Origin of the sequence: Streptomyces anulatus, from assembly GCF_014650675.1 — a bacterium.
Classification (GTDB): Bacteria; Actinomycetota; Actinomycetes; order Streptomycetales; family Streptomycetaceae; genus Streptomyces; species Streptomyces anulatus.
This window is the reverse complement of sequence record NZ_BMVK01000002.1, coordinates 818,556-875,242: the sequence shown is the minus strand read 5'-3', so window position 1 is coordinate 875,242 and position 56,687 is coordinate 818,556. Positions and strand designations below refer to the sequence as shown.

The window sequence follows — 56,687 nt, the reverse complement described above, 5'->3', positions numbered from 1 at the left end:
CAGCCGGGCGACCTGCTCCGCTGGGAGGCCGAGGACACCGCGGGCGACTGAACCGTGCCTGCCGGCGCGGGCGGCCCGCGAAGTGACTGTTCGGACGGTTGAACGCTGGAGCGACGACCGGGGCCGCCACCCCCCACAGGAGAGGCCCCGGCCGTCTTCCACGGGGTCGCAGCACGACCCCGTACTCATCTCAGCGCCATGACTGCGTTTTCTGTCACACCGGAGGACGGGGCGGCGAATTGTTGCGGGTTGTACAAGTCATGGACGTGGCCCCTGCCGAGCACGTAGCGTGCTGGTTCGCGCAGGGTTGCGCAGCAGTTGACCAGCTGCGATCGAGAACGGCAGAGCGGGTTGAGGGAGTGCTGGGGGACGACGCGGAGCTGACTGCCGCGGTGCTCGCGGCACAGGACGGGGACGAGGACGCCTTCCGTGCTGTGTACCGCGCGGTGCAGCCACGGCTGTTGGGCTACATACGGACGCTGGTCGGGGAGCCGGACGCCGAGGACGTCGCGTCCGAGGCGTGGCTCCAGATCGCGCGCGACCTCGACCGCTTCAGCGGTGACGCCGACCGGTTCCGGGGCTGGGCCGCCCGGATCGCGCGCAACCGCTCGCTGGACCACCTGCGGATGCGCAGCCGCCGCCCCGCGATCGGCGGCGACGAGACCGAGCTGACCGCGCGTGCCGCCGAGTCCGACACCGCGGGCGACGCCATCGAGGCGCTGGACACCGACCGCACCATGTCGCTCATCGCCCAGCTGCCGCAGGACCAGGCCGAGGCCGTCGTGCTCCGGGTGGTCGTCGGGCTCGACGCGAAGAGCGCGGCGCAGACCCTGGGCAAGCGGCCCGGCGCCGTCCGCACCGCCGCCCACCGCGGGCTCAAGCGACTGGCCGAACTCCTCGGCGCGGAACATCCCGGGGCGAACCGGGCCGACGGCGGGTCCCCCGCGGACGACGCCCCGGCCCCGGACCCGGCGCAGGGTCCCGACGACGGTGCGGGTCAGGAGCCGGGCGGTGGCGCCGGACTCGGTGCCGTGCCCGCGCAGCGCCCCGGGCGGGGCGGTCCGGCGGCGCCCGCCGGGGTCACTCCCGGTGTGACGCATTCGCGACCGTGGACGCAGAAGGACATGTGATGGCCGACGAGCACTACGAGTGGCTTGACAAGGACGCGGCGGAGAGATTGCTCCGCGGCGAACCGGTCGTCCCCGTCGGCGACGAGGCCCGCACCGACGCCTTCCGGCTCGCCGAAGCGCTCGGCGCGGCCCGCGGAGGTCCGCGGCCCCCGACCGGTGAACTCCCCGGCGAGGACGCGGTCCTCGCCGCGTTCCGGCAGGCCGGCCACGGCAACGGCGTGGACCGGCTCGCCGGACGTGCCGCCGGCGCCGCCGTCCCCGGCCGGCCCGGTCTGCTGCACGCCGTCCACATCGGCTCCGCCCCCGACGCCCCGGTCCGCCGCCCGCGCTGGAGCCGGCCGGTCCGCTTCGGTCTGGTCGCCTCGCTCGCGGGCTGTGCGCTCGGCGGGGTGGCGGTCGCCGCCGGCACGGGCGTGTTCACCGGAACGTTCGGCGGACAGGGCTCGCCCGCGCCGGCCACCTCCGTATCGGCCGCCGTCACGCCGGGGCCGCTGATCTCCGGCGAGTCCACCGACGACCCGTCGTCCCCGGCGGACCCGCCCTCGCCCGACGAGCCGGCAGACCCCTCCTCGCCCGCGACCCGGGAGTCCGAGGGGCCCGAGAAGCCCGACGGCGAGCGAACCGGCGACACCGGCCGGGAGTCCGGCGAGGACCGTCCGGGCAGCCCGGACCGGCCGGGCGGCGACGGCCGCGAGGAGACGCCCGGGAGCGGTGAAAGCCAGGACGAACAGCCCGGCGGCTCCGGTGACGACACGGCGTCCGGGAACTGGTACGAGCAGTCCGTCAAGGCCTGCAAGGCCTTCCGCGACGGCACTCTGGACGACCGGAGCCGACGCGAGCTGATCCGGTTCGCGAAGGGCGAGAAGAACCTGGAGCGCTTCTGCGACCGACTCCTCGACGGGAGCGACGGAAGCGGTGGGAGCGGCGGCTCCGGTGGTTCCGGAGGCGGCGGGGACGACGACGGGGGGCAGAGCGGACCGGGCGACGGTGACGGCGGTTCGCTGCCGCCGGTCTCCTTCCACCCCGTACCGCGCTCCGGCGTGGCCCCGGAGCCGGGGGCCGGCGCGGACACCGAGGTCACGCCGCTCCCGAAGAGCACCGGCACGGCCTCCGTACTCACCCGCTGAACTGCGGTTCCAGGCCAAACGCGATCGGCCCGGACAACCAGGTGTGACGTTTTTCGGAGGCCGGGCGCAGTACAGAGTGAGCCGACTGGTCATCGGCCGCGCAACGAGCCGGGGTTCCCCCCGTACCTTCGGCTCAGCGCATCGGCGCGGGCGGGACACGTTCCCCCGGTCCCGCCCGCGCCCTCTCCTCCTCGTACCGGCCGTACGCCGGATCACCGGTGCGGGATCACCCGTGAGCACCGGATCACCAGGAGACGACGACCTTGTCGCCGTTCTTCACCTGGTCGAACAGTGCCGCGACCTTCTTCTTGTCCCGCACGTTGACGCAGCCGTGCGAGGCGCCGCCGTAACCGTTGGCCGCGAAGTCGGCGGAGTAGTGCACCGCCTGGCCGCCGCTGAAGAACAGGGCGTACGGCATCGGGGTGTCGTAGAGCGTCGACACATGGTCCCGGGACTTCCAGAACACCTCGAACACGCCCTCCCGGGTGGGCGTGTACTCCGAGCCGAAGCGCACGTCCATCGCGGAGACGACCTTGCCGTCGTTCATCCACGCCAGGGTCCGGCTCTTCTTGCTGATGCACAGCACCCGGCCCTTCAGGCACCGTTCGTCCGGCGCGGCCACCGGCCGCTCGGTCGGCGGGTCCAGTTCGGCGGCCGTCGGCACCTGGGTCATGGCCAGCAGCCGCTGCCAGGTGACCGCGTCGGTGCTTCCGGTGACCGGCAGCCGCCGCTTGGCCTGAAAGGACCGCACGGCGTCGGCGGTGACGGAGCCGTAGTAGCCGGTGGGATTGCGCCCGAAGTGGCCGATCTGGCGGAGCCGGGCCTGGAGTTCCCGCACCCGCTCGCTCTCGGACCCCGTACGCATCAGGACGCGCGGCGGCGGTGCGGTGCTCGGCTCCGGGGCCGGCCGGGCCGTCGTCGGGGCCGGGGCCGCGGTGGACGCCGGCGGGCTCGGCGGTGGCGCGGTGCTCGGCTTCGCGTCCTCGGCGGTGGGGGCGGGGGCCGTGAGGAAGGGGCTCGGGGTCGGTGCGGCCGCCTGTGTGGCCCGCACCGGCGGCGCCACGTCCTGCGCCCCTTCGGCGGTCCCGGGCTCGCACCCCGTCGCCAGGGCGGCCAGCGCGACGAGGGAAGCGGCGGCGACACGACGCCCCCGGGGCCTTCCGCCCGCACACCGCTCGGCGGCCATGCCCGGCCCCGGTCCCGGTATCGCTTCCGACGCCCGCGTCCCGCCCGTGCCGCTCGCTCCCCGGCCGTCCCGCCCGCTGTTCGTGTCCGTCATGCTCGGTCCCCCTGGCTCACCCGCCGGCCCGGCGCCTCCTGTACGGAATTCCCGTCCGGCCCGGTCACCGAATCCTCCGTCGGACCTCGGCCGCGCGTCCAGCCCCCCAAGGGAGCGCCCGGTGGATCATGGCCGGGTCCGGCCCGCGCGGCGCACCCCTCTCCCGGGCGCCGCCGGGCCGTCGATATCGCCTGGTGAAACCCCCTGGACGGCACCCCGTACGGGCGTGCGAGACTCCGTCCATGCTGGGTGTCACCGATCTTCCGACGTATCTCGCCGGTCTGGCGCTGATCGTTCTTCTGCCGGGGCCGAACTCGCTGTACGTGCTCTCCGTCGCCGCCCGCCGAGGCGTGCGCACCGGCTATACGGCCGCCGCGGGCGTCTGGACCGGAGACACCGTTCTGATGACGCTCTCCGCGCTCGGCGCCGCGTCCCTGCTCCAGACCACGCCCCTGCTCTTCGCGATCGTCAAGTACGCGGGCGCGGCCTATCTGACCTGGATGGCCATCGGGATGCTGCGGGCGGCCGTGGCGCTGTGGCGCGAGCGGCACCGGCGTACCGCCGAGCTCGTGGAGACGGTCGAGACCGCCGGTGCGGCCGAGGCGTCCGGTGCGACCGGCCCCGTGGAGAGGCCCTACCGCCGGGCCCTGGTGGTCAGCCTGATCAATCCGAAGGCGATCCTGTTCCTGATCTCCTTCTTCGTCCAGTTCGTCGACCCGGGCTATGCCTACCCGGCGCTGTCGTTCCTGCTGCTGGGAACCCTGCTCCAGCTCGCCAGCTTCGCGTACCTCTCGGTGCTGATCTTCGGCGGCACCCGCCTGGCCGCCGCCTTCCGACGCCGTAAGCGCCTGTCGGCGGGGGCCACTTCCGCCGCGGGTGTCCTGTTCCTCGGGTTCGCGGCCAAGCTCTCGCTGAGCAGCGTGTAGCTCCGGCCCTCAGTGGTGCCAGGCCTTTCCCCCGACGTTGTGGATCATCCGCTGCAACACCTTGAGCGCGGCGACGAACTCCGCCTCGGGGATGCCCTCGTGGATCTCGGCGCTCGCCCGCGAGACCCGGGCGTACGCCTTCTCGCGCAGCGCCCGCCCCTCGGGGGTCATCCGTAGCCGTGCTCCGGAGTCCTCGGTGACCAGCCCCCGTTCGAGAAGGCTTTCGACGGCCTCCTCCATGCCGTCCGTCCCGGTGTCGAGGAAGCCGCTGAGCATGGTCACCAGCTCGGCCCTGCCCCGTCCCTCCTCGTCCGCCCCGTCCAGTTGGTTGAGCACCCACCAGGGAGGCTGGGTGAGTCCGTGCTCGGCCAGCGCGGACCGGATGTGGGTGACCGTCGCCTCGTGCGCGGCCCAGCTCCAGTAACCGATCGGCTGGCGGGCGAGTCCTGCGTCGTCGTGTGAGTAGTCCATGCCTCAGAACGTAGAACCTCAAGCAAAGTTGAGGTCAAGCCCCGTCGTGAGGCGTTCTCCGGCGCGCGCCCGGTCATGCGGCGGACGCGCAGAGTTCACCCGCTGTCGTGGCGGGCGTCACCCGATCCTTCCGCCGTCTCACTAGGTTGTCGGGACCATGATCGAAGGCGAGGGCACGCGTGCCGAAACTGTCCGTTGTCGTACCGCTCCACAATGTCGCGCCCTACGCTCCGACCACGCTGGGCAGCCTGGCCCGCAACGCGGACCCGGACATCGAGTTCCTGCTGGTCGATGACGCGTCCACCGACGGTACGCAGGACATCGTCGACCACTGGGCCGAGCGGCTGCCGCGCGCCCGGGTGATCAGACACGGTACGAACGTCGGCATCGCGGCCGCCCGCAACAGCGGCATCGACGCCGCCGAGGGCGACTACCTCACCTTCCTCGACGGCGACGACTGGTACGCCCCCGGCCACCTGGACCGGCTGGTGCGCGCCGCCCAGGACCTCGACTGCGACTTCGCCCGCACCGACCACGTCCAGTCCACCGGCACCACCCGCGTCGTGCGGCGCGCCCCCGCGCCCCTCCGGGACACCCTGCTCGACCCCCGCGACGGGATCGGGGCGCCCGAGCGCGAGACCATGGTCGACTACCCGTTCGTCTGGGCCGGGATCTACCACCGGCGGCTCTTCGCCGACGGCGCCCAGCGCTTCGCCACCGAACTGCGCACCGCCGAGGACCGGCTGTGGATCTGGCAGCTCCATCTGCGCGCCCGCACCTACGCGTCGCTCGGGCTGTACGGCATCTTCTACCGGCGCGGGGTCACCACCTCCCTGACCCAGATCAAGGACTCCCGCCAGCTCGACTTCTTCCCCGCCTACGACGCGCTGCTCGATCAGCTGCGCACGGACCGGGACGCGAAGACCCTGCTGCCCAAGGCCGTCCGCACGTACTGCGCGATGATCGCCTTCCACAACGAGAAGGCCGACGACTACGAGCCCGCCACCGCCCGGCGGCTGCGCTCCGAGTCGGCCGCCGCGCTGCACCGGATGCCGCAGGACGTGCTCGACCGCACCCTGACGATGATCGACGACAAGCGCGGCACGCTGCTCAGCCGTCTGCGCACCAAGCAGAAGGCCGCCTGACCGATGCCCGTACCCACGCCCGTACGTACGCCCCCGCGCACCCAGATCTTCCAGGTGTCCACCCTGTACGGGGCGGCCACCCTCGCCGCCGCGCTCGACGCCGGACAGTTCGGCCGGGCCCTCGACAGCCACCGCATCCTGCTGGTCTCCAACAACGCGGCCGTCCCCGAGACAGCCCTGCGCCTGGAAGAGATGCGCGGTTACGGCTCCCTCGCCGCCCGCTTCGACGCCGTCGTCGACTGGAACGAGGCGATCAGCCCGCACCACCCCAGCGGCTGGGGCCCCCGCTCCGAGGAGACCGTCCTGTGGCAGCGGGCCTTCCGCCTGGCCTGGGACATCGACCCCGACGCCCCCGTCGACCTGGCCGTGGAGTCCATCCAGGTCAACCCGGCCCGCGCGCTGGCCGCGATCTTCTCCGAGAGCGCCGTGCACGTGTACGCCGACGGGCTGATGAGCTACGGCCCCACCCGCAACCGGCTGCCCCAGTCCATCGCCTGCCGCATCCGGCGCGTCCTCCACCTCGACCTGGTCACCGGGCTGCGCCCGCTCCTCCTCGCCGAGGCCGGCGTCGAGCCCGAACTCGTCCCGGACGACGCCTTCCGCGCCGTCCTCTCCGAGATCGCCGCCGCGGCCGACGGGGACAGGAAGCTCGCCGCCGCCGAAGCGGCCGCCCCCACCGCGATGCTGCTCGGCCAGTACCTCGCCGCCCTCAACATCCTCACCCCGGAGGAGGAAGAGGACCTGCACGTGCGGATGTTGCGCGGAGCCGCCCGCGCCGGGCACACCTCCATCCTCTTCAAGCCGCACCCCACGGCGCCGGCCAGCTACTCCCGCGCCCTGGACGAGGCCGCCGCGGAGGCCGGCGTACGGCTCACCACCCTGGACGGCCCGCTGCTCGCGGAGACGCTGTACGAGCGGTGCGCACCCACCCTGGTCGTCGGCTGCTTCTCCACCGCGATGTTCACCGCCGCCGCCTACTACGGCATCCCCGTCGCCCGCGTCGGCACCCGCCTGGTCCTCGACCGCATCACCCCGTACGAGAACAGCAACCGCATCCCGCTGACGATCACCGACCACCTCGTGCCCGACCTGGACACGCACGGCGCCGGGGCCGTCCCCCTGCTGCCGCGCACCGCGCCGGACACCCTCGCCCCGCTGGTGCGGACCGTCGGCTACTGCATGCAGGCCAAGCTCCACCCCGGGCTGCGCCCCGAGGCCGAGGCATGGCTGCGGGAGCGGCTCGGCCCCACGACCCAGCACTACTTCAAGCGCCGCCGCCTGCAGAGCCTCACCCTGCCCGGCGGCGGCCCCCGGGGAGCGGCGGTCCGGCTGCGCCGCACCGTACGGCGCACCCGCAGCACCCTGGGCCTCTGACCCGGGGCCGGGGCGTGAACCCCGGCCGGCGTCCGACTCACAGAACGGCGGAACGAGCATGGGCCAGACCCTCACCGGGCTGCTCACGTCAGTACGTGCGATAGCGGGACGGCCGGGCACACCGGCCCAGGGCCGCCCCGGCGGCGGACCGGACCAGGCCCTCCTGGCCGCCCTGCGGCTCTGCGGCGACCACCTCTCGGCCCTCGCCGCCGCCGGTCCCCTCACCGACGCCCGCCGCACCCGGCTCATCGCGTCGATCGGCTCCCTGACCACCGCGTGCTCCACCCCGGGCGCCGACGCCTTCGACGCGCTGCTGCGCACCGGACACCAGGCCCTGGACAGCGGGGGCGAGGCCGAGGCCCGCCTCGCCCTGGCGCTCGCCGACGAGGCGACCGCCCTGCGCGCCCGCTCCAAGGGCGCCTGGCGGCTGCGCGGCAACGCCCTGGACGCGCTCGGCCGCGGCGAGGAGGCGATCACCGCGTACGAACGCCACCTCGCGCTCCAGCAGAACACCGCCGCCTCGCGCGACGTCGAACGCAGGATCGCCACCCTGCGCGCCGCGGGGGACCGCATCGACGAGGCGCTGACGCTGTTCCGGGCGGGCGCCGACACGGAGGCGTCCGGGGCCGACACGGAGGTGTCCGGCGCCGCGGCCCGGCTGTCGCGCCACCTGCCCGCCGCCGAGGCCCGCACCGCCTTCACCGATTTCGTCCGGCTCCGGACCGCCGAACACGGGGCCGGGGACCCGGCGGTGCGCCGGCTCGCCACGCTCTACGCCGAGCACCGCCGGCTCTCGGACCGTGACCCGGTGGCCGACCCGCTGCTGGGCGGGGCCGAGCCCATCGGCGTACCCGGTCTGCGCCGGCTCGTCGCCGGGCGCACGGTGTGCCTGGTCGCCGACACCCCGCGCACCGCCGAGCAGGAACAGCGGCCCGGCAGTCCGCTGGCCGCCCTGATCGAGGGCTACGACCTCGTCGTGCGCTGCGACGAGGCGCGCCACACCGCCCCCGCCGCCCGCACCGATCTGCACGCCTGCACCCTGCGCGGCGACACCCCGTGGAAGGGCCCCCGGTGGGACCGGCGGGCGGGCGCCCGGCTGGTCTTCGGCGACCCGCTCCCGCACTGGCGGCTCGCCCTGCGCGGCAGGCTCGTCCCCGGCGCGCAGGACCGCGTCGGCGACGCCACGCTGCGCCGCCCGCTGCACGACCCGGCGCTGCTCGGCGAGGAGGCCGGTGCGGGACCCGCGAGCACCGCGTACACGGTGCTGCGGCTCCTCGACTTCCTGGGCACTCCCGCCCGGGTGGACCTCATCGGGTTCGAAGGACCGGCTGCCCTGTCCCCGCGCGAACGGGAATGGGTCGGGACACGGACCGCGAACACGGACGACACCGCGGTGAGGATCACCCTGAGATGACGTACCCCGACCCTTCGACGACGCCCGGCCCCGCGCCCGCCGCCCCCACCGAACCCACCCAGGCCCCCGCCACGGCGGCCGACTCCGGCACCACCACGGCGACCGGATCCGCCGACGACCGCCGTGCCGTCACCGGGAAGCGCCGGATCGCCTTCGCCGTGCACGTCGCCGGCGCCGGCGAACTGCCCGGACTCCGGACCCTCCTGCGCAGCCTCGCGCTGAGCGACCCGGCCCTCTGCGAGGACGTCGTCGTCCTGCACCCCGGTCTGCCGGACGCCGCCTTCGACACCGCCCGCCGGCTGCACCCCCGGCTGATCCCGCGCACGGCCGGCGGACGCGACGACGTGTTCCGCCTCGACGGGTACGACACCGTGGTCGCCCTCACCCCCGCCATGGTCGTCCTCGGCCGGCTCGACGCCCTGCTGAGACTCCGTACGGGCGTGGCCGCCGTGCCGCGCCCCGGTCCCGACGGGGCCCCGGACCCGCGCGGCGGCGTCCCCGACGACGGACTGCTGGTGATCCAGCGCCAGGACCTCGGTCCGGTGCCGCCCGCCGCGCAGGACGTCCCGGAAGACGTCCTCGTACCCCTGGACTCCCGTGCCGACTTCCGGGCGCTGCGGCTCCACGACGACCTGCCGGTCCCCGAGGACGTCGTCGTCCTGAACTTCGCCGGCGTCCCCGCGACCCGTACCGGTCTCGCCCCCGCCCACGCCGCCAGGGACCGCTTCGACCTGGACGACGAGGCGTTCCGGGCGGCCTTCCTCGCCCTCCCCGGCGCCAAACACCCCGACCTGCTGCTGCACCTCGCGCTCCCGTTCCCCGACCGGTCCCGGCCGCCGATCGACCTGGTCCGGCAGCTCGCCGAGATCCACCGGGGGCGCGGCCACCACGACCGGGCGGTCGCCCTGCTGAGCGAGGCCGTCGCGGGCCGCCCCGACCTGCCGCGCTGCCACGAGACGCTCGGCGTCTGCCTGATGGCGCTGTCCCGGTACGAGGAGGCCGAGACGCATCTGCTGCTGGCGACCGCCTCACCGGACTTCGCCCCCCGCGCCTTCGGCCAACTGGCCCGGCTGGCCTGGCTGCTGGGCCGCACCGAGGATGCCCGCGGCTATGCGCTCGCGGGGCTGGAGGCCGATCCGACCGACGCCAACTGCCGGGCCTGGTACGCCCGTACGTCGGCGATGGGCAGAATCGGCCGGTCCCCGGCAGCCGCACCGCCCGGCGAACAGCTCGCCCATGTGGCCCTGTTCGCCGACGGCGAGGAGAACGCGGGCGACAAGGTGCTGCCCGAGGCGGTCCGCAGCTGCTTCACCGCCGACACCGGCCCGGACCGCTGGCACCAGCAGCACGCGCACCTGCTGGTCGACGAAGCCGCCCTCGAACGCCTCAACGCCCGGCGGGCGGTGGTCGTGGGCGGCGGCGGGCTCTTCCTCCCCGACACCGCGCCCAACGGCAACAGCGGCTGGCAGTGGAACATCCCCGACGACGTCCTCGCCCGGATCACCGCCCCGCTGGCGGTCTTCGCCGTCGGCTACAACGTCTTCGACGGCCAGCGCTACCGCCGCGAGCGGTTCGCGGCCTCCCTGCGGGCCCTGGTCGAGCGGTCCGCGTTCTTCGGACTGCGCAACCACGGCTCCGTCGCCCGGGTCAGGGAACTGCTGCCCGAGTCGCTGCGCGAGAAGGTGCGCTACCAGCCCTGCCCCACCACGGTCGCCCGCCACCTCGACCCCCGCCTCGCCGAACCGGCCGCGCGCGAGGACACCGTGCTCGTCAACTGCGCCTACGACCGGGCCGGGCTCCGCTTCGGCCACGACTACGGGCACTTCCTCGCGGAGATGGCCGCGGCGATCCGGGCCGTGTCCGCGTCGGCGGAGGTCCGCTACGCCGCGCACATGCCCGCCGACGAACGCTTCGTGGACGACCTGCGCCGGGAGCACGGCCTCACCCTCCCCGTGGAGCCCCTGTACCTGCTCTCCAACGACGCCGTCCGGGACCTGTACCGGCGCACCCGGCTGGTGATCGGGATGCGCGGGCACGCAGGGATGATCCCCTTCGGCTGCGGCACCCCCGTCATCAGCCTGGTCTCGCACCCCAAGCTGGCCTACTTCCTGGCCGACATCGACCGGCCCGACTGGGGCGTCTCCGTCCATGAGCGCGCCCTCGGGGACCGGCTCGCGGAACGGGCCCGCGCGGTTCTGGACGACCACACGGCGGCGGTGGCCGACGTCCACGACCGGCAGCTCCTGCTGTGGTCGGCGACCCGCGACAACCTCGCCCGGCTGCGTGAACTCACCGGTCTGCCGGACCCGTTCGGCGATCCGGACGCGGGCCCCGTGGTCCCCTCGCCCCGGTCCGCCGCCGAGGACCACGTCACCCGCCCCCGGGACCGCGCGTGACGCCCGGCCCCACCCCGCCCACCCCCTGAGGACCATGTCGACCACACCCCCCGCCCCCGCCCCGGCGCCGACGGTCCCGGAGACGCCTCGTCCCGTCCGCGAGCACCGCTACGACATCGACCTGATCCGGCTGCTCTGCTCGGTCGGCGTGATCGGCCTCCACGCCGGGTCCGCCTTCGTGAACGCCGTGGGCCGGACGGCTTCGCAGGGGCCCGGCACCTACTGGGCCGGGCTGACCGCCGATTCCGTCGGCCGCTTCGCCGTGCCCCTCTTCTTCGCCATCGCCGGCTGGGTGGTCCTAGTCGGGGCCCCGCCGAAGGACGGCGCACGGCTGCGGCGGCGCATCGTGCGGATCGTGGTGCCCCTCGCCGTCTGGACGGCGCTCTACCTCGCCTGGGGCAGGCTCCGCGGAACCAACGACGACCCGGTGGGCGAGCTGGCACTGGACTCCGTGTTCGCCTCGGTCCGGCCCGCCTACCACCTCTGGTACCTCTACGCCTACCTCCCCGTGATCATGGTCCTGGGCCTGGTGGTGCTGGTCAGGTCGGGCAGGCGGCCGTGGGGCCTCGGCGCGGTGCTGCTGGTCCTGGCGTCCGCGCCGTCGCTGTTCGACGATCTGGCCGAGGCCACCGGCCGTGAACTGGCCCGCTTCGGCTGGGCGTTCGGCCCGTACCAGCTGATCTACGCGGTGCTCGGGGCGCTGCTGCTCGCCGCCCCGGCCGGCACGTTCGGCCGATGGCGGCTCCCGTGGGTGCTGCTCGCGGCGGCAGGACTGGCCGGGGTGATCGCGTACCAGCACGAGGTGCACTACGCGATCCCGTACGCACACGTCCTGGTGGCCCTGTTCAGCTGCGGCGTCCTGATCTCCCTGCACGGCCTGCGCGTCCCGGAGCGGATGCGCCCCACCCTGACCCGGCTGGCCGACGCGTCGTTCGGGGCCTATCTGGTGCACGTACTCGTGCTGGGCGTCCTCACCGACGCCTTCGTCCGGCCGGACCTGAGCGGCCCGGCCGCCGCCGCGCTCGTGGTCGGGATCACGGTGGCCACGACGGCCCTGTCGTTCGGCGCGGCCATGCTGTGGGGCCGGGCGGGCGCGAGCAAGGTGCTGGGCTGACCGTCCCGCGCTCAGTCCCGATCGCCCGGCCCCGGCCGCTCAGCCCCGGCCGTTCCGCAACGCCTTGGCCCGCCGGGCCACCCGGCGCAAGGCCGGACTGCTCCGCAGGAACGCCAGCCGGGCCGGGACCACTCCGGGGAGCGCGAGCGAGGCCAGCCGACGGCGCTTGAAGTAGCGCCAGGTGCGATCGTCCAGGTGCGTGGACAGATAGCGCTCGGCGGCCGGACGCAGATCGGGGCGGACCTTCGGCCGCATCGCGAAGCCGACGGCCGCGAGCAGACCGTCCAAGCCGGCACCGGAGCGCGGCGCCTGTGCGGCGACCGCCTCCGCGTCACCGATCCCGGGCAGCAGGGCGTCGGCGAGCGTCGCCGGTATCCGCTCGGCGTTCTCGTACGGGGTCAGACGCTCCAGGAGCGCCCCCGTGCCGACGGCCGCCACCGGGAGGCCGTGGAACCGGGCCGCCCCGAACAGCGCGGCCGAGGTGCAGCCGACGACCAGCGCGGGCCGCAGCCGGTGCAGCAGCACATCGGCCGGAACCGGCGACGAGCTCTCCAGCACGGTCAGTTCGACGCCCAGCCGGTCCGCCTCGGCGCGCAGCGCCGCCGGGTCCTCCCAGGGGGCGTACGGATCCGGCGCGAACACCAGCCGGCGGTGGCCGAGGGCCGCGGCCCCGCGCACCATCTCCAGCCGCAGCCCCGCCTCCTCGGCCGCCGGGATCAGCCCGGCCCCGGCGAGATCCTGCCCGAGCAGCAGTGCGGGCGCCTCGACGGCGGGCAACTCCACCTCCGCGTCGGCCAGTTCACCGACGACCTTGGTGATCGCCTCGGCGGGAACGGTCCGCGGCTCCACCCCGTACTCGCCCAGCAGCAACAGGCGCGCCCCCGGGACCAGGTCCGGATGGAGGAGCCGCCGCACCCGGACCCCGGTCAGCGGGGGGATCTTCTCCCCGGTCGGTCCGTAGCCGCCGGGCCCCTCCGCGTACACATCGACCGGGACACCGGCGAAGACCTGGGTGAGCGCCCGGGCGGGACCGGCGTGCGGGGAGTCCACGACGAGCTCCAGCTCCGCGTCGCCGAGACCCCAGGCGCGCCGGAAGTGGCGCTCCCACAACGGGGCGTCGTCGGCCCGGGGCGTCCAGCCGGCCGGGTGGAAGGGGAAGATCGCGTCGTTCCACGAGAGGACCTCGTCGAACCGGGCGCGCAGCCGCTCGAAGCCGACGGTCTCCGAGACATCGGCGACGGCCTCCGGAGCCGGCCCCGTCCGGGACAGCAGCAGGATCCGACGGTCGGGCTCGGTGAAGCAGCCCGCGTCGATCGCCGCGGCGAGCAGCACCGTCGCGGCGGTCGAGGAGGCGTGGAAGATCCGGATGGTCATGCGGCCGAGGCCCCCTTCGCGGCGCCCGGACGGCGGCGCAGCCTGCGCACCCGGGTCGCTCGTGTCACGTCCATGGCGTCGAGAGCCTCGTCCAGCAGCCGCTGCGGCAGGCGTCCCAGGGCCGCCGCACCGCGCGACTTCAGCTCGCGGGCCACGGCCGGTTCGAATTTGTCGATGGCTCCCAGATGATGGGCGATGACCGCGCAATACGTGCGCACGGCCTTCGGCAGCAAATCCTCCGCGTCACGGTCGGCGGCCGTCTCGGCGATCACCTGGTCGAAAGCGCGCAGGAAATCGAGCTGGCGCACATCGCCGATCTGGGTCAGCGACGTGGCCACCCCGCGCCGGTAGAAATGGCTGAGCATGCCCAGGGCGGCGAAGGATTCCGCCTCCCGGTGCAGCCGCCAGATCCACGGCCGGTCCTCGGCCGTGCGCAGCCCGTCGGTGAAGTGCAGCAGCCCCCGGTCCAGCAGCCGCCGGTGATAGAGGCCCGCCCAGGCGAACGCGTAGTCCACCGAGGTGGTGCGGTGGGCGGGCAGGATCGCGGACCGGGGGTCGGTCACCACCCCGTGCGGCCCGTGCGGCACCCGGCGTACGGTCCGTGATCTGCCGTTCGCCTGGACATGGTCGGTGCGCACGAAGTCGCAGCCCAGCGCCTCGGTCCGGGCCAGCAGCCGCTCGTAGTGCCCGGGGGCCAGCCAGTCGTCGCCGTCCAGGAAGGCGATGTACTCGCCGCGGGCGGCCTCCAGACCGGTGTTGCGCGCGGTCGCCAGACCGCCGTTCACCTCGTGCCGCAGCAGCACGGCCCCGGGGATCTCGTCGGCGGCCCGGCGCAGCAGCCGGGGTGTCCCGTCGGTCGAACAGTCGTCGACGAGAAGGAACTCGAAGTCCTCGCGGGCGTTGGCCCGCAGACTTCTGAGGGTGTCGGGCGCGTAGGTCTGCACGTTGAAGAACGGCACGATGACGGAGAGCTTAACCACGCGCATCACGTTAGGTGCGGCTCCGGCTCATTCCTTTTCCGCAATGCGCCCAGCAGGTGAACAACGCCCGTCGCTCAGGTGAATCACCTTTTCCGGAACCGGAATTGAGGGCCTATTCGGGCCCGCCCCCCAATCGTCGGCTCGCTGTTAACCATCTGTTGCCATCACGTTGGGCCGCGCATCGAAATGCCTTCCTAACTTCTAGGACGTGCCCCCACGTACCAGCAATGAGGCCGAACCGGCCGAAACCCCCGCCGCGCTCCGACCGGCGCTGCGGGTCGCCGTCCTCGCCGACTCCGACACCCGGTGGAAATGGGGCGCGCTCACCGCGCGCCGCCTGACCTCCGGGGCGGACGGTCCGGACACGCGGCCCGTCGAGGTCAGCGGGCTGCTGCTGCGCGGCCGGGCCACCCCGACGCCCCGCCAGCTCGCGGAGGTCGGCGAGGTCGGGATCGACATCGAGCGGGTCCGCGAGGTCACCGCGGTCGAGTTCCTGCACACCGTGCGCGACGAGGGTTACGACCTCGTCGTCCTCGCCCTCGTCGGCGGCGGCGTCCAGGCCATGCTGCACGGCCTCGCCGCCCTCGACCTGCCGCGCCGGCCCGTCGTCGTCACCGGATACGTCGGCGTCGTCTACGAGAAGCTCGCCGACGGACTCCTGCTCCGCCACGGCGCGGACGTCGTCCTCGCCAACTCGGCCCACGACGCGGAACGTTTCCGTGCGGTGTACGAGGGAGTGGGCGCCGACGCGTCGGCCGTCACGGAGGCCGCCCTCCCCTTCCTGGGCGGAGCCCCGTACCGGGGCGAAGAGGGCCGCGACACCGTGGTGTTCGCCGCCCAGCCCTCCGTCCCGGCCTCCCGCGCCGACCGTACGTACCTGCTCCACAGGCTCGTCGAGCACGCCCGGCTGCACCCGCGCCGCGAGGTGCTGCTCAAGCTGCGCTCCAAGCCCGGCGAGCACACCACGCACATCGAGGAACTGCCCTACCAGAAGCTCGCGCAGCGGCTGCCGGGCGGCTTGCCGCCCAACTTCCGCCTGGTGTACGGGCACATGGGCGAGGTCCTGGACCGCACCGACCTCCTGGTCACGGTCTCCTCGACGGCCGCGCTGGAGTCCCTGCACCGCCGCATCCCGACCGCCGTCCTCACCGACCTCGGCGTCCGCGAGACGCTCGGCAACCACCACTTCGTCGGCTCCGGGCTCCTCACCTCCTGGGACCGGCTCGACGGCGGGATCCGGCCCCGGCCCGACGGCCGGTGGCTGGCCGGCCAGGGCGTCGCCGCCGACGGCTCGTACGGCACCGCCTACGACACGGCCCGCGCCAAGGTCACCGCCCTCCTCGGCACGGGGCAACTCCCGCCGCTGGCCCCCTACTACACACCCGCCACCGCCCCCGGCTACCTCCCCGGCATCCTCGGCCGCCACCACCTGGCCCCCGACGGCACACCCCTGCCCGGCGCGGCCGCACCGCAGGAGCCCGGCCGGGTCCGGGGCGCGGTGCGCGAAACCGTCCGCAACGCGGCCCGGGGCGCCTACCGCCAGGGCGTCCAGCGCGTGGCCCCCGTGATCCGCCGGATGGGGGAGCTGTGAACACCACTCCAGGAGCAGCCACCATGACCCCGACCGTCCTCGCCGTGATCCCCGCCCGCGGCGGATCCAAAGGCGTCCCCGCCAAGAACCTCGCCGAGGTCGGCGGCATCCCCCTGGTCGCCCGCGCCGTCCGCGCCGCGCTCGGCGCCCCCGAGGTCACCGACGTCGTCGTCACCACCGACGACGGGGCGATCGCCGAGGCCGCCCGGAGCGCCGCCGCCGACCTGCGCGCCGCCCACCGGCTGCACTGCGTCGAGCGCCCCGCCGCCATCGCGGGCGACACGGCCACCAGCGAAGCGGCCGTGCTGCACGCGATGGACGTCTACGAGGCCGAGCGCGCCCGGACCGTCGACGTGGTCCTCCTCGTCCAGTGCACCAGCCCGTTCGTCTCCCGCGAGGACATCGACGGCGTCGCCAGGGCGGTGGCCCACGAGGGCGCGGACACGGCCGTCACGGTCGCCCCGTTCCACGGCTTCGTCTGGCGCGACGGGCACGCGGTCGAGGAGGGAACGTACGGCGTCAACCACGACAAGTCCGTACGCCCCCGCCGCCAGGACCGCCCCCAGGACTACCTGGAGACCGGCGCCGCCTACGCGATGGACGCGACGGGCTTCCGCACCCACCGCCACCGCTTCTTCGGCCACACGACCCTCGTGCCCACCGACCCGGCGCGGGTGCTGGAGATCGACGACCCGCACGACCTGGCCCGCGCCCGCGCGCTCGCCCCGCTCCTGGACCCCTCCCCGCTGCCCTCCCTCGCGGACGTGGACGCGGTCGTCCTGGACTTCGACGGCACCCAGACCGACGACCGGGTCATGATCGACTCCGAGGGCCGCGAGACGGTCGCCGTGCACCGGGGCGACGGACTCGGCATCGCCGCGCTGCGCAAGGCCGGGGTGCCCCTGCTGATCCTCTCCACCGAGCAGAACCCGGTCGTCGCGGCCAGGGCCCGCAAGCTGCAGATCCCCGTCCTGCACGGCATCGACCGCAAGGACGAGGCGCTGAAGCGGTGGTGCGACGAGCAGTCCATCGCCCCCGACCGGGTCCTCTACGTCGGCAACGACGTCAACGACCTGCCCTGCTTCTCCCTCGCCGGCTGGCCCGTCGCCGTCGCGAGCGCCCACGACTCGGTACGCGCCGCGGCGCGCGCCGTCACGACCACCCCCGGGGGCTACGGCGCCATCCGCGAGATCGCGGCCTGGCTGCTCGGCCCCACCCTCACCACCACCAGAACCACCTCCGAACCCACCGTCCCCACCGTCCCCACCAAGTAAGGAAGCACCACCATGAGCACCTCCCGCCTGCGCACCTTCGGCACCCGCACCGCCGGCCCCGGCAACCCCGTCTACATCACGGGTGAGATCGGCATCAACCACAACGGTGAGCTCGACAACGCCATCGCGCTGATCGACGCCGCCGCCGAAGCCGGCTGCGACGCCGTCAAGTTCCAGAAGCGCACCCCGGAGATCTGCACCCCCCGCGACCAGTGGGACATCGAGCGCGACACCCCCTGGGGCCGGATGACGTACATCGACTACCGCCACCGCGTCGAGTTCGGCGAGGCCGAGTACACCGCCATCGCCGAGCACTGCGCCAAGCGCGGCATCGACTGGTTCGCCTCCCCGTGGGACACCGAGGCCGTCGCCTTCCTGGAGAAGTTCGACGTCCCCGCGCACAAGGTGGCCTCCGCCTCCCTCACCGACGACGAGCTGCTGCGCGCCCTGCGCGCCACCGGCCGCACGGTCATCCTCTCCACCGGCATGTCGACCCCGAAGCAGATCCGCCACGCGGTCGAGGTCCTCGGTTCGGACAACATCCTTCTCTGCCACGCCACTTCCACGTACCCGGCGAAGGCCGAGGAGCTGAACCTGCGGGTCATCAACACCCTCCAGCAGGAGTTCCCCAACGTCCCGATCGGCTACTCCGGCCACGAGACCGGCCTGCAGACGACCCTCGCGGCCGTCGCGCTCGGCGCCACGTTCGTCGAGCGCCACATCACCCTGGACCGCGCCATGTGGGGCTCCGACCAGGCCGCCTCCGTCGAGCCGCAGGGCCTGACCCGCCTGGTCCGCGACATCCGCACCATCGAGCAGTCGCTCGGCGACGGCGTCAAGAAGGTGTACGAGTCCGAGCTCGGCCCGATGAAGAAGCTCCGCCGGGTCGCGGGCGTCGTCGCCGAGACCGAGAACGCGCCGGCCCCCGAGCCGGTCGCGGTCTGAGCGCCGACCGGTGAACCTCGCCTTCGTCGAGAGCCCGGTCCAGCTCCTGAACGTCCTGGAGTGGGTTCACACCCAGGGGGGAGACGACCCGACCGCCACCACGGTCGTCGTCCTCCCCCCGGTCGACCCGATGTCGCGCGGTCAGCTGCGCCGGATGGCGGAGCTGGCCCGCGACGAGGGCATCGCCGTCCGCTGGCAGGAGGCGCGCGGGGACTCCGGCGCGCCCCTGAAGGCCCTGCGCGCCCTGGCCGGCCTGGTCCGGCGCGCGGACCACATAGTGATCGGCGACCCGTTCTCCCGCTATGTGCAGCTCCTGCTGACCCTGGTCCGCGCCGATCGCCTCACGGTGGTCGACGACGGCACGGCCACCATGGAGTTCGTCGCCCAGCTGGCCCGGGGCGAGCGCCTGACGCGCTGGCACCGCCGGGGCCGCACGGGACCGCGCGAACTGGTCCTGGCCCCGGTCACGGCGACGGCCCGCCGCCGCTTCACCCCGACGGCGAACCACACGGTCGAGGTGTTCACCGCGATGCCGGTCGAGGCTCCGTCCGGCATCGCGGTCACCCGGAACACCTTCGCCTGGACCCGCGCCCGCTTCGGCCCGCCCAGCATCGGCAAGGGCGCGGACCTGGTCGGCACCTCCCTGGTCGAGACGGGCGTCGTCGACCCCGTCCCGTACCAGGAGGCGGTCGCGGCCCTGGCCCGCACCCACGGTGCCACCCGCTACTTCGCCCACCGGCGCGAGTCCGCCGAGAAACTCCACGCCCTGGAAGCCGCCACCGGCCTGGAGATCGTCCGCCCCGACCTCCCCCTGGAACTCATCGCCCGCCGGGGCCCCATCGGCCGCACGATCGTCAGCTTCCCCTCCACGGTCGTCCACACCCTCCCGCTGGCCCTGGCCGGCACGGGCGTGAACGTCGCGGTCTGCGACATCGCCCCGGAATGGCTCCGCGCCACGGCCTCGCCCCGCGCCCAGGGCTTCCTGAGCGGGGTCACGGAGACGGCCCGGGGGGTGCAGCGGCTGTCGTCGGTGGCGACCTGAGGGCCGCCGGCGCGCCGGCGGCCCCGGGGGAGTCAGGCGATCCTCGGGGGAACACCCGGCCGATCCGGGGGAGTCACCCGATCGCCCGTCCCTCCCCGAAGCCGAAGCCGCCGTCCGCCGCCACGCGGCCCGGCCACAACGTCAGGGTGCCGTCCTGCGTACGGCCGTGCAGATCGGCGAGACCGTCGCCGTCGAGGTCGCCGACCGTGTCCAGCACCGGACGGGCGGCCACGGTGAAACCGGTGCCGATCAGCACGCGGTTCGCGGGGTCGCCCCAGACGGCGGGGTCCGGTGCACCGTCCGTGCCGCTGCCGCCGCGCACGCTGTGGAGGTCGCCGGTGGCGTTGTCGCGCAGCCACAGGTCGGCCAGGCCGTCACCGTCGAGGTCGCCGGGCGCGAGGACGGTGAAGTCGTCCCAGTCCGAGCCGCCGACCGCCACCGGCACATCCAGCCGCATGCCGTACATGCCGTGGTAGATCCACAGCCTGCCGCCCTCCCGGACGAGGAGATCACTCCTGCCGTCACCGTTCAGATCGCCGGGGGCGATCACCTGCTCCGCGTCGCCCCAGTGGTCGTCGCCGGTCCAGCCGGGCTCGCCCACACAGCCGTAGTCCTCGTCCGGGACCGGGCAGTCGACCGTCAGGAGCTGCCGGCCCCGGGTGCCGTCGACCCTCCCCAGGCCGCTGTTGGGATGGACCCAGAGCTGCTTCCGCCGCGTGTTGGGGTTGTACTCCAGCGTCACCAGGTCGACGTATCCGTCGTTGTCCCAGTCGGTCCGGTAGGCGGTGTCGGCCCCGGGCGCGGTCAGCCCGGCGTCGGTCGCCGGGGCGAAGGTTCCGTCGCCCCGGCCCGCGTAGGTGAGCAGCTCGCCCCGGTCGTCCAGGCTCCAGATGTCCTTGGCGCCGTCTCCATTGAGGTCGCCGGGGGCGTCGGGTGTGGTGATGCCCCGGGCGTAGAAGCGGTACGTGGTCGTGTCCGAGCGATTGCCGGAGCGGTCGACGCTGTGGACGTACAGCATGTGCGGGCCGCCGGTCAGCGGCGTGGCCGTCACGTCCGCCGTCCCACCGGGGGAGACGGACACCTCCCGCTGCTGCGGGTCGAAGGTGCTGGACCAGACGTAGGAGACGACGTCCTCGACGCCGTTGGAGCCCAGGGTGAAGGTGCCGGGAGTGCGGGCGTCCCCGGTGTCCGCCGGCCATCCGGCGTCCCCGTCGGGGAACTCCTCCGACACGACGGTCGGCGGCCGGTCCGGACGTACGCGGTCGACCGAGAAGGCGCAGAAACCGGTCCAGGCGGAGGCGGCTCCCCCGGAGTCCGTGGCCCGGACCCGCCAGCGGTAGTCGCCGGAAGGCAGGTCGATCGAAGAGGCGGCGGCGGTGCCGCCCGTCGTGGCGGCCACCGAACGCTCGGCCACCGGGGCCGTGTTGCCGGCGTCGAAGACCTGGAACTGTGCGGTGAGGGAGGGCGAGTCGGCGTCCTGCACCCGGGCCATGAGAGTCGTCGGGGTGTTGCCGATGAATCCGCCCGCGCACGCGGTCGCGGGGCTCGTGGCCAGGCGGTCCGGTATCTCGGGAGGTGTGTTCGCCGGGCGCGCGCGGTCGGCGGACGCGGTGGTACGGGAGAGGCCCGGCGCGGCCGCGGCGGGCGGGGCCAGGGCGGCGACCGTACCGAGGGACGCGGCGACGGCCACCAGGAGCGTGCCGTGACGGAGCCGTCCCCTTCTGTTCCGTCTCATTCCGTCCGGGGCGGAGTCGGGCCGACTGTTCATGGGGCTCCTCACAGGATGTTCATGATTTCTTCGCGATCCTATGAAGGCTCTCGCCGTGTGTCCCGCGCCTTTCCCGCAAGGGCGCGGACCCCGGTGCGGAAGGCGAACGGGTATACCCGCAACCACCCAGCGTCACACGTCCTCACAGGAAATTTGTTCGCCTGAGCGGCTGAAGTTTTGTTGATCTGTGGCCAGTTGAGGGGGCAGGGGGCCTACGCTTCATAAGGTGAACCAGTTGAAGTCCCGCGCCTCCCGCCCCCACCACCCGGCCGGCCAGCCCGGGGGAGGTGCGCTGCCCGGCAGACTCTCCGACGAACTGCGTGCCGAGCTGATCGCCTTCCGCCGGGACATGCACATGCATCCCGAGCTGGGCAACCAGGAGTTCCGCACCACCGCGGCCATCAAGGACCGGCTGGAGAAGGCCGGGCTGAAGCCGAAGGTTCTCGCCGTCGGGACCGGGGTCATGTGCGATGTGGGGGAGTGGGACGGGGTGACGCCCATGCTGGCGTTGCGGGCGGACATCGACGCGCTGCCGATCCCGGACACCAAGGCGGGCGTGCCCTACCGGTCCACCGTGCCCGACCGGGCGCACGCCTGCGGGCACGACGTGCACACCACCACCGTGCTCGGGGCGGGGCTCGTGCTCGCCGGGCTCGACCGGGAGGGGCTGCTGCCCAACGCCGTGCGGCTGATCTTCCAGCCCGCCGAGGAGGTCCTGCCCGGAGGTGCGGTCGACGCCATCGAGTCCGGGGTGCTGGAGGGCGTCGGGCGGATCATCGGCGTGCACTGCGACCCGAAGGTGGACGTCGGGCGGATCGGGCTGCGGATCGGGGCCATCACCTCGGCCTGCGACCGCCTGGAGGTCACGCTCGACGGGCCCGGCGGGCACACCGCCCGGCCGCACCTGACCACCGACCTGGTCACCGCCGCCGCCCGGATCGCCGTCGACGTGCCCGCGCTGCTCGCCCGCCGGGTCGACGCCCGCTCCGGGCTCGCGGTGACGTGGGGGCGACTGGAGACCGGGCACGCCCCCAACGTCATCCCGCAGCACGCCGAGCTCTCCGGCACCGTCCGCTGCCTGGACCTGGACGCCTGGCGCGCGGCCCCCGACCTGGTGCACGCCGCCATCGACGAGGTGGCCGGAATGCACCGGGCCAAGACCGTCGTCAACTACGTGCGCGGTGTGCCGCCCGTGGTGAACGACGCCGAGAGCATCGGCCTGCTGGACGCCGCGATGACCGAGCGCCGCGGATCGTATGCGATCGAGGACACCGAGCAGAGCCTGGGCGGCGAGGACTTCTCCTGGTACCTGGAGCGGGTGCCCGGCGCGATGGCCCGGCTCGGCGTCAGGACCCCGGGCGACACGCGCGGGCTCGACCTGCACCGGGGCAACTTCGACGTGGACGAGGAAGCCATCACCGTGGGGGTCGAGCTGTTCACCGCCGCGGCGCTGTTCGACGGGAACCGTTAGCGGAGCGTTGACACAGTCTTCGTAGGCCGTTCGTGGACCTGCGGGAGGCCTTCTGTTCACGACGATCCGATAACGGCTTCCGTACGTGCTCTTATCTGACATCTACGCGCGTTACGATCGCCGCGAAACCAGCGCCGGAAGAGGCGCTTCGGTCAGGTTTGAAGGAGCCTTCCCTTGCGCCGGATCACCAGGATCACCACCGTGGGCATTGCGTCTGCGGCGCTTGCTCTCAGTGTCACCGCCTGTGGCGGAAAATCATCGTCGGACGCCGGTTCCGACTCGGGCGGCGACAAGGCCGCCATCGCGTACGACATCGGCGGCCGCGGCGACCAGTCGTTCAACGACGCCGCCTACGCCGGACTCGCCAAGGCGGAGAAGGAACTCGACGTCCAGGGCAGCGAGGCCGAGCCCTCCGACGGTGAGGGTGACGCGGACAAGGTCCAGCGCCTCACCGAGCTGGCCCGCGCCGGCAACAACCCGGTGATCGGCGTCGGCTTCGCCTACGCCCCCGCGATCAAGAAGGTCGCGCCGAAGTTCCCGAAGACCACCTTCGGCATCATCGACGACGCCTCGGTGACCGGCGACAACATCGCCAACATCGTCTTCAACGAGGAGCAGGGCTCCTACCTCGCCGGCGTCGCCGCCGCCAAGGTCACCAAGACGAAGACGATCGGCTTCATCGGCGGTGTCGAGACCCCGCTGATCAAGAAGTTCGAGGCGGGCTTCATCCAGGGCGCCAAGGACACCGACCCCTCGGTCAAGGTCCTCCCGCAGTACCTGACCCAGCCGCCGAACTTCGACGGCTTCTCCAAGCCCGACCTCGGCAAGGCCGCCGCCCAGGGCCAGCTCGACAAGAAGGCCGACGTGATCTACTCGGCCGCCGGTCTGGCCGGTTCCGGTGCCATCGAGGCCGCCTCCAAGGCCGGCAAGTGGAACATCGGCGTCGACTCCGACCAGTACAAGCAGAAGGGCCTCGCGGCCTACAAGGAGTCCATCCTGACCTCGGTCACCAAGGACGTCGAGGACTCGGTGTTCAACCTGATCAAGTCGGTCCAGGACGGCAAGCCGACCACCGGTGAGATCCGCTACGGCCTGGACAAGGACGGCGTCGGCCTGTCGATGTCCAACCCGGCGTTCGTCAAGATGACCGACGTCATCGCGGCCGTCGACAAGGCCAAGCAGGAGATCATCGACGGCAAGATCACCGTCAAGACCGCTCCGTAACGCTCCGTAAGCAGCTCGGAGCCTCCTGCCGTACGGCTGGTTTCCCCAAGGCCCTGTCCGTCCCCGCGCCGCACTCCGGCCGGTGGACGGACAGGGCCGCGGGCCCATCCCCGCCGGACGGACAGGCTCCCCGTCGCGGTACGCGAACCACCGCGGCATCACCCGAACTTCCGCAGTACCACCCGAAGAAGATCCGCCTCTCGCAGTGCTCTCCCACCCGGTCCGGACCCCGCGTCCGGACTGTGACGTGCACCTGTGTTTCACGATTCGGCAGCGCTACGCGTGTAGACAGCCCTCCGGCGCGATAACTTCACCCCCGCCCCCCAGAGCCCCTCAGCCCCTCCGCCCCCGCTCCTGTCCGGCCAAGGAGAGTGCGTCATCAACGCGTCCAGCAGTCCCCCTGCCGTAGAACTGCACGGCATCACCAAGCGCTTCCCCGGCGTCGTCGCCAACCACGACATCGACATCACGATCGGCAAGGGCACGGTCCATGCCCTCGTCGGTGAGAACGGCGCCGGCAAGTCCACCCTGATGAAGATCCTCTACGGCATGCAGAAGCCGGACGAGGGCACCATCGCGATCAACGGCGAGCAGGTCTCGTTCTCCAACCCGGGCGACGCCATCGAGCGGGGCATCGGCATGGTGCACCAGCACTTCATGCTCGCCGACAACTTCACCGTCCTGGAGAACGTCGTCCTGGGCGGCGAGAAGCTGTACGGCATCGGCTCCGGCGCCCGGAAGAAGATCAAGGAGATCTCCGACGCGTACGGCCTGGGCATCCGGCCCGACGCGCTCGTGGAGGACCTCGGGGTCGCCGACCGGCAGCGCGTGGAGATCCTCAAGGTCCTCTACCGGGGCGCCCGCATCCTGATCCTGGACGAGCCGACCGCGGTCCTCGTACCGCAGGAGGTCGACGCGCTCTTCGCCAACCTGCGCGAGCTCAAGGCCGAGGGCCTGACCGTCATCTTCATCTCGCACAAGCTGGGCGAGGTGCTCTCCGTCGCCGACGACATCACGGTGATCCGTCGCGGCACGACCGTGGGCACCGCCGACCCGGCGTCCACCACGACCAAGCAGCTCGCCGAGCTGATGGTCGGCAGCGAGCTGCCCTCGCCGGAGACCCGCGAGTCCACCGTCACCGACGTGCCGATGCTGCGCGTCCGGGACCTGGCGCTCACGGTCACCGACCCCGACGGCACCGTCCGCGACGTGCTCGCCGGCATCGACCTCACCATCCACCAGGGCGAGGTCCTCGGCATCGCCGGGGTCGAGGGCAACGGGCAGACCGAGCTGATCGAGGCCCTGATCGGCATGCGCATCCCGGACGGCGGGGTGATCACCCTCGACCAGGACGACATCTCGCAGGTCCCCACCCGCAAGCGGCGCGAGGCCGGCATCGGGTACATCCCCGAGGACCGCCACCGCCACGGCGTCCTGCTGGACGCCCCGCTGTGGGAGAACCGCATCCTCGGCCACGTCACCGAGAAGCCCAACAGCCGCGGCTGGCTGCTGGACAACAAGGCGGCCCGCGCCGACACCGAGCGGATCGTGCGCGAGTACGACGTGCGCACCCCCGGCATCGAGGTCACCGCGGCCTCCCTCTCCGGCGGCAACCAGCAGAAGCTGATCGTCGGCCGCGAGATGAGCCACGCGCCCAAGCTCCTGATCGCCGCCCACCCCACCCGTGGCGTGGACGTCGGCGCGCAGGCGCAGATCTGGGACCAGATCCGCGAGGCCCGCCGCGAAGGGCTGGCCGTCCTGCTGATCTCGGCCGACCTGGACGAACTGATCGGGCTCTCCGACACCCTGCGCGTCATGTACCGCGGCCGACTGGTCGCCGACGCCGACCCGGCCACCATCACCCCGGAGGAACTGGGCTCGGCCATGACCGGCGCCGCCACCGGTCACCTCGAAAGCCCGGAGGACGAGGCCCGATGAAGAAATTCGACAAGGACCGGCTGATCCTGGGCTTCGCCGGCCCGGTGCTCGCCCTGGTCGTCGCCCTCGCGCTGACGACCGTGGTGCTGCTCGCCTCCGGCCGGAACCCCTTCGAGCCGTACCGGATCATGTTCGAGTCGGCCAGCTACGTCGACGTACAGGTCCTGATCGTCAACCAGGCCGGTACGTACTACCTCGCCGCACTCGCCGTGGCCGTCGGCTTCCGGATGAACCTCTTCAACATCGGCGTCGACGGGCAGTACCGCCTCGCCGCCATGATGGCCGCGCTGGTCGGCGCGAGCGTCAGCCTGCCGGGGCCGCTGCACATCGCGCTGATCGTGATCGTCGCGATGCTCGTGGGCGCGTTCTGGGCGGGCATCGCGGGCTTCCTCAAGACCACCCGCGGGGTGAGCGAGGTCGTCTCGACGATCATGCTCAACTCGATCGCCACCGCCCTGGTCGCCTGGCTGATCCTGCCGAAGAACTTCGGCGAGCAGCCCGCGGGATCCAACAACCTGACCACCGGTGAGATCGCCGAGTCCGGCTGGTTCCCGGGGCTGCCGATGGGCGACCAGGCCGGGGAGATCTACGGCTTCACGTTCGTCGCCGCGGGCTGCGGCCTCCTGTACTGGTTCGTGCTGAACCACACCCGGTTCGGCTTCGACCTGCGCGCCACCGGCGCCAGCGAGAGCGCCGCCCAGGCGTCCGGTGTGGACGCCAAGAAGATGATCCTCACCTCGATGCTGATCTCCGGTGCGGTCGCGGGCCTGGCCGGTATGCCGACCCTGCTCGGCGACACCCACACCTACAGCCTCGACTTCCCCACGGGTATCGGCTTCACCGGCATCACCATCGCGCTGCTGGGCCGCAACAACCCGCTCGGCATCGCCTTCAGCGCCCTGCTGATCGCCTTCCTGGACAAGTCGTCGGCCTCGCTCGACCAGTACGGGTACGAGAAGGAGATCGCCACGATCATGCAGGGCCTGATCGTGATCTCGGTCGTCGTCTCCTACGAGCTGGTCCGCCGGTACGGCATCCGCCGCCAGCAGCAGAAGGTCGGCGAGGAGCTCGCCGCCGGCCATGCCATCAAGACCGAGAAGGAGGCGGCCCTGTGAGCACGAGCAAAGCCACCGCCGCACGCGTCGCCCCCACCAAGGGCGGCGGCCGCCGCAAGCTCTCCCTGCCCGTCGTCCTCCTGATCATCGCGGGCGCGCTCGCCCTGGTCTCCCTGGTGCGCCTCATCAGCGGCGCCAACGACGTCACCTCGGTCGGCCAGGTCGCCGGAGCCCTGGAACTGGCCGTCCCGATCGGCCTCGCCGGGCTCGGCGGCCTGTGGGCCGAGCGCGCGGGCGTCGTCAACATCGGCCTCGAAGGCATGATGGTCCTGGGCACCTGGTTCGGCGCCTGGGCCGGGTTCCAGTGGGGCCCGTGGGTCGGTGTCCTCTTCGGCATCCTCGGCGGCTGCCTCGGCGGCCTGCTGCACGCGGTCATCACCGTCACCTTCGGCGTGAACCACATCGTCTCCGGTGTGGCCATCAACATCCTCGCCGTCGGCGTCACCCGCTACCTCTCCAACTTCGCCTTCGACGGCATCCAGGGCGGCTCCTCCAAGCAGTCCCCGCGCATCGATCCGATCGACAAGATCACCATCCCAGGGCTCTCGGACTGGTTGCAGGACCTGCAACAACAGCACTGGTTCCTGATCTCCGACATCGCGGGCATCCTCGGCGGCCTGGTCACCGGGCTCTCCCTGCTGACCGTCGTCGCCCTGCTGCTGATCCCCGCCACCTGGTGGATCCTGTGGCGCACGCCGTTCGGGCTGCGGCTGCGCTCCTGCGGCGAGTCCCCGGTGGCCGCCGAGACCCTCGGCGTCAACGTGTACAAGTACAAGTACATCGCCGTCACGGTCTCCGGCGGTCTGGCGGGCCTGGGCGGCGCGTTCCTCGCGATCGTCGCCACCGGCATCTACCAGGAGGGCCAGACCGGCGGCCGCGGCTACATCGGCCTCGCCGCGATGATCTTCGGCAACTGGATGCCGGGCGGCATGGCGCTGGGCGCCGGGCTCTTCGGCTTCACCGACAGCCTCAAGCTGCGCGGCGGTGCGGAGAACGTCCACGCGATGCTGCTCCTGCTGGCGATCCTGCTGGTCATCGCGGTGTTCTGGCAGCTGTACCGGAAGAAGTACGTCGCCGCGGTGATCTCGGCGGCCGTCTCGGCGCTGCTGTTCACCTGGTACTTCCTGACCGACCAGGTGCCGAGCCAGTTCGTCGACGCCGCCCCGTACGTCACGACGCTCCTGGTCCTCTCGCTCTCCGCGCAGCGGCTGCGGATGCCCAAGGCGGACGGCGTGCCGTACCGCAAGGGCGAGGGCAAGTGACGCCGCCCGCCGCCGGAGGCACGTCCTCCGACGCATTCGGCGAGGCCGACTGGGAGGCCCTGCGGGTCGCGGCCCGGGACGCCATGTCCCGTGCGTACGCCCCCTACTCGGGCTTCCCGGTCGGTGTCGCCGCCCGGGTGGACGACGGCCGCACGATCACCGGCTGCAACGTGGAGAACGCCAGTTACGGCCTCTCGCTCTGCGCCGAGTGCGGTCTGGTCTCCACGCTCCAGGCCACCGGCGGCGGGCGGCTGACCCACTTCACCTGTGTGGACGGCACCGGGGCGATCCTGGTGCCGTGCGGCAGGTGCCGGCAGCTGCTGTACGAGTTCGGCGGCCCGGAGCTGCTCCTGGAGACGCCCGACGGGCGGCGCACGCTGGACGAGATGCTGCCCCAGTCGTTCGGCCCGCAGCACCTCGGCTGAACCCCGTACTTCTCGGCGGTGGCCCTTCCCCTTTCGCGGAAGGGCCACCGCTCTTCCCTCTCTCTATGCGCGTAGAGTCAGTTCGGACTCTTGCGTACGCACCCGGCCGGAAGGATTCCCATGGACGCCATCTCCGTCATCCGCACCAAGCGGGACCGAGGCGAGCTGACCCCCGAGCAGATCGACTGGGTCATCGACGCCTACACCCGCGGCGAGGTCGCCGACGAGCAGATGTCCGCCCTCGCCATGGCGATCCTGCTCAACGGGATGAACCGCACCGAGATCGCCCGCTGGACCGCCGCGATGATCGCCTCCGGCGAGCGGATGAACTTCGACGCGCTCTCCCGCCCGACCACCGACAAGCACTCCACCGGCGGCGTCGGCGACAAGATCACCCTGCCGCTCGCCCCGCTGGTCGCCGCCTGCGGCGCGGCCGTGCCGCAGCTCAGCGGCCGGGGCCTCGGCCACACCGGCGGCACCCTGGACAAGCTGGAGTCCATCCCCGGCTGGCGGGCCCACATCTCCAACGCGGAGATGCTGAACGTCCTCGACACCACCGGCGCGGTCATCTGCGCCGCCGGTGACGGACTGGCCCCCGCCGACAAGAAGCTGTACGCGCTGCGCGACGTCACCGGCACCGTCGAGGCGATCCCGCTGATCGCCAGCTCGATCATGTCCAAGAAGATCGCCGAGGGCACCGGGGCGCTCGTCCTGGACGTCAAGGTCGGCTCCGGCGCCTTCATGAAGACCATCGAGGACGCCCGCGAACTGGCCTCCACCATGGTCGCGCTCGGCACCGACAGCGGTGTGCGCACGGTCGCGCTGCTCACCGACATGTCCACCCCGCTCGGCCTCACCGCGGGCAACGCGCTGGAGGTCCGCGAGTCGGTCGAGGTGCTGGCCGGCGGCGGCCCGAGGGACGTCGTCGACCTCACCCTCGCCCTCGCCCGCGAGATGCTGGACGCCGCCGGACTCAAGGACGCCGACCCGGAGAAGGCCCTCGCCGACGGCTCCGCCATGGACGTCTGGCGCCGGATGATCTCCGCCCAGGGCGGCGACCCGGACGCCACGCTCCCGGTCGCCCGCGAGCAGCACGTGGTGACCGCGCGCTCCTCCGGCGTGCTGACCCGCCTGGACGCCTACGACGTCGGCGTCGCCGCCTGGCGCCTCGGCGCGGGCCGCGCCCGCAAGGAGGACCCGGTACAGGCGGGCGCGGGCGTCGAACTGCACGCCAAGCCCGGCGACACCGTCACCGAGGGCCAGCCCCTGATGACGCTGCACACGGACACCCCCGAGAAGTTCGACTACGCGCTGAAGGCGCTGCCCGAGGCATACGACATCGCCCCGGCCGGCACGTCGTTCGCACCGCTGCCGGTGGTGCGGGAACGTATCGCCTGACCTGCGGTTTCCCCATATGGGTGAACGGGATCGGTGGACTGCTACCGGTCCCGTTCGGCATGCTGGACTCGGTGACGTACCGATAGAGGAGACCGCCATGAGCGCACTCACCGTCGAACCCGTGCCGGGCCAGGGACAAGGCCAGGACTGGGACGACATCGTCCGGATCTGGGAGGAGACGGACGCACCCGAGGGCTGCAAGGTGGAGATCATCGAGGAGATCGTCACCGTGTCGCCGCCGCCGTCCAAGGATCACAACACCACCGCTGAACTGCTCCAGCGCAGGCTCTACTCCGTCATCCCGGAGGACTGGGGGATCTACCAGACCCTCGGCCTCTCGCTGCCGGGACGGGGCGGCATCTACATCCCCGACCTCGTGGTCGCCCCCCGTGCGGTGGCCTCCGGGCCGGGCAACACCGTCCCCGCCGAAGAGGCCCTGCTCGTCGCCGAGATCACCTCCCGTTCCAACGCCAACCACGATCGCGTCAGCAAGGTGAACGGCTACGCCAAGGCAGGGGTGGAGCTGTTCCTGCTCCTCGACCCCTGGCACTCCGGCCGTCCGACCGCGACGCTGTACGGGGAGCCGGAGGGTGGTACGTATCGGGTGCTGGAAACGGTCGAGTACGGGCGGAAACTGACCCTTCCCGAGCCGTTCGGGCTGGTGCTCGACACCGGCGTCTTCCCGGTCAGCTGACACGCGGACGGCCCGCCGCACGGAGAGGATCCGTGCGGCGGGCCGCCGTCGTGTGCGGGGTGAACTACCCGCGAGCGCCCGTTACTTGCCCAGGTACGCGCTGTAGATCTTCACCGACGAGGTGTTGCCCTTCTTGTCGGTGACCTTGGCGGCGAACGAGATCGCCTTGCCCTTGGCCGGGTTCTTGACGGTGATCTTGCCCTTCTTGACGGTGACCTTCTTCCAGGTCTTGCCGCCGTTGTAACTGACGTACGTCTTCAGCGACTTCAGGTTCTTGCCCGCGGCCGCGCCGTGGACCTTCACCGGCACCGAGACGGTCCTGCCCGCCTTGACCCGGCCGTCCGCGCCCACGGCCGGGGTGAACCGGACGGTGGAGACGGGCAGCATCGTGGACGTGGTCTTCTTGGAGCGGAACGTCCAGGCCGCGTCCACCCGGGTGGAGAGCGGGCTGATCTTCGCGCTGTGCTTGACCGAGGTCGTCAGCCTGTAGTCGGCCGCGCCGGCCGGTACCCGGAAGACCTCTCCGCCCGCCAGCGGGTCGCTGTTCTGGCCGAGCTTCTTGCCGTTGCGGTACAGGACGGTCTTGACCGACGAGAGCGCGACCCCGCCCGCGTTGCCCCGGCCGTCCGCCAGCAGCGGGAGGACGCCGCCGATCTCGTTGCCCTCACGGAAGATGCCGAAGTCCTTGCTCACCAGCGGCCCGAACACCGCGGTGTTCACCGTCTTCGCGTAGGCCTTGCCCGGCTTGTACTTCGCCTCCTTGCCGATCTGGTAGTTGGCCTCGTACGTCGGCCAGCCGTCCGCGTCGGCGGGACCGATCTGGTTGAAGTCGAAGCTCCAGGCCACCTTGTCCGCGGTGGAGAGGTACAGCGTGCGGGTGCCGGGCAGCTTCTGCTCGATCGCGGTGGCCCAGTTTCCGCCCTGCGTGGGCAGGTTGCCCCAGGCGGTGATCTCGCCCTTCTTCTTCGGTGCGGAGGCGCCCATGGCGATCTTCACCTTGGCCAGCTGTCCGGCCGTGAACTTCCGGCTGTAGCCGGTCGCGAGCTGCTTGACCTTGCCGCCCACCGCGATGTCGTACTCGGTCGACGCGCCCTTGCTCCAGGTGCCCGACCAGTGCTGGGCGAGCGAACCGTCGGTGATCTTCGGACCGGCGTGGAGCGTGCGCATGCCGGCCGGCGAGTCCATCACCCAGCCGAACGAGACGGCGTCGGTCGCCGTCTCCACCACGTAGTCCGGGGAGAACAGCCGGCTCTTCGCCTTGGCGTCCGGAACGGTGACGTTCACCGGCTTCGCCTTGCGGGCGTCGAACGTCAGCGTGGTGTTCTTGGTGATCGCGATCTTCGGCTGGGCGATCCAGTCGGCGCCCTTGGTGACGTCGTCCGGGTCGTCGTAGACCGTGGAGTTGACCACGTACGTGCCCTTGGGCACCCGGATCTTCGCGGTGCCGTCGACGACCTGCGGGCTCAGGAACGGGTCGCCCGCCCCGGCGCCGAAGCGGAAGAGCGTGCTGTCCGCGTAGGCGGCCGGACGGCCGTCCCGCCCGAGGTGCTTGACGGTGACCTCGTAGCTCTCCTCCTCGCGCTCGACCGCGGCGGCCGTGCGCACGGTCTGCCCGCCGCCGGTGGCCACCAGGTACGCGGAGTACGTGCCGTCGGCGGTGCCGCCGAGCCGGGTGTCGGCGGTCAGCGTGGCTTCCGCCGTGCCGCCCGCCGGGACGGTGACCCGGTCCGTGCCGAGCGTGAAGAAGCCGGCCGGAGCGGGCTTCCCCGACGGGCCGGTGCCCGTCACCTTCAGATCGAGGGTGACGTCGCTCGTACCGAGGTTGCGGTACGTGACCTTCTCGGTGGCCGGCTCGTCGTCGGTGTGCGGCCACTGCTGCACCCCGAAGCTCACCGAGACCGGGTCGGCGACGACGGTCTGGGCGATGGCACGGTCCACCGCGATCCGGCCGGAACCCTGCTGGAACGGGTTGTACGCACCGGGCTTCGTGGACGCGGTCAGCGCGCCTTTCAGCTCGCTGTACGACCAGTCGGGGTGCTGCTGCTTGAGCAACGCGGCCGCGCCCGCCACATGCGGGGTGGCCATCGACGTACCCGAGATCGTCGCGTAGCCGGCGGGGTTCTCGCCCACCTCCTTCGCGATCAGCGAGTCGGACGGGATGGCCGCCGTGGTGTCCACGCCGGGGGCCGTCACATCGGGCTTGACCGCCCCGTCCCCGATCCGAGGGCCGCGGCTGGAGAAGTCCGCCAGCTTGTCCTGGTCGTCGACCGCGCCCACGGTCAGCGCGGCGTTCGCGCTGCCCGGCGAGCCCACCGTGCCCGCGCCGTCGCCCTCGTTGCCCGCGGCGATGGCGAACAGGACGCCCTTCTCGGCCGACAGCTTGTCGACCGCCGCCTCCAGCGGGTCCACCTCAGGGGTGTCGGGCCCGCCCAGGCTCAGGTTGACGATGTCGGCGCCCTGGGCGACCGCCCACTCCATCCCGGCCAGGATGCCGGAGTCCTCGCCGTAGCCGTCGTCGTCGAGCACCTTGCCCGCGAGCAGCTTGGCGTCCGGGGCCACGCCCTTGAACTTCCCGCCCGACTTGGCGCCGGTGCCCGCCGCGATCGAGGCGACGTGCGTGCCGTGGCCGACCCGGTCCTTGGTGTCCTTGGCGGCGCTGAAGTTCTTCTCCGCGAGGATCTGGCCCTTGAGGTCGGGGTGGGTGGCGTCCGTCCCGGTGTCCAGGACCGCGATCTTGACGCCCTTGCCGGTGAATCCGGCCTTCCACGCCTCCGGGGCGCCGATCTGCGGGACGCTCTTGTCGAGGCTCGCCTTCCGTACGCCGTCCAGCCAGACCCGGTCGATTCCGGCGGCGGTGGTGACCCGCTCGCCCCCGGCGCGCCGGTCGGTGAGCGCCTTCCAGATGGCCGGGGCGTCGGCGGTCGGCGTGGTCAGCGACTCGGCGTTCAGCGACCGCAGACTCCGGCCGACCTCGGTGGAGCCCGCGTCGCGGACCTGCGCCTTCGCGGTGGCGGCCTGCTTGCCCCGGTAGCCGACGATCAGCTTCAGGCCGTCCCGCTGGGCCCGGAGGTTCTCCGGGCGGCTCAGCTCGGTGACGTCGAACAGCCGTCGGTCGAGCTTGCCGGAGACGATCAGCCGGTGGGCGTCGGCGGGGATGACGAGCGTGTGCCCCTTGGTGCTCATCCGCTGGACCGGAATGTGCTCGCGGCCCTTCGCGGGCCGGAACGCGACCGGCTTGCCCTGGGCGTCGACGGTGACCCGGTCGCCGGTGACGAGGGTCAGCTGACGCAACTCCCCGTCCTGGGAACGGTCCTGGGCCCGGGCGCCGGATGCCCCCCTCGGATCCGGCTGGGCGACGGCGGACGAGGTCATGCCCGCCGCCAGTGCCACGGCCACGGCGGTGGCGACCGCCGGTATGCACGCGTTTCTCACGTGTCTGCGCAACTCTCCCCCTGGAGAACTCGATGGCTTCTCGGTCCCGCCGGTCCGCAGAGACGCAGGAACGACGGCTGCGGCCCGTCGGTTCATCGAACTAGAGGTAATGCTGGGGGAGTTGGTTCACAGATTGGGTGCGGGGAATTCACAGTTGTCGCAAAAAGGCCCCTCCGTGGCGGATGCCGCGCGGAGGGGGCCGATGATTTTCGCCCGCCGGTCCGGTCTGCCTGGTGTGGATGCCGAGAATCCGATCGCCCTGACCGTGACCGGCCGGGTCAGCCGTGCCGTCGTGCCCGACCTCTGCGCCGAGCTGGAGCGTGCTCTCGCCGGCCCCGGCGGAGCCGCCCTCGCCCCGGGCGCGGCGGTGGACTGCGATGTGGGCGGCGTGATCCGGCCCGATCTGACCCTGGTCGAGGCGGTGGCCCGGCTGGGGCTCGTCGCCCGCCGGTCCGGACGCACGCTGCGGCTGCGTCGCGTACCTCCCGAACTCCGGTCACTGCTGGACCTGGTGGGGCTTGCCGATGTGATGAGCCTGGAGGAGGGCCCGGAGGAGCGGGTACCGGACCCGCGCTGATGCCGGAGCCGTGCCGACGCCCCGGAGCCGTACGCACGCGCCGGGCGCAGCACCGACGCCGGGCGCGCGCCGAGGTGTGTGCGGCTGTCGGTCGGGCCCGGCGCCCCGGGTGACGCGGGGCGCCGGGCCCGGCCGGGACTCCTACGCGTCGGCCGGGAGCCGGTCCGGCAGGCCGAACAGCGGGAACCAGCGCGGGACGTCCAGGAAGCAGTGCATCCCGGTGATCGCCCCGTCCTGGATGTCGATGACCTGGACCGCCCACGGCACGAACCCGTCGCCGTCCTCGGCGGGCTTGTAGTGCGCGAAGCCGGGGGAGCCGTTGGCCGAGACGGGCACCAGCTTGGAGCCCGCGCACGCCGCGCCGATGGAGGTCATGAAGCCCGTGATGTCGCCGGTGCCCCGGAGCCACAGGTCGAACGGCGGCATCGTCATCACCGCGTCCTCGTGGAGCAGTGCGGTCAGGGCGGCCATGTCGTAACCTTCAAACGCCTTCACATAGCGCTCCAGGAGCTTCTGCTGCTCCTCGTCGAGGGGGTCCGCCGCATCGCCCGCCCGGCTCTCCGTCTCGGTCAGCGTGGCGCGGGCCCGCTGCAGGGCGCTGTTGACCGAGGCGACGGAGGTCTCCAGCAGCTCGGCCACCTCGGCGGCCTTCCAGGCGAGGACCTCGCGCAGGATCAGCACGGCGCGCTGCTTGGGCGGCAGGTGCTGGAGGGCGGCGACGAACGCCAGACGCACCGACTCGCGCGCCACGGCCGCCTCCGCCGGGTCCTGGACCGAGGGCAGGATCCGGCCGTCGGGCATCGGCTCCAGCCAGACGTTCTCCGGGCGGGGGCTCAGCGCGGCCTGGGCGAGCGGTGTCGGGCCCGTCAGGTCGACCGGTCGGGCCCGCTTGTTGCCCGCGTTCAGCATGTCCAGGCAGACGTTGGTGGCGATCCGGTAGAGCCAGGAGCGCAGCGAGGAGCGGCCCTCGAACTTGTCGAAGTTGCGCCAGGCCCGGACCAGGGTGTCCTGCACCGCGTCCTCGGCCTCGAAGGCGGACCCGAGCATCCGGTAGCAGTACCCCGTCAGCTCGATCCGGTGACCTTCCAGGCGGCTGTCGATCCCGGCGGCGTCGGCGCCCCCGGCGCCCTCCGCCGCTCCTGCGGCCGTCGTCGTGGTCAGATCGCTCATCGCTCCACCCCTGTCGCGCGCAGCCGCGCTGTGGCATCCGTCACCCGGTACGTCGGAAGCTACCGCAGGCCACTGACAGTCGGGGCGGAAAGAGGACAAGGGGTGCCCGGCGGCCGCGGCCACGATCCGCCCGGCACCCCTCAGGTGTCCGGCCTGTACCGAGCGCGTCGCTCAGGTCCCGGGCTTGCGCCCGTACACGTACACGTCGTCGCCGTTCTTCAGCAGTTTCCAGTATGCCTTCGCGTCGGCGGGGCGCATGTTGACGCAGCCGCCGGAGCCCGGCGGGTTGTACATGGACTTGGTGACCGAGTGGAACGCCTGGCCGCCGTCGAAGAACTGGGAGTGCGGCATCCAGACCTTGTAGATGGTCGACCAGTGCTTGATGTTGCGCCAGTAGATCTTCTTGGAGCCGGTCCGGGTCTCGACGCCGTTCCGGCCGGTCCGCACCGGGACCGGTCCGTACTTCAGCTTCTTGCCGTCCTGGATCCAGCTCAGCTGCCGCGTCAGGTCGACACAGGCGATGCGGCCCTTGTTGGTGGGGCACTTCTTCGCCTTGTTGGGGTTCTTCCCGGCCGCCTTCTGGGCGAGCATCGTGTTCATCGTGCGCCAGGTCAGCGGGCCGGCGTAGCCGATGGTGGGGGTGATCCCGTGCTTCTTCTGGAACTTCTGGGTCGCCTTGCAGTCGGCCGTCGACTGCTTGCCGTCCACGGGCCGCTTCAGGAACTTCTCGACCTGCTTCTGGTGCGGTCCCACCGACTTGGTGCAGGACGCCGCGTGGGCGGCGGTGCCGGTGCCCAGGACCAGGGCCGGAGCGGCCACCAGTCCGGCGACGGACAGTGCCACCCCTCGCCGCAGTGGTCTTCCGGATATCTTCGCCGTGACTCCCATGTGCGCCAACTCCCCTTCGCCCACAGTGCGTTGATGGTTACGCATGGTAGACGTGCGGAGAGGGGCGGTGGTTGCGCGCCGGTATGTCTCGGTTGCGTCGCGGTCCGGCGCGGCCCGGTCGGAGCCCCGGTCCGACGAGCCCCCGTGCGTCCCGTGCGACGAGCCCGGAAAACCGGTGGAGCCGCCGCCCGGAAGGCCTTATGGTCGCCGGGTTCCTGATCCCCGCGCTCACAACGAGGTGTTTTCGATGACGGTCCGAGCGACGGCGGCCGAATCCGGCCTGCCTGCCCCCGCGGATGCCATGACCTCATCGAACGTAAGGAACACCTCTCGTGGATCTTCCCCGCATCTTCACCCTCCGCGAAAGTAGCCACCGCATCCACAACCCGTTCACCCCCGGCAAGCTCGCCGACCTCGGTCGGGCGCTGCACCTGGCACCCGGTACGCGGGTGCTCGACCTGGCCAGTGGGTCGGGCGAGATGCTGTGCACCTGGGCCCGTGACCACGGGGTCACCGGGACCGGCGTGGACATCAGCACGGTGTTCACCGAGAAGGCCCGCGCCCGTGCCGCCGAACTCGGCGTCGCCGACCGGGTCGCCTTCGTGCACGGCGACGCCTCCGGTTTCGTCGCGGACGAGCGGGTCGATCTCGCCGCGTGCGTCGGCGCCACCTGGATCGGCGGCGGCGTGGCTGGCACGGTCGAACTGCTGGCCAGGAGCCTCCGGCCCGGTGGGCTGATGCTGATCGGCGAGCCGTACTGGCGCAAGGAGGTGCCGGACCGGGAAACCGCTCTGGGCTGCCACGCCGGCGACGAGGGCGACTTCCTCGTGCTGCCGGAGCTGATCGAGCGGTTCGGCGGCCTCGGGTACGACGTCGTGGAGATGGTGCTGGCCGACCAGGACAGCTGGGACCGGTACCGGGCCGCGCAGTGGCTCAACCTCCGCCGCTGGCTCGACGCGCACCCCGATGACGAGCCGGCCGCCGAGGTGCGGACCGAGCTCGACACCGAACCCGCCCGCTACGCGCGGTACCAGCGGGAGTACCTCGGCTGGGGTGTCTTCGCCCTGATGGCCCGCTGACGGCCTGACGGCCCGGCGGCCCCGCGGTCGGCTGTCGACTGACGACGGTCGCCCGATGGCCGCCGAAGCACCGATCGGCGCGGGGTCCGGGCAGCACATGCCGCCCGGACCCCGCGCACGTGCCCCGGAAGGTTCAGCGCGTCGCGGGGACGAGCGCCCGACGCTCCGCACGCGCCACCCGGGTCCCGTACAGGGTGATCGAGACGACCCCGAGGACCGCGAGCAGGCCCAGGGCCACCGTCGCCGTCCAGCCCCCGGCGTGGAAGGCGACCGCGCCCAGCGTGCCGCCCGCGCTGGAACCCAGGTAGTACGCCGACTGGTAGAGCGCCGACGCCTGCGCCCGGCCCGTCGTCGCGGTGCGGCTCACCGACGACGAGGCGACCGCGTGCCCGGCGAAGAAACCGGCCGTGATCAGCACCAGGCCCAGCAGCACGGCGGCCAGCTGGTCGGCCAGCGAGAGCAGCAGCCCGGCCGTTGTGGTCGAGACCGCCAGATAGAGCGCGCCCCGGCGGCCGAGGCGGGCCACCAGCCGGCCGGCGGCGGCGGAGGAGACCGTACCGACCAGGTAGACCAGGAAGATCGAGCCGATGACGCCCTGCGGCAGGCTGAACGGCTCCTCGACCAGCCGGTAGCCGATCACCGTGTAGACCGCGCCGAACACCGTCATGAACAGTGCGCCGATCGCGTACAGCCGGACCAGCAGCGGGTCGGCCAGATGCGTGGCGACGGTCTTCGCGAGGGCCTTCGGGTTCAGCGAACCGGGACGGAAGTTCCGGGCCTTCGGGATGAGGAAATGGAAGGCGACGGCGCACGCCAGCGCGAGCAGCCCGACCGCTGCGAGCGCGGCGCGCCAGCCCCAGGCCTGGGCGACCCACCCGGTGAGGATGCGCCCGCTCATACCGCCGATGCTGTTGCCCGCGACGAACAGCCCGATCGCGGCGATCAGCGCCTTGGGCCGCACCTCCTCCGCGAGATACGCCATCGCGGAGGCCGGAAGCCCGGCGAGCGCCGCACCCTGGACGGCGCGCAGGGCGATCAGCGCGCCCATCGACGGGGCGAAGGGCACCAGCAGTCCGACGAGTACCGCGATCGCCAGCGACGCCGTCATCATCTGCCGCCGACCGAACCGCTCCGAGAGCGCGCTCAGCGGCAGCACGAACAGGGCCAGCGCCCCGGTCGCCGCCGAGACCGTCCAGCTCGCCTGCCCGGCACTCGCGTCGAACGACGCGGAGACGGCGGGCAGCAGCGCCTGGGTGGAGTAGAGGAGTGCGAAGGCCGCGACACCGGCGGCGAAGAGGGCGAAGCTCATCCGGCGGTAGCCGGGGCGGCCGGGCTCCAGACGCTCATGGGTGGCGGCGGCGGGCGCGGCGGTGGTGGTGACGGGGGACTGCGGGGCAGAGGCATCCACGGCGATGGTGGATGCCCCGGTACTGGCGGGAGGCATACGTCGAAAGTAGAGGGAGACGTTTCATGCGTCCAATGCACGAAACTGCCATAATCAATCCCATGGCGCATGAACGCAGCTCAGGGCCCCGGCTGTCACCGAGTAGTTACGAAGAAGACATCCGAGCCGTACTCGCGCCCCGCCTCGCGTACTTCGAGGCGGTCGCCCGGCACGAGCATGTGACCCGTGCCGCGCACGAACTGGGCGTCCCGCAGTCCACCCTCTCGCGGGCCATGGTCCGGCTCGAAGCGGACCTGGGCGTCGCCCTGTTCGCCCGCAGGGGCCGCACCGTCTCGCTCACCCCGGCGGGCCGCACCTTCCTCGGCTCGGCGGAACGGGCCCTGGCCGAGGTGGAGAAGGCCGCCGACTCGGTCCGGGCGGACGCCGACCCGACGGCGGGCCGGGTCTCCTTCGGCTTCCTGCACACCATGGGCTCGGAGACCGTGCCCGCCCTGATCCGCGCCTTCCGGGTCGACCACCCCAAGGTCCGCTTCCAGCTCGTGCAGAACTACGGCGAGGCGATGATCGAACGGCTGCGGGCGGGCGGCCTCGACCTCTGCCTCACCTCTCCCGTGCCCGACGCCCCCGACCTGGTCGCCCGCCGCCTCGACGAACAGCGGCTCCGGCTGGTGGTCCCCGACGACCACCGCCTCGCGTCCCGCCGCCGCATCCGGCTCGCGGAGGCGGCCGATGAAACGTTCGTCACCCTGGAGCCCGGTTACGGGCTGCGCCGGATCACCGACGACCTGTGCGCGGAGGCGGGCTTCACGCCCCGGGTCGCCTTCGAGGGGGAGGAGGCGGAGACCCTGCGCGGACTGGTCGCCGCCGGGCTCGGGGTGGCGCTGCTGCCGCCGCCCGCGGTCGCCCGCCCCGGCGTCGTCGAACTGACGGTCACCGCACCGCGCGCCGCCCGCGAGATCGGGGTCGCCTGGCTGGACGGGCACCCCGACACCCCGCCGGTCGCCGCCTTCAAGCGCTTCCTGCTCTCGCGCCGGGGGAACCTGCTGCCGGACTGAGCGACGGGTGGACCGGAGCCGTCGCCGGTGGACCGGATCCGTCGGAAATCCATTCGAATCGGGCAGAATGTCCCGGTGACTCGCGCCTGCACCCCCGATCCCTCCGCCGCCCCGCCCCCGCCCGCCCGCCGGGACATGCGGAGCGCCATCGCGCCCGGCGCGCTCGGAGCGGTGCTGATACTGGCCGCGGCGGTGCTCTTCGTGACGCTGCCCGGGAAGCTGGCCGAGGCCCACGACTTCCGGGCGGCGCGGTCGTGCGAGGACGTGGCGGCGCCCGAGAACGGTGACTGCCTGGCCACGTGGCCCGCCGCGGTCGTCGCCAAGGAGAGCCGCCGGGAGAAGAAGTCCGACACCCGCCTGGTCACCGTCGACCCCGGCGACGGCCCGCCCTTCGAGGTGGAGCTGCGCGGGGCGGGGTCGGTCTTCGGCGAGCTGGAGCCCGGCGACCGCGTGACGGTGCACTCCTGGCGCGGCACGGTGTGGGCGCTGGGCCTGGGGGAGCTGCGCCAGGACGTCAGGGGCAAGCCGGGGCCCGGGGCCGCCGCCCGGCTGGCGGTGGCCCTCGCCCTGCTCGTCGTCGGGGCCGCCTTCGTGCGCGGGGCGTTCTGGTGGAGCCTGCGCCACACCCGCGATCCGGCGGTCCACGCGTGGCAGTCCTGGGTGCCGTTCGCGGCGACCTCGGCGGCGGTCGGCGTCGCGATCACCTCCGCGCTGACCGTCGACGACGTCCCTCTCGTCCTGCTGATCACCGCAGCCGGGTGCGCGGTCGCGTGGTCGGCCTCGGCGCTCCTGACCCGGCTGCTGGGACGCCGGGCGACCGACGTCGTCACCCTGGAGCCGAAGACGCTCACCGCCGGGCGGTCGTCCGTGCCGTCGTGGCGGGCGAGGTCCCCTACAGCGTCGAGGGGTACGACTACCTGACCCTGGCCCCCGGCCCCGTGCCCGGCGGCCGAGGCCGGCTCGCCACGACCCCGGACGCGTACGGCAAGGTCGTCCTGCGGCCGCTTCCGGACACCCTGGTTCCGGTGCGGCTGCGCGGCAAGCACGTCACCGACCCGCACTACGGGAGCCGGTCCTCCGAGGTGGTGCTGGAGTGCCGCGACGGGGAGACCGCGGTGCTGATCGTCGCGGAACGGCACGCGATGCGCTGGATACTGGGCGCGCTGCCGCTCCCCGCCGACTGACCGGCGCGCCCGGAGCCGGCCCCGGACCGCCCCCGCCGCGCCGCCGAAGCCGGTCCCGCCACGGCCGGGCCGCCCGCGCTCAGTGCCGCAGCGACCGGCCGAACCCGGCGGCCAGCGGCATCCGCAGCCCCAGCGGCGGCGGCGCGGCGAGCGCGTCCGCGACGGGGCGGGCGTAGGACCGCGCGAAGAGCGAGCCGCGCACGAAGTCGGCGGCCAGCGCCACCACTTCGGAGCGGTGCTGGCGCAACGCGTGGCCGTCGGAATGGACTTCGAAACGGCAGGTGTCCCGGTTGGACTTCTTCGCGCGCTCGGCCAGCCGGTAGGACAGCTCCGGATCGGTGCGCTCGTCGTTGGTGCCGTGCACGATCAGCACCCGACGCCCCACCAGTTGCTTCACCGGCTCCGGTTCGGCCGCCGACTGATCCGGCAGCCACGGGGCCATCGCCAGGACGGAGGTGACCGCGCCGTGCCCGGCGGCCCGCAACGCGGCCCGCCCGCCCATCCCGTGGCCGACCAGGCAGACCGGCACGTCGCCGTACCGGCGCTGCACCTCGTCGGCCGCCCACGCGGCGTCCTCGGCGGGATGCGCGTCGTCCGCGTTCCAGCCCCGGCGGCGATAGTGCAGGACGTGCACCGCGAGCCCGTCGCCCACTCCGGCACGGGCCAGGGAACGGGCGAACGGCAGCTGTGCCGCGTACGACAGGGTGGAAGGGCGACGGTGCGAGTCGGCCCGGCCGTCCGGGAGCAGCAGAACCACGCCGCTGACCTCGTCCGTTGCTCCGGCCGCCTGAACGGCCCTTCCCAGCCTGGGGTCAGACAGGGGGAGTGCGCGCTGTCCCATGACAGAACAGTGTCAGAAGGAGAGGTGTACTCCACCCGACTTCGCGGTCACTGTTACGCATCGACACCGGGCGCTCTACGCGCGTAGGCGCTAGAGTGCCAAGATGACGAGCCAGACCCCGAATGTCCCTGATTCCGACCAGATCCGGCGCGCCCCCAAGGTGCTGCTCCACGACCACCTCGACGGCGGCCTGCGGCCGGGCACCATCGTCGAGCTGGCCCGCGCGCAGGGTTACGACTCCCTCCCCGAGACCGAGGCCGACAAGCTCGGCATCTGGTTCCGCGAGGCCGCCGACTCCGGTTCGCTGGAGCGCTACCTGGAGACGTTCGCCCACACCTGCGCCGTCATGCAGACCCGTGACGCGCTGTTCCGGGTGGCGGCCGAGTGCGCCGAGGACCTCGCCGAGGACGGCGTCGTCTACGCCGAGATCCGCTACGCCCCCGAGCAGCACCTGGAGGGCGGCCTGACCCTCGAAGAGGTCGTCGAGGCCGTCAACGAGGGCTTCCGCGAGGGCGAGCGCATCGCCCGCGCCAACGGGCACCGCATCCGCGTCGGCGCCCTCCTCACCGCGATGCGGCACGCCGCCCGCGCGCTGGAGATCGCCGAACTCGCCAACAGCTACCGCGACCAGGGCGTCGTCGGCTTCGACATCGCGGGCGCCGAGGCCGGGTTCCCGCCCACCCGCCACCTCGACGCGTTCGAGTACCTCAAGCGCGAGAACAACCACTTCACGATCCACGCGGGCGAGGCCTTCGGCCTGCCGTCGATCTGGCAGGCGCTCCAGTGGTGCGGCGCCGACCGCCTCGGCCACGGAGTGCGGATCATCGACGACATCGAGGTCGCCGATGACGGCTCGGTCACCCTCGGCCGCCTCGCCTCCTACGTACGGGACAAGCGCATCCCGCTGGAGATGTGCCCGACCTCCAACCTCCAGACCGGCGCGGCCACCTCGTACGCCGAGCACCCGATCGGACTGCTGCGCAAGCTGCACTTCCGGATCACCGTGAACACGGACAACCGGCTGATGAGCGGCACGAGCATGACCGGGGAATTCGAGCGGCTGACCGAGGCCTTCGGATACACGCTCGACGACATGCAGTGGTTCACAGTCAATGCGATGAAATCAGCTTTCATTCCTTTCGACGAACGTCTCGCCATGATCAACGACGTCGTCAAGCCCGGCTATGCGGAGCTGAAGTCCGAGTGGCTCTTCCGTCAGACCGCTGTGACCAGCGGTTCCGCGGCCTCCACGGGCTGAGGTCGCCGACAGGGGAAAGGGCCGGGAAGCGAAATCCCGGCCCTTTTCCGCGTGTCGGGATGTTTGCGATAGGGGCAGCGGGATGGCTAGCTTGCAGAGCCGCTCACATCCCCTTCCCCAAGGATGAATTCTCCATGAAGAAGTCTGCTGCCAAGACTCTCGGTGTCGCCGCTCTCGGCGCCGCTTTCGCCGCTGCCGCCGCCGGCAGCGCCTCCGCCGCCCCCGCGCTGCCGCTGGACGCCGCGGCCGGGGCGCTCCCCGTCTCGACGATGGCGCTCGACACCGTCGCCAAGTCGGCCCAGAACGCGCCGGTCCAGGAGACCGTCGGCAAGGTCCTCGGCGGCGACGCCACCGACGCGGCCGCCCCGGTCACCGGCCTGCTCGGCGGACTGCCCACCAAGGGCCTCACCGCCAACGGGATCCCGCTCGGCGGCTGAGACCCTCCCGGCCGACCCGGCCCGCGCGCCGGGCCACCGGCGCCACCCGCACATGCCAGTGGGGCGCACACCCTGATCCAGGGTGTGCGCCCCACCGCGCGTTCTCGCTCCCCGTGATGCGGCGCGTCACCAGGCCGTCGCGGAGGCGGCGGCCTTCTCCGAGGGCAGCAGCGCCCACAGCGCCAGGTAGAGCAGGATCTGCGGGCCGGGCAGCAGACAGGAGACGACGAAGATGACGCGCATCGTGCCGGTGGAGATACCGAAGCGCCGGGCGAGGCCCGCGCACACTCCGCCGATCATGCGGCCTTCGCGGGGGCGGACAAGTGCGGCCATGGTGGGCTCCTTCGCGAACCGTTGTGTGAGGAGCGGCCTTCCGCGCTCCCCGGTATATCCATGGTGCCGCCGCGAAGAGGGACAAAGCATCGCTCTACGGTGCGAGGCCGACCCCGGTAATCGTCGGGGTAGGCCCCCCAGGGGCCTCGTCCCTGAGACGGGTCTCCTGCCGGTAGTGGGGCAGGTCCCGTACCCCCGGCAGTCCCAGGCGGCGCAGCCGCGCCCGGCAGACGGGGACGACCAGCAGATGGGCCAGCACCACCCCGGTGGTGTTCAGCAGCAGCGAGTCGATGTCGACGATCTGGCCGGGCACCCCGGTCTGGCCCAGCTCGATGGCCAGCGAGATCAGCGCCCCGGCGGCGACCGTACGCAGCAGCGAGACCCAGGGGGAGACGAAGATCCGCCCCCCGGCCATCGGCAGCAGAACCCCGAGCGGGGCCAGCAGCAACAACGCCCCGCCGATCCGGCGGGCCGCCTCGGCCGGTCCCAGCGCGAGGTCCGCCCTGATCCCGGCGAGCGGCTCGAAATTCGCCGCCGTGATCCAGGGAACGTCCAGCGGGCGCAGCGTCAGCCACCCGACGAACAGCAGATGCGCGACAAGGAGAGTGACCCCCGCCGCGCGGAAGTGGATGACGGTCTGGCCGTCCGAACTGTGACGCACGTCCACCAAGACGCCGCGACCGGCAGGATCGGTTCCGCGCCGTCGCGGCCCGCTGCGCGGGCGGCTCCCCCGGGCGGCCCAGCGGACCGCGCGGGACCCGCGTCAGTCCAGCAGGACCGCGTCCGGCGTGGCCAGGTCGCCCGGCCGGGTCTTCGTCTGTGAGGTGCACAGATAGCCGCGCGGCGGATAGTCCCCGGGCCCGCCCAGGACCACCGAGCCGTCCGTGACCAGCGTCTCGTTTTCCGCGTACGTGCACACCAGCTGGGCCAGCGCCTCCGCCGACAGGTCCTCCGGCTGGCTGCTGAGGCGCACGGTGCCCGCCGGGTCGCCGTCACGGGCCGGGGTCACCCGCAGCCCCTCCGGAATCGCGGTGGTGAACCCGGCCCGCCGCTCGTTCGCGGGCGGCGCCTGCTGGACCTCCTTCAGCAGCGCCCGGGCGACCACCAGCGGGTCGGCGCCGGTCGCCTCCGCCGCCACCGGGCGGTCCACGGTGACCAGCTGCGAGGTGCACACCAGATACACCGTGACGCCCACGCTGTCCGGCGACCGCGTCGCGACGTCCGACGAGGACAGCCGGCACGGCACCCGGGAGGGCGCGGCCCCCGCGTCCACCGGCACCGAGGTCGTACGGATCCCGCACCCTGAGGCCAGCGCCGCGGCCGCCAGCACGGCCGCCAACGAGGCTGCCGTACGCCGCCGGAGCGGGCCCCGCCGGTACGTGACATCGCCGCGCTTCACGTCGCCCCGTTCTCGTCCGGGGCGTCAGCCCCCGGTTCGTCGTGGTGCGCGAGCTTCTCGGCGTCGCGCGGCAGCCGCAGTTCGAAGACGGCGCCGCCGTCCGGCGAGTTCGCCGCCGTGATGTCACCGCCGTGGATGTGGGCGTTCTCCATGGCGATGGAGAGGCCGAGCCCGCTGCCCTCCGACCGGGGCCGGGAGGCGCTGGCCTTGTAGAACCGGTCGAAGACATGCGGCAGCACGTCCTCGGGGATGCCCGGACCGTGGTCCCGTACCTCGATGACCAGCTCCTCGCCCTCGGTCCGCACCCGTACGCCCACCGGCGAACCCCCGTGCTTGAGGGCGTTGCCGATCAGATTGGCCAGGATCACATCGAGCCGGCGCGGATCGAGCCGGACCATCATGCCGCGCTCCGCGTCCAGGTCCACCGCGTCCAGCCAGGCCCGCGCGTCGATGCACGCGGTCACCTGGTCGGCGACGTCGACCGTGTCCAGCACCAGACGGGCCGTGCCCGCGTCGAAGCGGGTCACCTCCATGAGGTTCTCCACCAGGTCGTTCAGCCGCCGGGTCTCGCTGACCACCAGATGCACGGCGGGCGCGATCATCGGGTCGAGGGTGTCCGCCTCGTCCTCCAGCACCTCGGCCACGGCGGTGATCGCGGTCAGCGGGGTGCGCAGCTCGTGCGACATGTCGGCGACGAAGCGGCGGCTCGCCTCCTCCCGCGCGCTCATGTCCGCGACCTTCTTCTCCAGCGAGCCGGCCGTTCTGTTGAACGTACGGGAGAGATCGGCGAGCTCGTCCGTGCCGGAGACCTCGAGCCGGGTGTCGAGCTTGCCCTCGCCGAGCTTGCGGGCCGCGTCGCCGAGCCGCTGCACCGGGCGCAGCACCGTCGTCGCGGCGGCCTGCGCGAGCAGCGCCGAGCCGACCAGCGCGAGGGCGGTGGCGATCCCCAGCGACCAGGCCAGCGAGTTGAGGTCCTGCCGTTCCTGGTCGAGGGACTTGAGCATGTAGCCGGTCGGGCCGCCGCCGATGATCCGCGTACCGGCGACCAGGTACGGCGTGCCCGCTATGCTCGTCCGCTGCCAGAACAGGTGGTACTCGTGCTCGTTGCTCGACGTCAGCGGCTGCTTGCGGGCCACCTGCTTCTGCAGCGAGTCCGGCACGTCGGCCCGGGTGAAGGTGTCCAGGTCGGAGTAGCCCACGATCGGCTTGCCACGCTCGCGTTCGGCCTCCAGCAGCACGCTGTAGCCCGGGCTGCTGGACGCCATCGCCCCGGCGGCCCGCTGGAGGTCGTCCTTGGTGGGACGTGTCGGCAGCCCCGCCGCGGTGTCCTGCATCTGCCGCCGGAAGTCGTCGAGCGCGGTGTCCTGGGTACGGGTCAGCACGGCCTCGCGGTTGAGCCAGTAGGCGATCCCCGAAGCGGACACCGCTGCCGTCAGCGCCACCAGCGCGAACACCACGACCAGGCGCAGCCGCAGACTGGTCCAGCGCAGACCGGCCCGCAGGGACCGCTTGGCGGTTTCGGTCACTGAGGCGAGTCCAGCCGGTAGCCCACGCCCCGCACCGTACGGATCAGGGTCGGCGAGGACGGCACGTCCTCCACCTTCGCGCGCAGCCGCTGCACACAGGCGTCCACCAGACGGGAGTCGCCCAGGTAGTCGTGCTCCCACACCAGGCGCAGCAACTGCTGCCGGGAAAGGGCCTGGCCGGGCCGGCGGCTCAGCTCCAGCAGGAGCCGCAGCTCGGTCGGCGTGAGCTGCAGGTCCTCACCGTCCTTGGTGACGGTCATGGCGGAGCGGTCGATCACCACATTGCCGAAGGTCGCCGAGTCGGTCGACTCGCGCTCCCCCCGGCGCAGCACCGCCCGGATCCGGGCGTCCAGCACCCGTCCCTGGACAGGTTTCACCACATAGTCGTCCGCGCCGGACTCCAGTCCCACCACGACGTCGATGTCGTCGCTGCGCGCGGTCAGCAGAATGATCGGCAGCTGGTCGGTGCGGCGGATACGCCGGCACACCTCGAAACCGTCGATCCCGGGCAGCATCACATCCAGCACGACCAGGTCGGGTCGCTGCTCGCGCAGCAGCTCCAGGCCGTCCTCTCCCGTCGCCGCGGTGGCCACACGGTGGCCCTGGCGTGACAACGAGAGTTCGAGGGCCGTGCGGATGGCGTCGTCGTCCTCGATCAGCAACAGGAAAGGCACGAACGTCATTCTGGCCCATGGTGGCGCTTCAGTTCGACCTGTGGCCCGGTCCGATTGTCCGGGCACGGCCTCAACTACCCCTGTGACAGGCCTGTGACAGTCGGGGGACAGCGTCATGAAACTGCCCCGGCAAGCTCTTGGTCAGCAGGGAACGAACGGACTCCACCGATAGGGGGCGCGAGATGAACGCACTGCACAGCACCAGCTCAAGCGCAGTTGTCACGCGTCTCCACGACGTCGGCCGGAGCACGGAGAAGTCCGGTGCCATGAACATGCGGGGGTGTGTTCGGAGCACCGGGCGTCAGCACCAGACGGCCGCGGAGCAGGTGCGCATGCCGTACATGACGGTGGTCGACGCGCCCAAGGGGGCGGCGAACGCGTACGGGGAGGCCACGGGGGATCGCACGGCCCGGACGGAGGACACGGACGCCGAAGCGGCGTTCACCGCCTACGTCCAGGAGCGACGGGCCTCCCTGTACGCGACCGCCTACCACCTGACCGGTGACCGGTTCGAGGCCGAGGACCTGCTGCAGAGCGCCCTCTTCTCGACGTACCGGGCGTGGGACCGGATCAGCGACAAGGCTGCGGTCGGCGGATACCTGCGCCGCACCATGACCAATCTGCACATCAGCGCCTGGCGCAGGCGCAAGCTCAACGAATACCCGACCGAGGAGCTGCCGGAGACGGTGGGCGACACGGACGCGATGCGCGGCACGGAGCTGCGGGCGGTGCTGTGGCAGGCACTCGCCCGGCTGCCCGAACTCCAGCGCACGATGCTGGTCCTGCGGTACTACGAGGGCCGCACCGACCCGGAGATCGCGTCGATCCTCGACATCAGTGTCGGCACGGTGAAGTCCAGCATCTGGCGCTCCCTGCGCCGGCTGCGCGAGGACGAGGTCCTCAGCTTCGGACGTGACGAGCAGGAGTCCTTCGGCGAGCTGGTGGCCTGAGGCTACGGGGGAGAACGGCCGCTGCTTCGGGGGAGGCAGGGGCTACGGGGGAAATACGGGGGAGCAGGAAAAAAACGGGGACCGAGGGGGTTCGGGGGAACCACGGGGGATCGGCCCGTCGCTTCGGGGGAGGCGCGGGTCACGGGGGAAACACAGCGGGGTCGTACGGGCCGGGGGGGCCTGTACGGCCCCGTCTTCCGTGCGTCCGACCGCTACGGGTGGGGGCGGCGCACCTGCTACCGCATGCCTGAACCCCCTACTCCGGGACCGGCGCCCCCACGCTCGCCCGACGGCACCGACCGGCTGCCGCGGCGGCGAACCGGCCCAGCGCCTCCTCCTTGCCGCAGGGGTACGCCCCCAGGGCCGTCTGGCGGGCCACGATGCGGCGTTCGGCCCGCATCAGCCGCCAGCCCCGCCGCAGCAGGAACGGCACCGACTTGCGGCCCTCGCGCAGATCCCGCACCAGCCGCCGCCGGAACGTGGTGGACGGGCGGCCGCGCAGGCACAGCGCGTCGGCCAGCAGCCCCAGGTCCTGGCAGCGTTCGACGATGTCCGCCGCGAAGATGCCTTCCGCCACGAACAGCGGTGGCTCGATGTGGAAGGCCTCGTGGTCCGTACGGGAGCTGGTGGCGATGTCGTACACCGGAACGTCCGTACGGCCGCACCGGCACAGCTCGGCGATGGCGGCCACCGCCGCGTCCGCGTCCCAGGACCCGGCGGAGTCCCAGTCGATGTCCGTGGAGCCCGGCACCCGGGGCAGCGTCGGGTCGTCGTGCTCCTTGTAGAAATCGTCCAGGCGCAGCACCGGCAGACCGGTGCGGGCGGCCAGGACGGACTTGCCGGAGCCGGAGGGGCCCGCGAGCAGGACGACGCGGGTCGGGATCGGTTGGGAACTCACAGAACAGAAGTGTGAGGCATTGACCCGCGCAGGGGACCCCTCGGGCCTCCTGTTGGTATCCAGCATCACACCTCAACTACTCTGCGCGCACAGACGATTACCCGACCAGGCTCGATCAGGTGGAAAACATGGCACTTCATGCACGTAAGCCCGAACGTCGCGTCCTGCTGCGCGCCGGTCTGACCATCACCGCGCTGGGGGCCGCCCTGGGAGCCGGTGCGGGCTCCGCGGGGGCCGTCCAGCTGCCCCCGGTCGCGGAGATCCCCGAGCAGGGGACCTCGGCCCTCCAGGCGGTCACCGAGACGGCCGGACCGGCGGTGACCAGCGCGCTCGGGACCTCGCTGGCCAGCAGCGTCGCCCCGATCACCGACCTCCAGCTGGACCCGCTGGCCAACACCGGGGTGGACCCGCTGGACAACGCGGTCGGCACCCAGATCGCGGACTTCAAGCCGCTGACCACGGCCGTCCTCACGGATCCGATCACCAGCGGCGGCTCGCTGGGCGACCTGCCCGTGGTGGGGACGGTCACCGGGCTCATCACCGGCTGACGGCCGACGAACGGCGGACGGGGCCGCCCCGGGGTGGGAGGGCGGCCCCGTCCGGGCACCGGGTGGGTGTCAGTACGAGGAGCCCGCGGCTCCCAGGGCGCCCGTCGGGTGCCACACCGTCTTGGTCTCCAGGAAGGCCGTCAGGCGGTGCGTGCCGGGCGAGGCCGCCCAGTCCGCGTCCACCGGTCCCGGGCGCAGTACGCGCTTCAGGTTGTCCGCCGCCGCGATCTCCAGCTCCTTCGCCAGCGCGGGGTCCGCGCCGGTGAGGTCGATCGCGTTGACGTCCTGGTGGGCGGCGAGCGGGGCCGCCAGCTCCGCCGTGACGCCGGACAGGATGTTGACCACGCCGCCGGGCACGTCGGAGGTGGCCAGCACCTCACCCAGTGACAGCGCGGGCAGCGGGGCGTCGGCCGAGGCGACGACGACCGCCGTGTTGCCGGTCGCGATGACCGGGGCGATCACCGAGACCAGCCCGAGCAACGACGACTTCCGCGGCGCGAGGACCGCGACGACGCCCGTCGGCTCGGGGGTGGAGAGGTTGAAGAACGGGCCGGCGACCGGGTTCGCCCCGCCGGAGATCTGCCCGATCTTGTCCGTCCAGCCCGCGTACCAGACCCAGCGGTCGATCGCCGCGTCGACGACGGCCGCCGCCTTGGACTTCGACAGCCCCTCGGAGGCGGCCACCTCGCGGACGAACTGGTCCTTGCGGCCCTCCAGCATCTCCGCGACGCGGTAGAGGACCTGGCCGCGGTTGTACGCGGTCGCGCCCGACCAGCCGCCGAACGCCTTGCGCGCGGCCACGACCGCGTCGCGCGCGTCCTTGCGGGAGGACTGCGGCGCGTTCGCCAGCCACTGGCCCTTGGAGTCCGTCACCTCGTACACCCGGCCGCTCTCGGAGCGGGGGAACTTGCCCCCGACGTACAGCTTGTAGGTCTTGAAGACGCCAAGACGGTTCTGGTCAGACATCGAGGTACGCCTCCAGGCCGTGGCGGCCGCCCTCGCGGCCGTAGCCCGACTCCTTGTAGCCGCCGAACGGCGACGTCGGGTCGAACTTGTTGAACGTGTTGGCCCAGACGACGCCCGCGCGGAGCTTGTTCGCCACCGCGAGGATGCGGGAGCCCTTCTCCGTCCAGATGCCGGCCGAGAGGCCGTACTGACTGTTGTTGGCCTTGGCGACCGCCTCGTCCGGGGTACGGAACGAGAGCACCGAGAGCACCGGGCCGAAGATCTCGTCGCGGGCCACCGTGTGCGCCTGGGTGACGTTCGTGAAGAGCGTCGGGGCGAACCAGTAACCGGACGACGGCAGTTCGCAGGGGGCGCTCCAGCGCTCCGCGCCCTCCGCCTCGCCGGTCTCCACCAGGGAGGTGATCCGGGCCAGCTGCTCGGAGGAGTTGATCGCGCCGATGTCGGTGTTCTTGTCCAGCGGGTCGCCCAGGCGCAGCGTCGAGAGCCGGCGCTTCAGCGCGTCCAGCACCTCGTCCTGGACCGACTCCTGGACCAGCAGCCGGGAGCCCGCGCAGCAGACCTGGCCCTGGTTGAAGAAGATCCCGGTAACGATGCCCTCGACGGCCTGGTCGATCGGCGCGTCGTCGAACACGATGTTCGCGCCCTTGCCGCCCAGCTCCAGCGTGACCTTCTTGTCCGTGCCCGCGACGGAGCGCGCGATGGCCTTGCCGACGGCGGTCGAACCGGTGAAGGCGACCTTGTCGACGTCGGGGTGCGAGACGAGCGCCTCGCCCGCGTCGCCGTACCCGGTCAGGATGTTCACGACGCCCTTGGGCAGCCCGGCCTGGCGGCAGATGTCCGCGAAGAACAGCGCGCTCAGCGGGGTCGTCTCGGCCGGCTTCAGCACCACCGTGTTGCCCGTGGCGAGCGCCGGGGCGATCTTCCACGCGAGCATCAGCAGCGGGAAGTTCCACGGGATGACCTGGCCGGCCACGCCCAGCGGACGGGGGTTCGCCCCGTACCCCGCGTGGTCGAGCTTGTCGGCCCAGCCCGCGTAGTAGAAGAAGTGCGCCGCGACCAGCGGGAGGTCCGCGTCGCGGGTCTCCTTGATCGGCTTGCCGTTGTCGAGCGTCTCCAGGACGGCCAGCTCACGGCTGCGCTCCTGGATGATCCGCGCGATCCGGAACAGGTACTTGGCGCGCTCGGAGCCGGGCAGCGCCGACCACTTCTCGAACGCCTTGCGGGCCGCCTTCACGGCCCGGTCCACGTCCGCCGCGCCCGCCCGGGCCACCTCGGAGAGGACTTCCTCGCTGCTCGGCGAGACCGTCTTGAAGACCTTGCCCTCGGCGGCCTCGGTGAACTCGCCGTCGATGAACAGCCCGTAGGAGGGGGCGATGTCGACGACGGAACGGGACTCCGGCGCCGGTGCGTACTCGAATGCGGATGCCATGGCTATCAGTCCACCGTCACGTAATCGGGGCCGGAGTAACGGCCGGTGCTGAGCTTCTGGCGCTGCATCAGCAGGTCGTTGAGCAGGCTGGACGCACCGAACCGGAACCAGTGCGGGTCCAGCCAGTCCTCGCCCGCGGTCTCGTTCACCAGCACCAGGAACTTGACCGCGTCCTTGGTGGTGCGGATGCCGCCGGCCGGCTTCACACCGATCTGCACGCCGGTCTGCGCCCGGAAGTCGCGGACGGCCTCCAGCATGAGGAGGGTGTTGGCGGGGGTGGCGTTGGTGGCCACCTTGCCGGTCGAGGTCTTGATGAAGTCCGCGCCCGCGAGCATCCCGATCCAGGAGGCCCGGCGGATGTTGTCGTACGTGGACAGCTCGCCGGTCTCGAAGATCACCTTGAGGCGGGCGGCCCCGCACTCCGCCTTCACGGCGAGGATCTCCTCGTACACCTTCAGGAACCGGCCGGAGAGGAACGCCCCCCGGTCGATCACCATGTCGATCTCGTCGGCCCCGGCCGCCACGGCGTCGCGGACGTCCGCGAGCTTGACGTCCAGCGCGGCACGGCCCGCCGGGAAGGCGGTCGCCACGGACGCCACCTTCACACCGGAGCCGGCCAGCGCGGCGGCGGCGGTGGCCGCCATGTCGGGGTAGACGCAGACCGCGGCGGTGCGCGGCGTCGTGCGGTCGGTCGGGTCGGGGTTGACGGCCTTGGCGGCGAGAGCCCGGACCTTGCCCGGGGTGTCCGCGCCTTCCAGCGTCGTCAGGTCGATCATCGAGATGGCGAGATCGATGGCGTACGCCTTGGCCGTCGTCTTGATCGAACGGGTTCCGAGGGAGGCGGCGCGCGCTTCGAGGCCGACGGCGTCGACGCCGGGCAGCCCGAACAGGAAGCGGCGCAGCGCACTGTCGGACGCCGTCGCGTCGGAAAATGCGGGAGCAGTGGTGGGCATGGTCACCAGAGGAGCATATCTACGCGCGTAGCGGCCTGTACAGGGGGCCGGGCCATCCGTGCGTCCCGCACCCGGCCGTCCACGCGTTCCGCTTCCCGGGCCCGTGCGCGGGGCGACCCGCCCGACGGGCCCGGACGGCCGCTCCGCCGCCCTCCGGGCCCGTCAGGCAGAATCGGCCCCATGACGAGCCCCACACCTCCCGCAGAGCCGCCCCCCGCGACACGGACCTACCGCTCCGTCGCCGCACTGGTCTGCGGGTCGCTGCTGCTCCTGCTGATCGCCTGGATGGCCGGGGACGCCATGATCCGGGGCGAGGGACGGGTGCCCTGGCTGGCGGCGGCCGCGTTGCTCCTCGTGGTGCCGCTGGTCGTGGCGTTCACCCTGCGGCCCGCCGTCTTCGCGGACGACGAGCGCATCCGGATCCGCAACCCGTTCCGGACGATCCAGCTCCCCTGGACCGAGGTCGCCGACGTGCGGGCCTCGTACTCCTCCGAGCTGCTCGCCCAGGACGGCACGAAGTACCAGCTGTGGGCCATCCCGGTCTCCCTGCGCGCCCGCAAGCGCGCGGCGCGCAGCGCGGCCCGCGCGGCGCACGACGACCCCTACGGCCGCACCTCCGTCAGCGCCGACGTCCGCGACTCCGCCGAGCGCACCGCCTCCGCCGACCAGACGGTCCGCGACCTGCGGGACATCTCCGAGCGGGCCGGCGACACGACCGCCGAGGGCGCGGACCGGGGCTCCGTGCGCTGGGCGTACGAGGTGATCGCCCCGGCCGTCGTGGGGGCCGTCCTGCTCGTGGTGGTGGGGGCGATCGGCTGAGCCCGACCCCATCGAACGCCGAAGGGCCGGCACCCCGGGAGGGGTACCGGCCCTTTCGCGTGGGTCGACGCGGTCGTGTCGGGCAGCGCGCTCGTGCGAGGTGGCGCGGTCGTGTCGGGCGGCGCGCTCGTGCGAAGCCGTGCGGTCGTGGCGGAGCGGCGGGTCAGATTCCCGCTGCCGCCGCCAGGTCCCGCTTGATCCCGGCGAGCAGTTCGGCCCCCCGGGCCCGCGCGGCGGGCAGCCCGGCCGCGTCCGCCACCGGGACGACGACCTCCAAGTAGCACTTCAGCTTCGGCTCGGTGCCGCTCGGGCGGACGATCACCCGGGCCCCCTCCAGGTGGTAGCGCAGCCCGTCGGTGGGCGGCAGCCGGTCCGTGCCCCGCGCCAGGTCCTCGGCCGAGGTGACGGCGAGACCGGCCAGCGCGGTCGGGGGCTGCTCCCGGAGCCGGGCCATGGCGTCCGCGATGACCGAGAGGTCCTCCACCCGCACCGAGAGCTGGTCGGTGGCGTGCAGGCCGTGCGCGAGCGCCAGGTCGTCCAGCAGATCCAGGAGCGTACGGCCCTGCTCCTTGAGTACGGAGGCGAGCTCGGCGACGAGGAGAGCGGCGGTGATGCCGTCCTTGTCACGGACGCCCTCGGGGTCGACGCAGTAGCCGAGCGCCTCCTCGTACCCGTACCGCAGGCCGTCCACCCGGGCGATCCACTTGAAGCCGGTCAGCGTCTCCTCGTAACCGAGGCCCGCCTTCTCCGCGATCCGGCCGAGCAGCGACGACGACACGATCGACTCGGCGAACACGCCGCTCACGCCCCGCTCCACGAGGTGCGCGGCCAGCAGCGCGCCCACCTCGTCGCCGCGCAGCATCCGCCAGCCGCCCTCCGCGGCGGTGTCGGGCACGGCGACGGCGCAGCGGTCCGCGTCCGGGTCGTTGGCGATGATCAGGTCCGGCGCGGCCCGGCGGGCGGTGGCGAAGGCGAGATCCATCGCGCCGGGCTCCTCCGGGTTGGGGAAGGCCACGGTGGGGAACGCGGGGTCCGGCTCGGCCTGTTCGGTGACGAGGACCGGTGCGGGGAACCCGGCCCGCTCGAACGCGGCGGTCAGGACGGACGTGCCGACGCCGTGCATCGCGGTGTAGACGGTGCGGGCCGTACGGGGGCTGCCGGCGGCCAGGACGGCGTCCGTGCGGGCGAGGTAGGCGGCCAGGACCTCGTCGCCGAGGGTCTGCCAGCCGCCCTCGGGGCGAGCCACGCCGGCCAGCGGGCCGACCGCGGCGATGGCGGCGGCGATCTCGCCGTCGGCCGGGGGCACGATCTGCGAGCCGTCGCCGAGGTAGACCTTGTAGCCGTTGTCGCGCGGCGGGTTGTGGCTGGCGGTGACCTCGACCCCGGCGACGGCTCCCAGATGCCTTATGGCGTACGCCAGTACGGGGGTGGGGAGCGGGCGGGGGAGCACGGCGGCGCGCAGCCCGGCGCCCGTCATCACGGCCGCGGTGTCGCGCGCGAAGTCTTCCGACTTGTAGCGGGCGTCGTAGCCGACGACGACGAGGCCGCCCTCCTCGCCCTGGTCCTTCAGATAGGCGGCGAGGCCCGCCGCCGCCCGGATCACCACGGACCGGTTCATCCGCATGGGCCCGGCCCCCAGCTCCCCGCGCAGGCCGGCGGTGCCGAACTGGAGCGTGCCCGCGAAGCGGGCGGCCAGCTCGGCGGTGTCGCCCGCGTCGACGATCGCGCCCAGCTCCGCACGCGTCTCGGGGTCGGGGTCCTCGGCCAGCCAGGTCCTGGCCTGCGCGATGAGGTCGTGCTGCACGGGGTCCGCCTTTCGGGGGTGCGGAGGGGGTACGGGGGGTGGGGTGCGGGTGGGGCGGGGCGTGGGTGGGCGCTGCGCGGGCTGTTCCCCTCCCCGCCCCTTCCCGGAACCGGGGCTCCGCCCCGGACCCCGGTCCTCAAACGCCGGACGGGCTGGAACGCAGCCGGGCGGGCCGGGGAGGGGCA

General features: G+C 72.5%; 51 protein-coding genes (1 of these 51 only partly in view). 31 read left to right on the top strand and 20 right to left on the bottom strand.

The annotated features are described in order from the left end of the window. The 3 genes from IE272_RS08560 to IE272_RS08550 all read left to right on the top strand — a co-directional run. A protein-coding gene (locus IE272_RS08560) for a helix-turn-helix domain-containing protein (RefSeq protein WP_190006547.1) crosses the window boundary here: on the top strand, positions 1-51 show its 3' portion. Its footprint begins 171 nt before the window's first position; the window shows 51 of its 222 coding nt (coding positions 172-222); its start codon lies off the left edge, out of view; the stop codon is at positions 49-51. 308 nt (positions 52-359) lie between these two features. Continuing rightward, positions 360-1,130 (top strand): RNA polymerase sigma factor, encoded by a 771-nt coding sequence (locus IE272_RS08555; protein WP_050360237.1) that lies wholly within the window; start codon positions 360-362, stop codon positions 1,128-1,130. Further along, entirely contained in the window at positions 1,130-2,257 is a 1,128-nt protein-coding gene (locus IE272_RS08550) for a hypothetical protein (protein ID WP_190006546.1), read from the top strand. The genes IE272_RS08555 and IE272_RS08550 overlap by 1 nt, the downstream gene beginning before the upstream one ends. 244 nt (positions 2,258-2,501) lie before the next feature. On the opposite strand, the gene IE272_RS08545 is transcribed toward IE272_RS08550, so the two are convergent. Continuing rightward, positions 2,502-3,536, bottom strand: coding sequence for a L,D-transpeptidase family protein (locus IE272_RS08545; RefSeq protein WP_190006545.1), 1,035 nt, complete (start codon positions 3,534-3,536; stop codon positions 2,502-2,504). 242 nt (positions 3,537-3,778) lie between these two features. On the opposite strand from IE272_RS08545, the gene leuE reads away from it, so the two are divergent. Then, positions 3,779-4,462, top strand: coding sequence for a leucine efflux protein LeuE (leuE, locus tag IE272_RS08540; protein WP_050360234.1), 684 nt, complete (start codon positions 3,779-3,781; stop codon positions 4,460-4,462). 9 nt (positions 4,463-4,471) lie between these two features. Here leuE and IE272_RS08535 read toward each other — a convergent pair whose 3' ends face one another. Next, the gene (locus IE272_RS08535) at positions 4,472-4,933 is read right to left on the bottom strand and encodes a MarR family winged helix-turn-helix transcriptional regulator (RefSeq protein ID WP_050360233.1); all 462 of its coding nucleotides are present in this window, start codon (positions 4,931-4,933) and stop codon (positions 4,472-4,474) included. 179 nt (positions 4,934-5,112) lie between these two features. Here IE272_RS08535 and IE272_RS08530 point away from each other — a divergent pair, with 179 nt between their 5' ends. From IE272_RS08530 to IE272_RS08510, 5 genes are read left to right on the top strand one after another with little or no spacing between them, the layout of a single operon-like run. After that, positions 5,113-6,078 (top strand): glycosyltransferase family 2 protein, encoded by a 966-nt coding sequence (locus tag IE272_RS08530; RefSeq protein ID WP_050360232.1) that lies wholly within the window; start codon positions 5,113-5,115, stop codon positions 6,076-6,078. 3 nt (positions 6,079-6,081) lie between these two features. Further along, complete coding sequence (locus IE272_RS08525) at positions 6,082-7,452, top strand: polysialyltransferase family glycosyltransferase (RefSeq protein WP_050360231.1); 1,371 nt, start codon at positions 6,082-6,084, stop codon at positions 7,450-7,452. A 58-nt stretch (positions 7,453-7,510) separates the two neighbouring features. Beyond that, on the top strand, positions 7,511-8,866 hold the full coding sequence (locus IE272_RS08520) for a tetratricopeptide repeat protein (protein ID WP_190006544.1): 1,356 nt from the start codon (positions 7,511-7,513) through the stop codon (positions 8,864-8,866). After that, positions 8,863-11,262, top strand: a complete 2,400-nt coding sequence (locus IE272_RS08515; protein ID WP_050360229.1) for a tetratricopeptide repeat protein — start codon at positions 8,863-8,865, stop codon at positions 11,260-11,262. The genes IE272_RS08520 and IE272_RS08515 overlap by 4 nt, the downstream gene beginning before the upstream one ends. A 34-nt stretch (positions 11,263-11,296) precedes the next feature. Further along, positions 11,297-12,376: an acyltransferase gene (locus IE272_RS08510; protein ID WP_190006543.1), complete on the top strand. Its 1,080-nt coding sequence runs from the start codon at positions 11,297-11,299 to the stop codon at positions 12,374-12,376. 39 nt (positions 12,377-12,415) lie between these two features. Here IE272_RS08510 and IE272_RS08505 read toward each other — a convergent pair whose 3' ends face one another. Both IE272_RS08505 and IE272_RS08500 read right to left on the bottom strand, forming a co-directional pair. Further along, positions 12,416-13,750, bottom strand: a complete 1,335-nt coding sequence (locus IE272_RS08505; protein WP_190006542.1) for a polysialyltransferase family glycosyltransferase — start codon at positions 13,748-13,750, stop codon at positions 12,416-12,418. Next, positions 13,747-14,730: a glycosyltransferase family 2 protein gene (locus IE272_RS08500; protein WP_190006541.1), complete on the bottom strand. Its 984-nt coding sequence runs from the start codon at positions 14,728-14,730 to the stop codon at positions 13,747-13,749. The genes IE272_RS08505 and IE272_RS08500 overlap by 4 nt, the downstream gene beginning before the upstream one ends. A gap of 208 nt (positions 14,731-14,938) precedes the next feature. Here IE272_RS08500 and IE272_RS08495 point away from each other — a divergent pair, with 208 nt between their 5' ends. The 4 genes from IE272_RS08495 to IE272_RS08480 are packed head-to-tail and all read left to right on the top strand — an operon-like array spanning position 14,939 to position 19,582. Continuing rightward, positions 14,939-16,321 (top strand): DUF6716 putative glycosyltransferase, encoded by a 1,383-nt coding sequence (locus IE272_RS08495; RefSeq protein WP_190006540.1) that lies wholly within the window; start codon positions 14,939-14,941, stop codon positions 16,319-16,321. Between the two features lie 23 nt (positions 16,322-16,344). After that, on the top strand, positions 16,345-17,595 hold the full coding sequence (locus IE272_RS08490) for an acylneuraminate cytidylyltransferase (RefSeq protein WP_073957847.1): 1,251 nt from the start codon (positions 16,345-16,347) through the stop codon (positions 17,593-17,595). A 12-nt stretch (positions 17,596-17,607) separates the two neighbouring features. Continuing rightward, positions 17,608-18,540, top strand: coding sequence for an N-acetylneuraminate synthase family protein (locus tag IE272_RS08485; protein ID WP_007458916.1), 933 nt, complete (start codon positions 17,608-17,610; stop codon positions 18,538-18,540). A gap of 10 nt (positions 18,541-18,550) precedes the next feature. Next, on the top strand, positions 18,551-19,582 hold the full coding sequence (locus IE272_RS08480; protein WP_050360224.1) for a hypothetical protein: 1,032 nt from the start codon (positions 18,551-18,553) through the stop codon (positions 19,580-19,582). A gap of 73 nt (positions 19,583-19,655) precedes the next feature. Here IE272_RS08480 and IE272_RS08475 read toward each other — a convergent pair whose 3' ends face one another. Further along, complete coding sequence (locus tag IE272_RS08475; RefSeq protein WP_079045328.1) at positions 19,656-21,350, bottom strand: FG-GAP repeat domain-containing protein; 1,695 nt, start codon at positions 21,348-21,350, stop codon at positions 19,656-19,658. A 235-nt stretch (positions 21,351-21,585) separates the two neighbouring features. Here IE272_RS08475 and IE272_RS08470 point away from each other — a divergent pair, with 235 nt between their 5' ends. From IE272_RS08470 to IE272_RS08435, 8 genes are all read left to right on the top strand, one after another. Further along, on the top strand, positions 21,586-22,821 hold the full coding sequence (locus IE272_RS08470; RefSeq protein ID WP_050360222.1) for an amidohydrolase: 1,236 nt from the start codon (positions 21,586-21,588) through the stop codon (positions 22,819-22,821). 174 nt (positions 22,822-22,995) lie between these two features. Continuing rightward, entirely contained in the window at positions 22,996-24,045 is a 1,050-nt protein-coding gene (locus IE272_RS08465) for a BMP family lipoprotein (protein ID WP_050360221.1), read from the top strand. A gap of 354 nt (positions 24,046-24,399) precedes the next feature. Next, entirely contained in the window at positions 24,400-25,983 is a 1,584-nt protein-coding gene (locus IE272_RS08460; RefSeq protein ID WP_056702554.1) for an ABC transporter ATP-binding protein, read from the top strand. Further along, on the top strand, positions 25,980-27,098 hold the full coding sequence (locus tag IE272_RS08455) for an ABC transporter permease (RefSeq protein WP_050360219.1): 1,119 nt from the start codon (positions 25,980-25,982) through the stop codon (positions 27,096-27,098). Before IE272_RS08460 ends, IE272_RS08455 begins: the two co-directional genes overlap by 4 nt. Beyond that, positions 27,095-28,360, top strand: a complete 1,266-nt coding sequence (locus tag IE272_RS08450; protein ID WP_007458902.1) for an ABC transporter permease — start codon at positions 27,095-27,097, stop codon at positions 28,358-28,360. Before IE272_RS08455 ends, IE272_RS08450 begins: the two co-directional genes overlap by 4 nt. Further along, a complete protein-coding gene (locus IE272_RS08445; protein WP_050360218.1) occupies positions 28,357-28,785 on the top strand; it encodes a cytidine deaminase in 429 nt (142 codons plus the stop codon). Before IE272_RS08450 ends, IE272_RS08445 begins: the two co-directional genes overlap by 4 nt. Positions 28,786-28,905: 120 nt before the next feature. Further along, the gene (locus IE272_RS08440) at positions 28,906-30,183 is read left to right on the top strand and encodes a thymidine phosphorylase (RefSeq protein WP_097932742.1); all 1,278 of its coding nucleotides are present in this window, start codon (positions 28,906-28,908) and stop codon (positions 30,181-30,183) included. A 97-nt stretch (positions 30,184-30,280) separates the two neighbouring features. Beyond that, a complete protein-coding gene (locus IE272_RS08435; protein WP_190006539.1) occupies positions 30,281-30,877 on the top strand; it encodes a Uma2 family endonuclease in 597 nt (198 codons plus the stop codon). Between the two features lie 81 nt (positions 30,878-30,958). Here IE272_RS08435 and IE272_RS08430 read toward each other — a convergent pair whose 3' ends face one another. Then, positions 30,959-34,309 (bottom strand): S8 family peptidase, encoded by a 3,351-nt coding sequence (locus IE272_RS08430; protein WP_444544789.1) that lies wholly within the window; start codon positions 34,307-34,309, stop codon positions 30,959-30,961. Between the two features lie 202 nt (positions 34,310-34,511). On the opposite strand from IE272_RS08430, the gene IE272_RS08425 reads away from it, so the two are divergent. Beyond that, positions 34,512-34,886: an STAS domain-containing protein gene (locus tag IE272_RS08425; RefSeq protein ID WP_190006538.1), complete on the top strand. Its 375-nt coding sequence runs from the start codon at positions 34,512-34,514 to the stop codon at positions 34,884-34,886. A 141-nt stretch (positions 34,887-35,027) separates the two neighbouring features. On the opposite strand, the gene IE272_RS08420 is transcribed toward IE272_RS08425, so the two are convergent. Together IE272_RS08420 and IE272_RS08415 are read right to left on the bottom strand one after the other, a co-directional pair. Further along, entirely contained in the window at positions 35,028-36,056 is a 1,029-nt protein-coding gene (locus IE272_RS08420) for a sigma-70 family RNA polymerase sigma factor (protein WP_050360216.1), read from the bottom strand. A 171-nt stretch (positions 36,057-36,227) separates the two neighbouring features. Beyond that, entirely contained in the window at positions 36,228-36,944 is a 717-nt protein-coding gene (locus IE272_RS08415; protein ID WP_032794296.1) for a L,D-transpeptidase family protein, read from the bottom strand. Positions 36,945-37,276: 332 nt separating this feature from the next. On the opposite strand from IE272_RS08415, the gene IE272_RS08410 reads away from it, so the two are divergent. Further along, complete coding sequence (locus IE272_RS08410; protein ID WP_050360215.1) at positions 37,277-38,023, top strand: SAM-dependent methyltransferase; 747 nt, start codon at positions 37,277-37,279, stop codon at positions 38,021-38,023. Between the two features lie 133 nt (positions 38,024-38,156). Here IE272_RS08410 and IE272_RS08405 read toward each other — a convergent pair whose 3' ends face one another. Further along, complete coding sequence (locus IE272_RS08405; protein ID WP_050360214.1) at positions 38,157-39,467, bottom strand: MFS transporter; 1,311 nt, start codon at positions 39,465-39,467, stop codon at positions 38,157-38,159. A 62-nt stretch (positions 39,468-39,529) separates the two neighbouring features. Here IE272_RS08405 and IE272_RS08400 point away from each other — a divergent pair, with 62 nt between their 5' ends. The 3 genes from IE272_RS08400 (at position 39,530) to IE272_RS08390 (ending at position 41,667) form a co-directional block, all read left to right on the top strand. Further along, positions 39,530-40,483 (top strand): LysR family transcriptional regulator, encoded by a 954-nt coding sequence (locus IE272_RS08400; RefSeq protein ID WP_032794292.1) that lies wholly within the window; start codon positions 39,530-39,532, stop codon positions 40,481-40,483. A 75-nt stretch (positions 40,484-40,558) separates the two neighbouring features. Continuing rightward, positions 40,559-41,404 (top strand): hypothetical protein, encoded by an 846-nt coding sequence (locus IE272_RS08395; protein ID WP_190006537.1) that lies wholly within the window; start codon positions 40,559-40,561, stop codon positions 41,402-41,404. Beyond that, positions 41,359-41,667, top strand: a complete 309-nt coding sequence (locus IE272_RS08390; protein ID WP_190006536.1) for a hypothetical protein — start codon at positions 41,359-41,361, stop codon at positions 41,665-41,667. Before IE272_RS08395 ends, IE272_RS08390 begins: the two co-directional genes overlap by 46 nt. Before the next feature lie 79 nt (positions 41,668-41,746). Here IE272_RS08390 and IE272_RS08385 read toward each other — a convergent pair whose 3' ends face one another. Further along, complete coding sequence (locus tag IE272_RS08385) at positions 41,747-42,508, bottom strand: dienelactone hydrolase family protein (RefSeq protein WP_078961328.1); 762 nt, start codon at positions 42,506-42,508, stop codon at positions 41,747-41,749. 103 nt (positions 42,509-42,611) lie between these two features. Between IE272_RS08385 and IE272_RS08380 the strand changes: the two genes are divergently transcribed. Further along, entirely contained in the window at positions 42,612-43,766 is a 1,155-nt protein-coding gene (locus IE272_RS08380; RefSeq protein WP_050360212.1) for an adenosine deaminase, read from the top strand. A 134-nt stretch (positions 43,767-43,900) separates the two neighbouring features. Next, complete coding sequence (locus tag IE272_RS08375; protein ID WP_050360211.1) at positions 43,901-44,203, top strand: hypothetical protein; 303 nt, start codon at positions 43,901-43,903, stop codon at positions 44,201-44,203. Positions 44,204-44,329: 126 nt separating this feature from the next. On the opposite strand, the gene IE272_RS08370 is transcribed toward IE272_RS08375, so the two are convergent. From IE272_RS08370 to afsQ1, 5 genes are all read right to left on the bottom strand, one after another. Beyond that, a complete protein-coding gene (locus IE272_RS08370) occupies positions 44,330-44,536 on the bottom strand; it encodes a PspC domain-containing protein (RefSeq protein WP_050360210.1) in 207 nt (68 codons plus the stop codon). A 94-nt stretch (positions 44,537-44,630) separates the two neighbouring features. Continuing rightward, a complete protein-coding gene (locus tag IE272_RS08365) occupies positions 44,631-45,203 on the bottom strand; it encodes a VanZ family protein (protein WP_050360339.1) in 573 nt (190 codons plus the stop codon). 96 nt (positions 45,204-45,299) lie between these two features. Next, positions 45,300-45,935: a GerMN domain-containing protein gene (locus IE272_RS08360; protein WP_056700988.1), complete on the bottom strand. Its 636-nt coding sequence runs from the start codon at positions 45,933-45,935 to the stop codon at positions 45,300-45,302. After that, a complete protein-coding gene (locus IE272_RS08355) occupies positions 45,932-47,461 on the bottom strand; it encodes an ATP-binding protein (protein WP_050360208.1) in 1,530 nt (509 codons plus the stop codon). Before IE272_RS08355 ends, IE272_RS08360 begins: the two co-directional genes overlap by 4 nt. Further along, the gene (gene afsQ1 / locus IE272_RS08350) at positions 47,458-48,135 is read right to left on the bottom strand and encodes a two-component system response regulator AfsQ1 (RefSeq protein ID WP_006127084.1); all 678 of its coding nucleotides are present in this window, start codon (positions 48,133-48,135) and stop codon (positions 47,458-47,460) included. The genes IE272_RS08355 and afsQ1 overlap by 4 nt, the downstream gene beginning before the upstream one ends. Before the next feature lie 182 nt (positions 48,136-48,317). On the opposite strand from afsQ1, the gene IE272_RS08345 reads away from it, so the two are divergent. Beyond that, positions 48,318-49,085, top strand: a complete 768-nt coding sequence (locus tag IE272_RS08345; protein ID WP_073957840.1) for a SigE family RNA polymerase sigma factor — start codon at positions 48,318-48,320, stop codon at positions 49,083-49,085. Positions 49,086-49,341: 256 nt separating this feature from the next. On the opposite strand, the gene IE272_RS08340 is transcribed toward IE272_RS08345, so the two are convergent. Then, positions 49,342-50,049, bottom strand: coding sequence for a uridine kinase family protein (locus tag IE272_RS08340; RefSeq protein WP_073740267.1), 708 nt, complete (start codon positions 50,047-50,049; stop codon positions 49,342-49,344). 62 nt (positions 50,050-50,111) lie between these two features. Between IE272_RS08340 and IE272_RS08335 the strand changes: the two genes are divergently transcribed. After that, positions 50,112-50,531 (top strand): hypothetical protein, encoded by a 420-nt coding sequence (locus IE272_RS08335; protein WP_050360207.1) that lies wholly within the window; start codon positions 50,112-50,114, stop codon positions 50,529-50,531. Positions 50,532-50,600: 69 nt separating this feature from the next. On the opposite strand, the gene IE272_RS08330 is transcribed toward IE272_RS08335, so the two are convergent. Genes IE272_RS08330 through deoC form a run of 3 tightly spaced genes read right to left on the bottom strand, consistent with a single transcriptional unit; the run spans position 50,601 to position 53,879 of the window. Continuing rightward, complete coding sequence (locus IE272_RS08330) at positions 50,601-51,497, bottom strand: aldehyde dehydrogenase family protein (protein ID WP_057665424.1); 897 nt, start codon at positions 51,495-51,497, stop codon at positions 50,601-50,603. Next, the gene (locus IE272_RS08325; RefSeq protein ID WP_050360205.1) at positions 51,490-52,926 is read right to left on the bottom strand and encodes an aldehyde dehydrogenase family protein; all 1,437 of its coding nucleotides are present in this window, start codon (positions 52,924-52,926) and stop codon (positions 51,490-51,492) included. Before IE272_RS08325 ends, IE272_RS08330 begins: the two co-directional genes overlap by 8 nt. Positions 52,927-52,931: 5 nt before the next feature. Next, the gene (deoC, locus tag IE272_RS08320) at positions 52,932-53,879 is read right to left on the bottom strand and encodes a deoxyribose-phosphate aldolase (protein WP_050360204.1); all 948 of its coding nucleotides are present in this window, start codon (positions 53,877-53,879) and stop codon (positions 52,932-52,934) included. Positions 53,880-54,059: 180 nt separating this feature from the next. Here deoC and IE272_RS08315 point away from each other — a divergent pair, with 180 nt between their 5' ends. Beyond that, on the top strand, positions 54,060-54,698 hold the full coding sequence (locus IE272_RS08315) for a PH domain-containing protein (protein WP_050360203.1): 639 nt from the start codon (positions 54,060-54,062) through the stop codon (positions 54,696-54,698). A 163-nt stretch (positions 54,699-54,861) separates the two neighbouring features. On the opposite strand, the gene IE272_RS08310 is transcribed toward IE272_RS08315, so the two are convergent. Beyond that, a complete protein-coding gene (locus tag IE272_RS08310; RefSeq protein ID WP_056700984.1) occupies positions 54,862-56,502 on the bottom strand; it encodes a phospho-sugar mutase in 1,641 nt (546 codons plus the stop codon). Positions 56,503-56,687: the final 185 nt, after the last annotated feature.

Excerpts from the sequence above, each read along its gene's own strand:
- IE272_RS08550 (WP_190006546.1), top strand. The coding sequence starts at position 1,130 with ATGGCCGACGAGCACTACGAGTGGCTTGACAAGGACGCGGCGGAGAGA.
- IE272_RS08545 (WP_190006545.1), bottom strand. The coding sequence starts at position 3,536 with ATGACGGACACGAACAGCGGGCGGGACGGCCGGGGAGCGAGCGGCACG.
- leuE (WP_050360234.1), top strand. The coding sequence starts at position 3,779 with ATGCTGGGTGTCACCGATCTTCCGACGTATCTCGCCGGTCTGGCGCTG.
- IE272_RS08535 (WP_050360233.1), bottom strand. The coding sequence starts at position 4,933 with ATGGACTACTCACACGACGACGCAGGACTCGCCCGCCAGCCGATCGGT.
- IE272_RS08525 (WP_050360231.1), top strand. The coding sequence starts at position 6,082 with ATGCCCGTACCCACGCCCGTACGTACGCCCCCGCGCACCCAGATCTTC.
- IE272_RS08520 (WP_190006544.1), top strand. The coding sequence starts at position 7,511 with ATGGGCCAGACCCTCACCGGGCTGCTCACGTCAGTACGTGCGATAGCG.
- IE272_RS08515 (WP_050360229.1), top strand. The coding sequence starts at position 8,863 with ATGACGTACCCCGACCCTTCGACGACGCCCGGCCCCGCGCCCGCCGCC.
- IE272_RS08510 (WP_190006543.1), top strand. The coding sequence starts at position 11,297 with ATGTCGACCACACCCCCCGCCCCCGCCCCGGCGCCGACGGTCCCGGAG.
- IE272_RS08505 (WP_190006542.1), bottom strand. The coding sequence starts at position 13,750 with ATGACCATCCGGATCTTCCACGCCTCCTCGACCGCCGCGACGGTGCTG.
- IE272_RS08490 (WP_073957847.1), top strand. The coding sequence starts at position 16,345 with ATGACCCCGACCGTCCTCGCCGTGATCCCCGCCCGCGGCGGATCCAAA.
- IE272_RS08485 (WP_007458916.1), top strand. The coding sequence starts at position 17,608 with ATGAGCACCTCCCGCCTGCGCACCTTCGGCACCCGCACCGCCGGCCCC.
- IE272_RS08475 (WP_079045328.1), bottom strand. The coding sequence starts at position 21,350 with ATGAACAGTCGGCCCGACTCCGCCCCGGACGGAATGAGACGGAACAGA.
- IE272_RS08455 (WP_050360219.1), top strand. The coding sequence starts at position 25,980 with ATGAAGAAATTCGACAAGGACCGGCTGATCCTGGGCTTCGCCGGCCCG.
- IE272_RS08440 (WP_097932742.1), top strand. The coding sequence starts at position 28,906 with ATGGACGCCATCTCCGTCATCCGCACCAAGCGGGACCGAGGCGAGCTG.
- IE272_RS08435 (WP_190006539.1), top strand. The coding sequence starts at position 30,281 with ATGAGCGCACTCACCGTCGAACCCGTGCCGGGCCAGGGACAAGGCCAG.
- IE272_RS08425 (WP_190006538.1), top strand. The coding sequence starts at position 34,512 with ATGATTTTCGCCCGCCGGTCCGGTCTGCCTGGTGTGGATGCCGAGAAT.
- IE272_RS08420 (WP_050360216.1), bottom strand. The coding sequence starts at position 36,056 with ATGAGCGATCTGACCACGACGACGGCCGCAGGAGCGGCGGAGGGCGCC.
- IE272_RS08415 (WP_032794296.1), bottom strand. The coding sequence starts at position 36,944 with ATGGGAGTCACGGCGAAGATATCCGGAAGACCACTGCGGCGAGGGGTG.
- IE272_RS08405 (WP_050360214.1), bottom strand. The coding sequence starts at position 39,467 with ATGCCTCCCGCCAGTACCGGGGCATCCACCATCGCCGTGGATGCCTCT.
- IE272_RS08400 (WP_032794292.1), top strand. The coding sequence starts at position 39,530 with ATGGCGCATGAACGCAGCTCAGGGCCCCGGCTGTCACCGAGTAGTTAC.
- IE272_RS08385 (WP_078961328.1), bottom strand. The coding sequence starts at position 42,508 with ATGGGACAGCGCGCACTCCCCCTGTCTGACCCCAGGCTGGGAAGGGCC.
- IE272_RS08380 (WP_050360212.1), top strand. The coding sequence starts at position 42,612 with ATGACGAGCCAGACCCCGAATGTCCCTGATTCCGACCAGATCCGGCGC.
- IE272_RS08375 (WP_050360211.1), top strand. The coding sequence starts at position 43,901 with ATGAAGAAGTCTGCTGCCAAGACTCTCGGTGTCGCCGCTCTCGGCGCC.
- IE272_RS08370 (WP_050360210.1), bottom strand. The coding sequence starts at position 44,536 with ATGGCCGCACTTGTCCGCCCCCGCGAAGGCCGCATGATCGGCGGAGTG.
- IE272_RS08345 (WP_073957840.1), top strand. The coding sequence starts at position 48,318 with ATGAACGCACTGCACAGCACCAGCTCAAGCGCAGTTGTCACGCGTCTC.
- IE272_RS08340 (WP_073740267.1), bottom strand. The coding sequence starts at position 50,049 with ATGCTGGATACCAACAGGAGGCCCGAGGGGTCCCCTGCGCGGGTCAAT.
- IE272_RS08335 (WP_050360207.1), top strand. The coding sequence starts at position 50,112 with ATGGCACTTCATGCACGTAAGCCCGAACGTCGCGTCCTGCTGCGCGCC.
- IE272_RS08330 (WP_057665424.1), bottom strand. The coding sequence starts at position 51,497 with ATGTCTGACCAGAACCGTCTTGGCGTCTTCAAGACCTACAAGCTGTAC.
- IE272_RS08325 (WP_050360205.1), bottom strand. The coding sequence starts at position 52,926 with ATGGCATCCGCATTCGAGTACGCACCGGCGCCGGAGTCCCGTTCCGTC.
- deoC (WP_050360204.1), bottom strand. The coding sequence starts at position 53,879 with ATGCCCACCACTGCTCCCGCATTTTCCGACGCGACGGCGTCCGACAGT.
- IE272_RS08315 (WP_050360203.1), top strand. The coding sequence starts at position 54,060 with ATGACGAGCCCCACACCTCCCGCAGAGCCGCCCCCCGCGACACGGACC.